Source organism: Bacteroides sp. A1C1, assembly GCF_004328515.1.
In the GTDB taxonomy this organism is placed as follows: Bacteria; Bacteroidota; Bacteroidia; order Bacteroidales; family Bacteroidaceae; genus Bacteroides; species Bacteroides uniformis.
The window spans coordinates 4,037,000-4,094,670 of the sequence record NZ_CP036491.1 but is presented as its reverse complement, the minus strand read 5'-3'; the positions used below and the strand labels follow the sequence as shown (position 1 = coordinate 4,094,670).

Below are 57,671 nucleotides of genomic sequence, written 5' to 3'. Positions count from 1 at the left end.
TAGATGTCGTTGATTTGCAGTATACCCGGAAATTCTTGACCCAGGGAAAAGTACATATTCTGACCTACTATGACATCACCTTCATCACAGAAGGAGAAGGAGAATTCACTATCGGTAACCGGACACACTTGGCAGCTCCCGGTGATGTATTCTTCTCCAAACCAGGTGAGGTGCGCAGTTGGGACACAGACCGTATCGGCAACGGTCATGCTCTAATTTTTGAGGATACCTTTTTGACCTCTTTCTTCAAAGACCCACTATTCGTGCAGCACCTCCCGTTCTTCCGAATGGGAAAAACGGCAGACAAACTCCAACTGCCGAACGGGCTCTATGCACGGATACTCCAACTTCTGCACGACATAAAGGTCGAAATCGACTCTTTCCACCCACACGATACGGGCATATTACGCGCCTTACTTTACGAAGTCCTCATGCTACTCAACCGTGCCTACCGCACCTCTATCCCTCCGGAGACGGGTAAGGAGCCACATAAAGATATCAGCAGCTTCCACCTCAGCCGATTCTTCGAATTGGTTGGGGAGCACTTCCGGGAGCAGCATTCTGTACAATTCTATGCCGATAAACTATGCATCACTCCCAACTATCTGAACGAAATCCTCTCTTCGGCCATAAACATCAATGCCAAGCAGTACATACTCAACAAGATTACAGACGAAGCCCAGCGTCTGCTCACCTACACCGACCTCCCCATTTCAGAAATAGCCTCTGAACTTCATTTCTCAACCGTCTCCTACTTTGTACGTAGTTTCCGACAATGTATAGGGTATACTCCCCTCGCCTACCGGAAAATGGAGAAACCGTGAAAAGTGACATATCCTCCTTCTTTTTTATTGTACAAAAGTTCCACTTACCGGCTATCTTTGCCCTTGAAACAATAACCCATAAAAAAACAAACAATGAGAAATGCAGAAAAAACAGTAGGAAACATGATTGACAAGGAAAAAACCATCTTTGTCGGTTCGATGGATGCCGAAGGCTTTCCCAACATCAAGGCCATGTTGCAAACCCGCAAAAGGGAAGGGATCAAACACATTTACCTATCAACGAACACCTCGTCGATGCGCGTTTCGCAATTTCTCAAAAATAACCGGGCATGCCTTTACGTCTGCAACACACGCTTCTTCAAGGGCGTAATGCTGCGCGGCACGATGGAGATACTGACGGACAGCACCAGTAAGGAAATGATATGGCAGGAAGGCGACACTATGTACTACCCCGAAGGAGTGACTGATCCCGATTATTGTGTCCTGAAGTTCACCGCCTTCGCCGGTAGGTATTACAGCGGATTTAAATCAGAAGACTTCACGATAGAATAAACGGGCCATCCGTTCCAGTCCATCAGCAAGCAGAGCCCGGGGGCAAGCGATATTCAGCCGGATAAAGCCCTCTCCACCGGGACCGTACATCGTACCGGAATTGACCATCAAGTGCTGTTGTTCTTGCAAACGCAAGGCGACAGCATCTGAGTTGATACCAGAGGCACTGCAGTCTATCCAAACCAAATAAGTTCCTTCGAGTGGCAGCACGGGATATTGTGGTAACCGTTCCTTGAAAAAGCGGCAGAGGTATTCGTAATTCCCCCGCAGATATTTCCGCAAGGCATCGAGCCATTCCCCACCTTCGTTATAAGCTGCCATTGTGGCGATTACGCCGAACGGATTGACGTCGCATACCTCGTTGATATTGATGGCTCTGTCAATACGGCGGCGCACCTCTTCATCGGCTGCGATGATATTGGCGATTTGCAACCCGGCAAGGTTGAACGCCTTGCTCGGCGAAACGCAAGTAACGGAATTTTGCAAAAAGCGTTCAGACAAGGAGGCAAAGGGTGTGTAGTCATATCCTTCGTAAGTCAGTTCACAATGAATCTCATCCGCCACGACAAACACCTCATTCCGTAAACAAATATCACCTATATGCTGCAGTTCTTCCGGAGTCCAGACCCGTCCGACCGGATTGTGAGGATTGCACAGCAGCAGGATTTTTGCTTTCGGATCGGAAGCTTTCCTTTCAAGATCGGCAAAGTCGATTACGTAGCGGCCATCCTGATAAATGAGATTATTGGCAAACAACTCGCATCCGTCATTACGGATAGATGAATAGAAACAATTATAGGCAGGAGTCTGAACGATGACTTTATCACCCGGCATGGCCAAGGCTTTGATAATGGCTGACAGAGCCGGCACGACACCACTCGTATAGATAATCCACCGGGAATCAACCTGCCAGCGATGCCGGTCATCGAACCACCGGACAACCGCATCATAATAGGCTTCGGGTACTTTTGTATAACCGAAAATACCGTGCGCCACCCGCTTTTGTAAGGCATCGATAATAGCGGGTGCTGTACGAAAATCCATATCCGCCACCCACATGGGCAGTACATTCTCCTCTTCGGGAATATCCCATTTATAAGAATTCGTCCCGCGACGCGAGATGATTGTATCGAAATCGTATTTCATAATTTATAAATCCAGTTACCATCCCAAAGCCTCAACTCACAATCGGCAGGCGCCTTTATATTTTCGTCGAGAATGATTTCCCCATAGCTTTCGGCAGTGATACAGCCTGTCCGTGGATTCTTCACCCCGCCTATTGTTCCTTTGATGGTTGCCTGCACCGAACTATATTCAAAAGCCCGGTCGCAGTCGGGACCAAAGGTGCAATTCTCCAGTACGAGGTCGTGGGCATAGCAGAGCGGTTGCTCACCGGTTATATGGCAATTCACCAACCGGAGATTGTGCGAATGCCAGCCGAGATATTCGCCGCTGAGTTCAGAATCGTAGATTGTCACATTCTCCACCTCCCAGAAGGCATCCTTCGTAGTGATTTTGGCATTGCGCAACTCCACATTCTTCACATACTGGAAAACGTACTTGCTGTCGCTTTCCAATCCGTCTATGCGGATGTCGCTGCTGAACATGAACGGATAAGTTCCTCCATGCAGTTTCAGATTTTTGATATTCAGTTTTTTACAACGCCAGAACACCTCATCGGCATCGTTTATCTCTACATTCTCTATTTCGATGTCGTGCATCTCGCGAAACATTTTGGGTGCATCGATACGCGTATCAGTCATTTTCAGATGGTCGGAATACCACAGTGCCGAACGCCCGCCGACATCGAAAAAACAACGGTCGATAACAAATCCGTGAACATGCCAGAAGGGATAATTTCCTTCGAACCGACAATCAACAGCTTCGATGTTGCTGCATTCCTTGATGGCTGATTCTCCAGCACGGATAACTACATTCTCCAAACGTAAGTCATGCGATTCAAACAAAGGTCTTTCTCCGCCAAATGCTGTATTTGATATTATTTTCATCTTGTTTTCAATTTTATTATTCTATTCTCTTTATCAATTTTGCGGGGACACCACCTACTATTGTATTTGCTTCCACATCTTTCGTCACGACCGCTCCAGCTCCCACCACAGCATTGTCACCAATTGTCACTCCTTGAAGAATTGTTGCATTAGAACCTACCCAGACATTCTTGCCCAGTACAATTGGTGCCGGATAGGTAGTTTGGCGTTCAGCCGGAGGCAAACCATGATTGAGCGTTGCAAAGACTACATTATGCCCAATTTGGCATCCGTCGCCAATTATCACACCACCATGGTCTTGAAAATGACAGCAGGCATTAATAAATACGCCTTCGCCCACTGTTATATTCTTCCCGAAATCGGCATAAAACGGCGGAAATACTCGGAACGATGACGGAACTTGATAACCGAACAATTCGGATAGCAACTCACGTACTTCGTCCGGCGTATAGTATGCGGTGTTCAGCCGGAAAGTGATACGCCTGGCTTCACTGCTCATTTCGTCCATAAAACGGTGTATCTCCTCCGTATTAAGCGCTTGACGCGTCTTTACATATTCTTTGAATTCGTTCGTAGTCATAGTTTCTCCTATTTAAGTTTATCGTATTCTTCATCCGTCACCGGTTCTAGCCATTCATTAGAAGTATCCTCACCGGGAACTTCGAAAGCAAGATGGGCAAACCAACCATCAGAAGCAGCACCGTGCCAATGCTTCACATTTGCAGGGATATGGATAACCGTACCGGGTAGAATCTCTACTGCCGGCTTGCCCTCTTCTTGATACCACCCACGACCGGCAACACCGATAAGCATCTGTCCACCGCCTTTAGTAGCACGGTGTATGTGCCAGTTATTGCGGCAACGAGGCTCGAAAGTGACGTTAGAGACGGAAACCTGCTCACGTGAAACGGGAGCAAGATAGCTGTTACCTATGAAGTACTGTGCGTATGCTGTGTTCGGTTCTCCAATGGGGAAAATCATTTCACGCTGGAACGCGGCTTTGGTATCTTCACCGGCAGTGTCCTCTGCCCATACGCCTTTGGCCAGATTAAACGCTGCCCACGCTTTGGGCCAACCGGCATAGAAACCGATATGTGTGATGATTTCAGCAATCTCCGTACGGGTGATGCCGTTCTTTTTTGCCGACTGAAGGTGGAACACGAGCGAATTATCCGTGATACCCTGACTGATAAGAGAAGTTATAGTTACCAAACTACGGTCACGCAGACCGAGTTTGTCGGTGCGGCTCCAGACCTCGCCAAAGAGGACATCGTCGTTTAGTTCCGCAAATTTAGGAGCAAACTCACCCAACTGGATGCGTCCTGCTGTCTGTACTATCTTTTCTTGTGCCATAACATTAAGTGTTAAAATGCTGAATACTGAAATTAAAAAAATCTTGTTCATAGTCGTTCTATTTATTGCATGAAGTTATTGAGCTTGTTAGCCGGATTAAGTGGCGTCTGGTCAGACAAGACCAATGATTTGACCATGTGCAACGTTCCTTGCTTGTATTTCTGAAAGTGTTCTGATGCAATATCCGCACGGCTCGCATAGGTTTCGAGAATAGTCACCTTGCAGGGATTCTCCTTCTCGCCGACCGCATACATAGTCAGCACGCCCGATTCGATGCGCAGAGAGATTTCGCCTACTTCGGTTGCGTATTTCATATATTCGTCGAGATACTGCGGATAAACTTCGATTTTCGACAACCGCACGATACCGTCAGCACTCATCGGCTCTTTAGCGCACATACCCGGCTGCTTATCCAGATTCAGGCATTTGCCGATAATCTCTCCCGTGGCAAGGTAGGAATAGGTCGGAAATTCAAACAATACGGGTTTCAGCTTCGTATAGTCAAGTTTCCCGTTATTATCAAGCACTTCAGGAGCAGCGTATGTATTGACTATCGCACAAATGAAATTGTCGAAACCTTCAGTTTCATAGATGTCTACCACCTCACACTCCATGGTGAGGGGTGATGCGTCTATAACAGGGGTACCGTTTTCGCCAATATGGTAGGCAAACACCTCCGACTTATCGACCGTCGCACCGCTTACACTTCCCACATAGTCAGCTTTCGGCAATATTTCACGACTCACTAGATTGACGGAAAGTCGTTTTGAGGCCTTTATCCCTTGATTAGTGTAATGGCTTTTACTCATGCTGATGAGTATCCGGTCATGTCCAATAACACCCGTATGGCCTACCACTAGCCAGTTTACTTTCCCTTCAACCTCCGCCCCGACAACCGTCATCGGCTTGGGATAGAGCGCCAACAGATTTCCGAGATTTTTCTTGTTCGTTTCCATTATATTGGGTTGAACGGTGTTCTCCTTCACTGGGATACTGCACGACATTATGACAAGCAGTGACAAAACTCCTAAAATTATTTTTGCCATACGCTATATTACTCTATTTTTCTTGTTAAACTTCTGATGACAAAAGTACCGCGATAGCACAAGCGAAGGTGTATATGATTTACGGATATTTGTACCCGAATTCCCGATTATACCGCAAGAAAGTTCAAGTTCATCAGATGAGTATAGTAAGACTGGCAGAAATCCCACGAATAATCCCATGCATGATTTTTTAATCGTTATTCTTGCCGATACAGAAAAAAAGCTCTGAAATCATTGAATTTCAGAGCTTTGCTTTAATTTGATATTTTCTTTCGCGGTGCGTACGGGACTCGAACCCGTGACCCCATGCGTGACAGGCATGTATTCTAACCAACTGAACTAACGCACCATTATTTCATTCTTTCGTTGCTATCTCTCTCGATTGCGGTTGCAAAGGTAGACAAAATTCTTATATCTGCAATAGCTTGAAAGAAAAAAAATCATCTTTTTTTTAACATAGCTTGATTATAAGAGATTTATGTTACCTTTGCAAAACTAAATTAATATTGAAATCATGAGAAATACTCCTATTGAACGTAAGTTGATAGATGAAACTATCGCAGATTTTCATATCACAGACTTTGCCAAAGCAACCATCCGTGAAGTCAAAGCCATTGCAGCCAATGCCGAAGCGGCATCGGGTGTGGAATTCATAAAAATGGAAATGGGTGTACCCGGACTCCCCCCCTCAGCCGTCGGCGTAAAGGCAGAGGTGGAGGCATTGCAGAATGGTATTGCCAGCCTCTACCCGGACATCAACGGACTCCCCGCCTTGAAGCAGGAAGCATCCCGTTTCATCAAAGCCTTTATCAATGTAGATGTAGCCCCCGAAGGTTGCGTACCAGTTACCGGTTCCATGCAAGGAACTTTTGCTTCATTCCTCACATGCAGCCAGTGCGATGAGAAAAAGGATACCATTCTCTTCATCGATCCCGGTTTCCCGGTACAGAAGCAGCAGTTGGTCGTGATGGGACAGAAATATGAAACCTTTGACGTATATGACTACCGTGGCAACAAGTTGAAAGCGAAGTTGGAAAGTTACCTCAGCAAAGGAAATATCTCTGCCATCGTCTATTCCAATCCCAACAATCCCAGCTGGATTTGCCTAAAAGAAGAAGAATTGCGCATCATCGGCGAACTGGCAACCAAATATGACGTCATTGTGCTGGAAGACCTCGCCTACTTTGCCATGGACTTCCGCCAAGACTTGAGCAAACCGTTCCAAGCGCCTTACCAACCTTCTGTGGCACACTATACGGACCTTTACGTGCTGCTCATTTCCGGTTCCAAAGCTTTCAGCTATGCCGGTCAACGTATCGGTGTCAGCTGCATTTCGGACAAACTGTATCATCGGGCCTATCCCGGGTTGACACAACGCTACGGCGGCGGCACCTTCGGCACAGTATTCATCCACCGCGTACTCTATGCGCTCTCTTCCGGCACCAGCCACTCTGCGCAGTATGCTCTTGCCGCCATGCTTAAAGCAGCCAATGAAGGTCAATACAACTTCCTTGATGAAGTGAAAGTATACGGTGAACGTGCCCGCCGCCTGAAAGAAATCTTCTTGCGCCACGGTTTCCACTTGGTATACGACAATGATTTGGGTGATCCCGTTGCCGACGGTTTCTACTTCACCATCGGTTACCCGGGCATGAGTAGCGGAGAACTTGCGCGGGAACTAATGTACTACGGTGTAAGCGCCATTTCGCTGGTGACCACCGGAAGCCATCAGGAAGGATTACGTGCCTGCACTTCCTTTATCCAAGACCATCAGTACGACCAGTTGGACGAACGTATGGCAATTTTTGCCGAGAATCACCCCATCCAATAAAAAATATCCCTATATAAATAAGGTGTTTCTACCAGTTGATGCCGGTATCCCACCACAATCGGGTACCGGCATTGTCATCTCCACCCAGTACCTCTACCAAAGCGGCATACTGCTCGGCATTCTCCGTCTTCAGTCCGCCGGGAAAGTTCAGACGGCGAATCATTGTCTCAGTATCTATGCACCCGTCTTTACTGTGATTAAAGCGTACGGGGAATAGCCGGGGATACCCCGTCCGGCGCTGTTCAGCCCAAGCTTCACACCCTTCGGGAAACATGGCAATCCATTTTTGGGTAATAATCTTCTCCAGTTTCGTATCCCTATCCGCTGACTCCAGCCAGCGTGGCGAAACCTGACAACGGGCGGTAATATCATTCTCCATATCGTAGGTATCCACAAAATCGGCAGGCAACAAGTTGCTCTCCAGATAAGCGTCGGACTGCAAGATGCCATACTGACGGAAAGAAGCCATTACCCCTTCTTCATAGCAGATTTTCGCCGACTCATCAGTCCATCCCCGTAGGGCAGCCTCGGCACGCAGGAACCAGACTTCTGCTGCCGGCATCAACACTGCATCAGTCTGCTGGGTAACTTTCAATTTTGAGAGTGTATTATAATAGTTATGTGCAAAGCATGTACCCTGACGAATGCCGCGATACTCGCCTGCAAACTGTTCATTCTGGCAAGTGGCAAAATAGATTTCACGACGGGGATCTTCATATCCGTTCAGTATGGACTCCATCGGCGCTCCCATATAAGCTTCATTCCAAACAAGGTTTATCTCGCCCAACGGATTGGTATATCCACTCGCTGTGGAAACCGCCACCGACTCGTCCGCCTCCCGAATGACTCCGTATTCATTATCCATCGCCTTACGGAATTCCGTTTTTGCATTCTCCGGACTGGCTACCGCGATGCGCATGGCAAGCCGCATCCGCAACGAATTGGCAAACTTTATCCAAGAGTCATAATCACCGTCCAACAACATATCGAAACGCGCAAACTCCGAAGCTCCCGGATGCTCGACAATATAATCGGAAAGTACAGCAACAGCCGTATCGAGTTCACAGAAAAAGGCATTATAGACCTCTTTCTGCGTGTCAGGCATATAACGGGCTTCGGGATCGGCAAAATGACTATACACAATAGGGCCGTAATAGTCCGTGACACGGTGCATCACTTCCACCTTCAGTATCTTGGTAATGCCGAAAAAGGCAGGCATACGGTCACGTGTGGCATTCTCCGACTGATATATCTGCGGGAAAACATACTCATAGGTATGTCCCCACATGGCGCTGTTCCATCCATCCTGCAAGTTGTAGTCCGAATTGTGCGAACCTCCATTCAGAGGCTTGGCATCGTGCATGTAACCGCTGAACATGTCGGCATTCAAATTCTGGGTCAATTGAAAAGGCCAGTTCTTCCCCTTTCCGTAGTCGTAATTGAAATAGATGCCTTGCTGGATGATTCCAAGACGGATGCCATGTTCGTTATAGTCGGCCTGCAAGTCCTCGTCCGTCACGCCGGACTTGTCCGTATTGATTTCCTTAAAGTCCCGCGTACAAGCCAGAAACACGAAAACCATGCCAATCAGTACTATAATCCTCTTCATATCAAGTCTCCCTCCCCCTCTTAAAATTCACATTTCAAAGAAAATCCCCAACTACGCGTGGTAGGCATACCGTAGACTTCAATTCCCTGGTTATCGTTGCCCGTAGAGAGTACCAGGTCAGGGTCGAAAGGCGCCTTTTTGTAGAAGAAGAACAAGTTGCGTCCCGAAAAGGACAGTTGTGCCCGCTTGAGGACTTTGGTCTTTTCCATCCAGGCAGCAGGCAGTTGGTAGCCCACGGACAGCTCACGCAGCCTGATGTTCGTGGCATCATACATATAATATTCCGTCACCCCGGCCCGTCCGCCTACAACATTCTTATAAAATCCTTTCACATTATCTATCCGGTTACCTTCAAGCATTACATAACCTTTGTCCCTGGCCCGGGCCGTGACTTCAGAAACGCCATACATATCCATATCCGCCTGCGTCTGAGACAAAATATCGCCTCCAAAGCGACAATCCACCAGAAAATAGAAAGAAAAATTCTTGTAAGACAGCATATGATTCCAGCCAAGCATCAGTTTTGGATTGGCATTGCCCACTTTCACCGTATTGCCATCACCTTCCACCAAAGGCATCCCGGTATTGTCTCCTTCCGTGCCGTAAACGATATCGCCCGCATCGTCACGTACAAAAGCTTTTCCGTAGATGTCACCGATAGAGCCCCCTTTCACCAATTTCATGGCATAACTGGACGAGAAGCTGGTAGGACCGTAAAGAAACTCCTTCAGCGCTTCGTGCAGTGAAATTATCTTGTTGCGGTTGGTGGAAAAGTTCACCTCTGTTTTCCACTTGAAATGGTTCGTCAGCAAAGGAACGGCATCCAGTGAAACCTCCCACCCCACATTCTGTATATTACCCGCATTGACATAACGGTAGGCATATTTATCGCCCGACAGAGTAGGAAGCTTGAAGAACTGGTTCCGGGTATTCGTCTTATAGAAAGTGGCATTCAAGCCAATGCGATTCTTCAAAAAACGCGCTTCTATACCCGCCTCAAAGGAGTGCGTCATCTCCGGTTCCATATCCTTGAACGGCGCGGCATCACTTGCCAAGAACTCTCCGCCTGCCGTGATATGCGAGGAAGGATTTGTGATGAACATGGGAATATCATTGCCCACCATGCTGTATGCCCCCCTTATCTTTGCCAGTGACACCCATCGGGGTAAAGTCATCAGCTTATTGAATATCAGCGAAAATCCCACGGAGGGATAGAAGAACCCGCTTTTCTCATGAGATGTATAAGCCAGCGTGGAGGACCAGTCATTACGGGCCGACAAATCAAGATAGACAAACTCGTTGTAGCCCAGTTGTGCCGTCGCAAACAAGGACTGCAATTGGCGCCGCGCATCAATCTTCTGGTCCAGCCCGGCAGAACCATTCATGATGATATTGGCCAGATTGAACACATTGGCATATTTCAGCGAAGCTGTTTTAGAGTCATAGCGGGTGGAGTTCACTGTCTTATCATTGATACTGGCACCGAGCACCGCGTTGAGAGAGAATGCATCCCACTGCTTTTTCATCATCAGTATGGCGTCTCCGTAATATTGGGTTTCCTGATAGTCCATCTCAATATAACGCCCATTGGCTCCCGCTAACGCCGGAGCGGTAGAGGCATAGAACTGCTGGCGCACCTTGTCGTTAATATAGTCTACATTGCCACGGGTCTGCAGGCTTAACCAATCGTTTATCTTCAGATTGGCGGATAAGGAGACTATGACATGCATGCGGTTCTCCTTGCTCAATATGCGATTGGTAATCCAGTAGGGATTCTGCTCAAAATCCTCGTAGGAGGTATGCCAATTCTGTATGTTCAAGTTTCTACCCTCATCATAAACCTCGAAGTTCTCCTTATAATAAGCAATATCCTCACCCCGTGGAAAACGGTAGAGCCCCACCAAAGGATTCATGTAGAAACCACCCACGGTAGGCTTGTTCTTCACCACCTGGCGCATCAGGTTCATACTGCCATCTAACTTCAGACGGGAATTCAATAGAACGGAAGTCTCTCTGAAAGTGAGGTTGTGCTTCGAAAGGTTATGTTTCCCAATGATGCCATGCCCCGTAGTATTGGCATAGGAGAAATAGTTCTGCAACTTCTCATTGCCGTGACTCAAGGAGATGGAAGTTATGGAGGTGACACCAGTAGAGAAGAAGTCTCTCAGATTATCGTATTCGGGAAGGTTTGCCCGTTCTCCCCAACTGTCTACACCGTCACTTACTCCATAGCGGTTCTGCATCTTGGGTAGCGCAAAAGCATTGTCGAACATCAGGCTCGTCGAGAAAGAAACACCGCGCTGCCCGTACGACTGCCCCTTCTTTGTAGTAATCAGTATCACCCCATTGGCAGCCTGGCTACCATACAAAGCTGCCGCGGGAGCTCCTTTCAGGATACTGATGCTCTCTATATCTTCAGGATTCAGATTGGAAATGCCGTCCCCTCCGTCACGGTTGCCAGCATTGGCCGTCCCGCCTATGGCAGAGTATGCTTGCTCGGAGGTGGAGTTCAGAATGGGAACACCGTCTATCACGTACAGAGGTTGGTTGTCACTCGCCACCGAACGGACTCCACGGATACTGACTTTGGCTGAAGCTCCCAGACCGGAAGAAACCTGGTTAACACGCACACCAGCTGACTTGCCGGTCAACGAAGTGATTAAGTTGGGCATTTTTACTCGAGTCAATTCCTCGTTTTTTATTAAATCTGTGGCATAAGAAAGAGAATTTTCTTTCTTTTCGATACCCAAAGCGGTAACAATGACATTATCCAGCTCTATCATATTTTCTCTTAGTGTGATATGAAAGGTCGAACGTCCTTCCACCTCAATATCCTGGGAAATGTAGCCGATAAATGAAACACGGAGCACTGCATTATCGGCAACCACCAGCGTGAATTTTCCTTCCGAATCCGCTATCGCACCATTGGCCGTTTCTTTCTCCTGAATAGTGGCACCGGCCAGCGGAAACCCACCTTCATCCAGCACACAGCCACTTACCGTCACTTTGGAAAGCTGTATTTCGGAATGCCCCGGACGTTGCATACGCTCCCAAAATCCCTCCGGGCAATCCGTCCATCCTATAGAAAACAGCCCTAAAATTAACATATATAGTGTAGTATACTTCATTGTATTAAATTGCCAATTACTTGCAAATTTAAGCATTTTCTTCGAATAAAAAAACCATAAAATCTGAGAAAAGAAACTTTTAAAATGAAAAACAGCGAAGAACTTTTGTTTATTGTGGAATATTATGTATATTAGGGGCATGTATAGCAATATAGATCTATTCAAGATAGAAACAAACCATGTGGTTCCTGCCCGGGGAAAGGTCTTGATTTCCGAACCCTTTTTGTGTGACCACATGTTTGGGCGATCCGTCATTCTACTGGTGGACCATACACATGACGGCACAATGGGACTGGTTATGAACAAACCTCTCCCCCTATTCTTGAATGATGTGCTGAAAGACTTCAACTGCCCGGAAAACATACCTATCTATAAAGGAGGACCGCTCAGTACAGATACGTTGTTCTATTTGCACACGCTCAAGGGCATTACCGGAGCATTGCCCATCGGCAAAGGCTTCTACCTGAACGGTGACTTTGAAGCCATTAAAAACTACATCATGCAGGGAAATTCCGTTAAAGGCAGAATCAGATTTTTTTTGGGATACTCCGGCTGGGAGTACGAACAGCTGGACCGGGAAATTGAAGAAAACACTTGGCTGGTAGGCAAAGAAAACATCAGCTCGCTAATGGACGAGGCAGCCAGCGGCACACTCTGGAAGAAGGCATTGTGCAAGCTGGGAGCAAAATATGAAATATGGTCGCGTTTCCCCCAGATTCCAACGTTCAATTAGTGTTGCGGAGAAGTTGCAACAATACGACATCCTTATAGCACCCTCCTACGCGCCACCACTCCCTCAAAAGCCCGCAACGCACAAAACCGCAGGATTCAAAAAGGCGGATACTTGCCTCATTATCCACCGAAATATGGACTATCAACTGCTTCAGATATAGGAAACTGAAAACATAGTCGCACAGCAAACGCAACGCTTCCTTGGCATAACCATTGCCCTGATACTCCTTCCGTATAGCAATGCCCACCTCTCCCCGGGCATGCATGGGAGAAAACTCTGTAATATCAATGGTGCCTATCACCGCATCATCCTCTACACGTACAATCATCATACGCAGCTGGCGGTCGGCAAACATATCGCATTCGGAATTCTCAATATATTGTTTCAAGACAAATCTGGAATAGGGCACGGTGAAGTTCGTCACATCCCAAGTCCGGGAATCATTCTCCATAGCATACATCACTTCCAAGTCTTCCGGCTCCATAGCACGTAGACGCACCCTTTCACTACAGAAATAAGATTTATTCATATCTTCCAGTCGGTTACATTTCTTCTTCTTTATTGATATGCAGTTCTTTACGCAGGCGTCCATCACCCGGCAGGCAGAACAGAGAAGCCGTCAGTCCTATCAGTGCACACAGTACACCCGTACTGCTCAACATTATATAATAGGTGAAAAAACCTGCAAGCACTGGTATGGCAAGCAATGCCAGCCGCACGCCACTCCACAACGCATAAAGGCGGAGGGCTTCGGGAAGCGTCACTACATCTATTTTCCGGATTAATACCCATGAAAAGAGTTTCAGGGATACGGGCACGCAAGAGGCAGCCAGCAGAATGGTTATCGTCTCAGCCATATAGATAGCACGTACATCTCCGGCATACATACCTACCCATTCGCCTCCGGTTTCTCCAAGCAGGACGAGTAGGATGGGGAGCATCCAGAAATAAGCAAAAGTTGTTCGGACACGCAATGCAGTCTTCTTTATTTGTTCTTCCATTTAGTGAATTGATAGTGGATAATGAATAATTGATAGAAGCCCAACACGATCAGGCAGTTCCGGAAAATGGAGTGCGGTTCACGATACTGCGTCCCAGAGTCACTTCATCCGTATACTCCAATTCGTCGCCGATGGAAATGCCACGGGCTATGACGGAGAGCTTCACACCCAGTTTTTCCAGCTTGCGGTAGATATAAAAGTTTGTCGTATCTCCCTCCATCGTCGTGCTCAGGGCAAGAATCACTTCATTGATGCCACCGGCGGCTACCCGCTGCACAAGGCTTTCTATCTGCAAGTCTCCGGGACCAATGCCATCCATCGGCGAGATGACGCCTCCCAACACGTGATACAAACCACGGAACTGTTGTGTGGCTTCCACAGCCATCACATCACGGATATTCTCTACCACACAGACCACGGAAGCGTCCCGTTGCGGACTGGAACAGATGCGGCACGTCTCCGTATCTGATATATTATGGCATACCTTGCAATATTTCACTTCATGCTTCAGCGTCACAATGGCATTGCCGAACGCTTCCACCACTGCCGTATCCTGGCGGAGCAGGTGAAGAACCAGCCTCATAGCCGTCTTACGTCCCACTCCGGGCAACTTGGCAAACTCATTTACCGCCTTCTCCAATAATGTCGAGGGAAACTGTCCATTCATACTTAAAATTTTCCTATTGGCCACAAAGATAGTGCAAACCGAATGCAGAATAAAATGAACTCGTTCATTTTTTATGCTGAGGTGCAGCCTATCTTCGCTTTCTGGGCAAAGATAGTGCAAACTTATGAAATTAGTGCTACCTTTGCCACACGTAAAACCCCAAAAAGGCAACAAAATGGATATTACAAACGCCGAATTCGTCATCAGTAACACAGACGTGCGGAAATGCCCCGCCGGTACATTTCCCGAATATGCTTTCATCGGACGCTCCAACGTAGGAAAATCCAGTCTTATCAATATGCTGACCGGAAGGAAAGGACTCGCCATGACCTCTGCCACACCGGGAAAGACCATGCTTATCAACCATTTCCTAATCAACAAGAGCTGGTACATTGTAGACCTTCCGGGATATGGCTACGCCAAACGGGGACAGAAAGGTCAGGAACAAATCAAACGTATTATAGAAAGTTATATACTGCAACGCGAACAGATGACTTGTCTGTTTGTTCTTATAGATAGCCGGCTGGCTCCCCAAGCCATCGACCTCGAGTTTACGGAATGGCTGGGCGAGAACGGCGTACCCTTTGCCATCGTCTTCACAAAGGCCGACAAACTGAAAGGCGGCAGACTGAACACCCACATCAACGAATACCTGGAACAGTTGAAGGAACAGTGGGAAGAGCTGCCTCCCTACTTCATCACCTCTTCTGAAAACCGCATGGGACGGAAAGAGCTGCTGGACTATATCGAAAGTATCAACAAAAGCCTGAATAGCAAACAATAGACATAAGTAAAATGAAAAGATTAGTTTTTTGGCAACTGTTTGTTGCCGCACTACTGCTGACCGGCAATAGTCACGCACAATCCATCAAGGATTTGTTCAACAAAGAAAATATAGAGAAGGCGGTAAATGCCGTGACCGGCAAGTCAACAGCGGATATGACCGGCACTTGGTCGTATACCGGCTCCGCCATTGAATTCGAATCGGACAACCTGCTGCAGAAAGCCGGCGGTGCCGTTGCCGCCACAGCCGCAGAAAAGAAACTGGACGAACAGCTTGCCAAAGTAGGCATCAAAGCCGGGCAAATGTCATTCACATTCAACGCCGACAGCACATTCAGCGCCAAAGTAGGGCAAAAGAGCATGAAGGGAAGCTACTCCTACAATGCATCCACCCAAAAGGTCAACTTGAAATTCGCCAAGCTGATAGGTATGAATGCCAAGGTCAACGCTACCTCCACAACTATGGACCTGCTGTTCGAATCGGACAAGCTACTGAAACTGATAACCTTCCTCTCCAGCAAAAGCAGCAACTCCACTCTGAAGAGTATCGGCTCGCTGGCCAACAGCTACGACGGAATGATGCTCGGATTCTCATTACAGAAACTGTAACAACAACTTCCATACAACAAAAAAATCCCGCAAGCACCGAACAATGCTTGCGGGATTTTTTTATCTGAAAAGAGCGGAAAACGAGACTCGAACTCGCGACCCTAACCTTGGCAAGGTTATGCTCTACCAACTGAGCTATTTCCGCATTGGATGACTCTCCTTTTTTGAGGAGTAAAGTGCCCAGAACAGGACTCGAACCTGCATGCCTCTCGACACACGCACCTGAAACGTGCGCGTCTACCAATTCCGCCACCTGGGCATAAGTCATCTTCAATACATCTGAAAGAGCGGAAAACGAGACTCGAACTCGCGACCCTAACCTTGGCAAGGTTATGCTCTACCAACTGAGCTATTTCCGCAATGTATAAAAGCGTGAAGAGAAGGAGACTCGAACTCCCACGACATAATTGTCACTACCCCCTCAAAGTAGCGCGTCTACCAATTCCGCCACCTCTCCAACTTACTTTCAACAATTCAAAGAACCGACTGCTTTACCTTGGTGCCCAGAACAGGACTCGAACCTGCATGCCTCTCGACACACGCACCTGAAACGTGCGCGTCTACCAATTCCGCCACCTGGGCATAGGTAATTGCAATCTAAACTGCGTTGAGCGGAAAACGAGACTCGAACTCGCGACCCTAACCTTGGCAAGGTTATGCTCTACCAACTGAGCTATTTCCGCGATTGCGGATGCAAAGGTAGATATTTTCCTTAAACCTGCAAACATTCTGCAGACTTTTTTCACACAGAAAAGTGTACATTTTCGCCAGGCATACAAGCAGACTTTTGATTATCAACTCATTCGCCCACGATAATCTTCATAAGAAAATTGCTTGAAAACTTCAGCTTTTCCTTCTTTTGTCCACATTGCAATGGCCGGATGGTGAATTCCATTGAACATATTCGTCTTTACAGTGGTGTAATGTATCATGTCCTCAAAGACGATTCTCTCCCCTATCTGCAGCTCATGGTCGAAACTCCACAGTCCCATATAGTCGCCGCTCAAGCAGGAGTTTCCTCCAAGGCGATAGACGTAAGGGCCCGCATCGCCCATCTCCGCTCCACGCACTGCAGGCTGATAGGGCATCTCCAGACAATCCGGCATGTGGCACGTAAAGCTAACGTTGAGAATGGCGGTACGAATGCCGCGGTTTTCCACAATGTCCACTATCTCCGAGCTCAGCACACCGGTCTGCCAAGTAAAAGCGGAACCGGGCTCAAGAATGATTTGAAGATGTGGATAGCGCCCCTTCAAGCCCTGCAACAGACGGACAAGATGCTCTACATCATAATCCTTACGCGTCATCAGATGCCCGCCTCCTAAATTCAACCACTTAATCTGTGAGAACCAGCGGGAGAATTTTCCTTCCAAGTGCTCCAATGTGTGTTCCAGCTCGTAGGAAGAAGACTCGCAGTGACAATGACAGTGAAAACCTTCAATACCCGCCGGAAGTTCTTCGGGAAGCTGGTCGGCCATTACACCGAAGCGGGTACCGGGTGCGCAGGGATTATAAAGCTCCGTTTCCACCTCAGAGTATTCAGGATTGATACGGATACCGCAGGAAATGCCGCTTCCCTCCGCCACCACTACCGGATAAAAGCGGTGGAACTGCGAAAGCGAATTGAAAGTAATATGGCTGCTGCACCGCATTATCTCCGGAAAATCGGCCTCGGTATAGGCAGGCGAGTACGTATGTGCCTTACTTCCGAACTCCTCCAATGCCAGACGGGCTTCGTAGACAGAACTTGCCGTAGAGTGGTCTATATACTCCCTGAAAATGGGAAAGGAACGCCACATGGCAAATGATTTGAAAGCGAGGATTATCTCCACACCTGCGCGGTCGGCCACACTTTTTATCAGTGCGAGGTTCTTTCTCAGCAATCCTTCTTCCATAATATAGCAGGGAGAAGGGAAAAGGGAAAAGTCTTTATTTGTCATTCTTCTATCTATATTTACTATTCTAAATTGTCCGTATGTATCGTTCTAACTGTCTTTTTTAAGATACCACAGTCCTACACTCATGCCATCATCCTCTTACAAGTATCCCGCCTCTGTGTGAGACAAAAGATGCGTACTATCCTATGACAGCACTTTGAAACGCGCGAAGCGCAGCAAAAGTTGTTTGTCTCCCGCATTCTTGAAGCGGATGGTGGCTTTCGCATTGTCTCCTTCGCCCTCCACTTTCAAAACTTCACCCAGGCCGAAACGTTCGTGCTCTATCAGTTGTCCCTGCTGTACACGGTTGGCAGACGCGCCGGCAGAAGGCGATGTACTTGCCGTATTTGCAGAAGGCGCCACCCGTTTCAGGTTACGTGGAACGGTCGGCGCAATAATCTGCTGCTTCGGCCGTACAGACACACGCTCTTTTCCTCCATACGGAGCATCTTCCCTATCAGGCGCAAAGCCTCTGGCGTTCTCCCTGCGGAAAACGGCAGCTTCCTCCTCTACCCTGCGGAACATTCCCGCATCCTGAGGCAGGCGCAGGAACCGTACGTCTATATCCTTCAGAAAACGGCTGGGACTGCCAAACTCCATCTTGCCGTACCGGAAACGCGTCTTTGCATACGATAGGAAACAGTGTTCTTCGGCACGTGTGATGGCTACATAGAACAGCCGCCGTTCTTCCTCCAATGCCCGGGGAGAGTCACCCACCATGCTGCTGGGAAAAAGATTCTCCTCCATCCCCACTACAAACACATTCTTGAACTCCAATCCCTTGGCCGAATGTACAGTCATCAGGGTTATCTTCTCATCGTCCCCATCCTTATCCGAATCCTGGTCGGTAAGAAGGGAAACTTCCGAAAGGAAGTCACCCAACAACACGTTAGAGTTTCCTTCCTCCTGCCGTTGGGCGCAAAAATCACTCATACCGTTCACCAGCTCCTCTATATTCTCCTTACGGCTCAGATTCTCGGGAGAGTTGTCTTGACACACATCATTGATGATGCCCGATTGGCGAATAATGTCAGCACCAATCTCGTAGGCATTCTTCTCCGCAGCATCTGTGATAAAGGCAGATATAAGTTCGCGGAATGCCTGCAACTTTCCCACCGTACCTTTATTGAAGTTCAAGCCATACGCCAACGGCTCACAAAGCACGGTCCACAAACTGACATTGTGCCCGGTGGCGGCAGCAATGATTTTTCCCACTGTCGTATCTCCGATACCCCGTGCAGGATAATTGATAATACGTTTGAAAGCCTCTTCATCATTGGGATTCACTATCAGACGGAAGTAAGCGATAACATCTTTGATTTCCTTGCGTTGATAGAACGACAAACCTCCGTAAATACGGTAAGGCATACTGCGTTTGCGCATGGCTTCCTCAAAAATACGGCTCTGCGCATTGGTACGGTAGAGTATCGCAAAATCAGAGTAGGCATAGCGCTTTTCACGCCGCAGTTCAGCTATCTTATTCACCACAATATCCCCTTCTTCCACGTCACTGTATGCCTGGTACACACCGATGGCCTCTCCCTTCTCCTTTTCCGAGAACACTTCCTTGCGTATCTGCCACTGGTTCTTTTCTATCAGGCTGTTGGCCGCGCGGACAATGGTCTGGGTGGAACGGTAATTCTGCTCCAGCTTGAAGACCTTCGTATCGGGATATACTTTCGTAAAATAGAGAATATTGTCAATATCGGCACCACGGAAGGAGTAGATACTCTGTGCATCATCCCCCACCACACAGACATGCTGATGGTTCTTGGCAAGTTGCAGCACGATGCTGTGCTGTGCAAAATTGGTATCCTGATACTCATCCACCAGAATGTAACGGAACTGGTCTTGATAACGCGCCAACACCTCGGGGTGGTCCCGGAACAGCAGGAATGTGTAGAACAGCAAATCGTCGAAGTCCATCGCATCCGCCTGCCGGCAACGCTCCCAATATCTCTGGTAGATGTCGCGAAGCGCCGGAACCTTGGCAGCACGGTCTCCTTCGTAAGCCTCCTTGTTGTTGGCATAGCCTGCCGGAGAAACCAGATGATTCTTGGCATTCGAGATACGCGCCTGCACCATCCCCGGCTTGTACACTTTCTCATCCAGCCCCATTTCCTTGATAATGGAACGTATCAGGCTTTTACTGTCCGCCGTATCGTAAATGGTAAACTGCGAAGTGAAGCCGATATGCCCGGCCTCGACATGCAGAATGCGCAGGAATATGGAGTGAAAGGTTCCCATCCACAGATGGCACGCCCTCTCCGGCCCCATCTGACGGGCTATACGCTCCTTCATTTCGCGCGCCGCCTTGTTGGTAAAGGTCAATGCCAGAATGTTCCAAGGCTGGTAGCCATTCTCCAGCAGATAAGCAATCTTGTAGGTCAGCACGCGCGTCTTTCCCGAACCGGCACCGGCTATCACCAGTGACGGACCGTCATTGTATAACACCGCGTTCCGTTGTCCTTCGTTCAGTTCCTCTATATAATCGGGCATATCCGTATAATCTTAAAATGATGATATTTTTCCTTCCTTTGTTTTTACGGAGGCAAAGATAAAAAAAGCTTCGGAGACGTACGAACATTTCTATAGGTTATAGTGTTTATATAGTAAAGTTCCAAAATTAAATAATTGAAACTTATGAATACAATATTAACGATTTTAATGATAACAGTTATGACTTACGAAATGCCAAAACTTCCCTACACTAACAATGCACTGGAACCTGTAATCAGTCAGCAAACCATAGATTACCACTACGGTAAACATCTGCAAACCTACGTGAACAACCTCAACAACCTCGTTCCGGGAACGGAATTTGAAGGCAAAGACCTGGTAACCATTGTTGCCACAGCACCGGACGGTGCCATCTTCAACAATGCAGGACAAGTGTTGAACCACACATTATACTTCTTACAGCTTGCCCCGAAGCCTGCCCACAGCGAGCCTACCGGCAAGCTGGCAGAAGCCATCAAACGCGACTTCGGCAGCTTTGAGAATTTTAAGAAGGAATTCAACGCGGCAGCTGTCGGCTTGTTCGGCTCCGGATGGGCTTGGTTGTCTGCCGACAAGAACGGCAAACTCCACATCACCAAAGAAGCCAACGGTAGCAATCCGGTACGCGCCGGTCTTGTTCCGCTACTCGGATTCGACGTGTGGGAACATGCCTACTATCTTGATTACCAGAACCGCCGTGCCGATCACGTAAACGAATTGTGGAGCATCGTTGATTGGGATGCGGTAAGTAAAAGATTCAAATAGACCAACGAGGTCCCACAAAGCCATGTGAAGGACGCCTTCTTGAGTTATAAAGACGCAAGAAGGCGTTTTCTTGTTTAAAGCAGCCATCTAACATATTTTAAAGAAATTCCTTGGCTTCTACCATAAGTATTCATTAACTTTGCTAAACTTAAAAGTTAAACGAAAGAAATGAAACTCATCGTAGTAACAGCACCCACATTTTTTGTGGAAGAAGACAAGATTATCACGGCACTATTCGAAGAGGGGCTGGATATTCTACATCTGAGGAAGCCGGAAACTCCCGCCATGTATTCAGAACGACTTTTAACGCTGATACCCCAAAAATACCATAAGCGCATCATTACTCATGAACACTTCTACCTACAGGAAGAATTCAGCCTGATGGGGATTCATCTAAACACCCGCAACCCCAAAGAACCGCACGATTATTCAGGACACATCAGCTGTACCTGCCACTCGCTGGACGAAGTGCGGAACAAGAAACATTTTTATGACTATCTATTCTTGAGTCCGATATATAATTGCATCACAAAGACCGGAGTTACATCAGGCTTTACAGCCGAAGAACTACGACAAGCAGAAAAAAGTAAAATTATAGACAGCAAAGTCATGGCTTTGGGAGGCATTACCTCCGATAACATCCTGGAGATAAAGGATTACGGATTCGGTGGTGCCGTTATAATGGGTGACTTATGGAATAAATTCAACGCCTGCACCGACCGCGATTATCTGGAAGTAATCCGCCACTTCAAGAAGCTGAAGGAAATGGCTGATTGAGAGCGCAGGTAAATCAAAATTTACCGTACTCTTTGTATTCAATACCGGCAGGCAACGTAAAATAGAAAGTGGAGCCTTCCCCTTTCTTGGACTCCACACCTATACCTCCCCCATAGTGTTCCACAATGGATTTAGTGATGGAAAGCCCCAACCCCGTACCTTTAATATTGTAGTTCATCTTCACAAACCGTTCAAAGATGGCATGTCTTCCCACTTCATCAATGCCACAGCCTGTATCTGCCACATAAAAATAGAAGTTATGATTACTCAATCTCCTACAACCGATTTTCACACTGCCCATCTCCGTAAACTTCAAGGCGTTCCTCACCAAGTTACCTATAACTTGGGCAAAGCGCACGCGATCTACCACCAAACGGCATTGAGGCAGCCGTTCTACAAACTCCACCTGAATACCTGTGGGATGCGAGCGCATATTCTCTGTCGTGCAGACTTCATCAATCAGCGCGTTCACATCCGCTTCTCCATCATTATATTCCAGGGTCTTTGCCTCAATCTTTGAATAGTCCAGCAAGTCATTGACCAGTTGCAGCAGCGAGTCCTTGTTATCATTAATCTCTTTCAGGAAAGCCATACGGGTTTCTCTGTCCAGATCATCCATTTCGGCAAGCATAGTTGTAAAGCCTACAATAGCATTCAAAGGAGTACGAATTTCGTGAGTCATATTAGCTATGAAAGCATCCTTCAGCTGGTTGGATTCTTCGGCAACCTCATTAATGCGCTGCAACGTCTTCAACCTTTTGCTTTTACTGATGGAAATGATTATCATGATGACCAAAAGCAGAATGACAATCATGCCAAAACTGTATATCAATGCTTCATCCTTCTGATAGAGGCCGCTGGTCCAGACATCATATGCTGCCGTAATTGTTAGCATCATCGTTTATTGCTTGCTTATTGGAAAACTATAAAATTATAGGAAGCAAATATACTAAAGAAAATACAAATAAATTAATAGAAACTACAGTTTTTTTCCAACAAAATGGGCCGCATGCCATTACCAAGTAAAGCATGCAGTCCATAAATTCATTATTCAGTATTATTGGTATCAGCCTTCAATGGCAGCCTGTGCCACTCTAATATAGCTATGAAAATCAATTGCAAACACTTCCTGTGTAAGCGAATGTTTATTTAAAGTTTAAAGTTTGATGGATTTTCCATCATGACTTAAAGGCATCGTTGAAAAGCTGGCTTAACTATCAGATGCTTACACTATGCTGGTAAGCTCTGAGCCTGCAACTCATATCTATTACTTCACTAAAATCTTGTACTCACCACAACCTCTACCAATCTCTCCAGACTAGGCAACTATGGTTATTTCTTTATTGGTTCACCCACCTTCTCCTTATAGAAGGATATGATGAGTGTCTTATCCTCAAGTGATTCCTCCAGACGCTTGATTTCGTCAGTTAGAACCTGAATGGTCTTGTCTTTTTCCTCCAAAACAACTTTCGTTTGGGACAGCTCAGTCGCAACTTCTGAATCGCCAATCATATTATTGGCATCTCCATGAATGGATACTGCTGCCAGATATGCAGATACGTTGTGCATATCAGAAGCATACAGATCAAAGAAATTCTTCTCCAAGGCCACACTTATATCTATAAGTTTGCCTGTGTCGATGGTTTCTTTCTCCAGAATACAGTTGATGTGCTGCTGGGGCACATGAATGCACCGTCCAAGCTCTGATTTACTGATACCTAGCTCTAGACGTCGTTTATCAATCTCCCTGCCAATATGAACATGCTTTATTCCTATACTCATAGCATACGAACAAAATTTTAATTGAAGCTCAAAAAGACATCAAACATTTATTGGCTATTATAAACATAAATCATTTAATTTGGGGCGTACAAACCCATAACCATGGGGCATGGTTAAACATTAAACACCAAAGTTTTATGAATGAAATTTCTACAAAAATCCGTCCTGCGCTCGTTTCTCTTGAAGTAGGCGAAAGCATGGAGTTCCCCATCGAAAAGATGAAAAGTGTTCGAACACAAGCTTCCAAACTAGGAATGATTCTCAACCGACAGTTCAAAACCAGAACGAATCGGGAGACCCACACAATTATGGTTACACGAGTTTCGTAGACTAAACCTGAGTCCTATGAATGTTCTAGAATTCTCGGACCAAATGATTCCATACGAAGAGTTCGCCAATGACTTAGCAGCTAGAATTGCCAACATGATTCAATCCACCCATGACAACCCTGAATACATCAGTCAAAACAAGGCCTGAAGATTATTTGGCAGACGTAATGTTGAACGCTGGCGGAAGGAAGGAAAGGTTGAGCCGTGCAAACGACCAGGCAAGTTAGAATACAGAACTGCAGACCTAAGACTTCTCCAGCGGACCACTCAAAACTACTTCAAAAAAGTTCAAGTAAGAACTAAAAGAGTACGTAAGCAAGATAAAAAAGACTAGATTAAAAACGACAGCGACTATACTTAACCTCGTCATACTCCCAGAGTATAGCCACTTAATTCATTATTGGGAGACAAACCATAATAGTAGGAACTGGTTTTTATCAATTTGAATATGTAATGAGAATACCACACAAATCTGGTGTACCCCATTCTCATAGACCATTGGTATATCCAAAAAGTTTAAAGATATGATAGAATCAAAGCCAATAGTAGATCCTTTGGGAGTTCAGTAAAAAGAGCTTGTGCAGAACTGGGCGTCTGCTACAAGACATTGCGTAAATACCGGATGAACGGCTACAGCCGACAAGGTAAAGCAGGCACACAAGGATTCCTTGTATGCCGTACTGGAAAAAGTCCAGACCTTCTTTACAGACAATCTGCGCGTTTCTGCCAATGATGACAGCCGTCATGCCCGGGAATATGCCTACAACCGATAGCCGGAGGACTTCTGTGCAGAAGCAGGTATCGGTTATGCGCCACGGGAAATCCATGCGTTCATGGACTTTTGCCGACAGCAGGGACTACAGGAAGAGCTGCTGATAGAGTTGGGGATACTCCGGAAAAATGAAGACGAAAAGCTCTATCCGATGTTCCGTAAACGGATTATGATTCCAATCCGGAACAAATGGGGACGCATCATCGCTTATACGGCCCGGTATATCGGCACCACCCCCAAAGCGCCCAAATACATCAACTCCATCACCAGTCTGCTCTACACCAAGGGAGAAACATTGTTCGGCATTGACTGGGCTTTCCGTCTGCGTGACGCGGCCAACTTCATCATCGTGGAAGGAGCGCCGGATGTGCTACGCCTGCATTCCATCGGACTGGAGAATACAGTGGCCACACTCGGCACGGCCTGGAACGAGAACCAGTTTGAGATCCTGAAGCACTACACCAACTCGCTTTGTTTCATTCCCGATACGGACCTGGCCAAGGGCAGTCCCTACGGCCCTGGTTTCAAGGCGGTCATGGCGAAGGAACTGTTTGCCCAAGTAGATTCACTTGTCAAAGAGGGGCAATGCGTCAGCCTGATCGCTGGGCTGCTGCGCTATGTCAAAGACCAGATGGTCTATACCCAGTGCATCGAGCAGTTGGGAAAGATTCACGGCAAGACCCGACTGTGGCGGAGTGCCGTGGAGCAGATACGGAACAATTCCAAGAAAAGTCCTTCCTCAACAACGATGGACCGAAAGCAGGAAAAAAGCTGACCACTGTCTTCGGGAACAATGCCCAGGTGACTTTTGGCTATCTGCTTGCTACCCTATTCCGTGACATCGTGTACCGGAAGCCCCGCCATTTCCCCATCTTGAACCTGTTTGGTGAGAAAGGTACAGGTAAGACCACGCTGGCCACCAGTCTGGAGGCTTTCTTCCTTCACGATGTGGAACCGCCCAACATGGGTGTGGCTTCCGTTCCGGCCATGAACGACCGGGGTTCCCAGGCTGTAAACATTCTTGTCGTGTTTAACGAATATAAGAACGACCTCGACATCCGGAAGATCGCCTTTCTCAAAGGACTTTGGGGTGGCGGTGAACAGACCAAGAAGAACACCCAGAGGGACGGCATGACCACACAAACCATTGTCACGACCGGAATGGTCATCTGCGGTCAGGAGAAGCCTACTCAGGACATGGCGCTCTATACCCGTGTGCTATTTCTGGAATACTCCAAGACCAGCTTCAGCATCCTGGAAAAGAAGCACTACGAAGAGCTGCAGGCCATCTGCAATCTGGGCTTGACCCATTTGACCTTGGAAATTCTCAAATACCGTGACCTCTTTAAGAAGAACTTCGCAACCCAGTACGGCATCACCAAGAACGAGCTGGCCATCCGGATAGAGGATGAACAGATCCATGACCGTATCTTCGGTAACTGGGTGATTCCGCTGGCTGCTTTCCGCACGCTGGAAACCGTGCTGAACCTATCGTTCAACTACACCCAGATGCTGGAGACCTGCATCAGTGGCATGCACAATCAGAATGAACTGGCGAAGGAGAGCTCCGAGGTGGTAGATTTCTGGAACATGCTCCAGAGCTGGCAAACCATCGGCAAATGTGTGGAGAAGGTACACTTCAACATCCGTTACCTCACGAAATTCCGTCCGATGCTGACAAACATGGACATCGAGTTCAAGGAAGCCCACCCCATTCTCTACCTGAACATGGCTGCCATCTCCTCGTTGTTCAGCAGCCGGAAATCCACCCAGAACATCACGGCCAACCGCTCGTCGTGGTCCACCATCCTCTCTTACCTGAAATCTCATCCGGCCTTTCTCGGGTTAAAACAGATATGAAGAGTAAGGAACGTCTAAACGCGAAAATATTTGCGTTTGCTGGGCGAAATACAGGAAGAATGGTTACAACAGTATGAGGTAACCTCCTTACAGTTGGCCCTCTCTACCATAACAGCCACCAACCATGTGTTCTTTAACGACATTGCCAAACAGATATATGCCATCACCATCCCCAATATAGAAACCTTAGACAATCCGCAAAGCTATTTTTCTGCCGAGGAAAATAAAGGCATTTCCATTTTGGGCAGACGCACCTTGAGTGAATATCTGTATTACCTGAAACAGACGGATGAAGAAAATTATGACATCCTAACCGATGGTCTCAAGCAGTTGATATCCGGCATTAGTAAGTTTTCAGCAGAAGCTATTACATTGGCAGACGGACAAAGCAAACTATATGACGTACGCATCAAAGAAGTACACAATGTTTCTGCCACCAGCATTCGTCAACTCTCCAGTGGCAGTAAACGGATTATACTCCCTCCTGTTCACGCTGTGCATGGCAGCCAAGAAGCAACATATTCCATTGATAATGATCAAGGAAGCCTGCCTTTACCTCGGGGTGCACCGATGTACCATCTACGACTACATCAACAATCCCGAGCGACCTTTGCCTTTTATCCGGATCTACACCGATAAAAGGGGCATCCTCTTCCAGGGAAGTGACCTCATTGCCTACAAGGAAGCGGGTCTTCCAAGAAGAGAATGCAAGTTCAAGGACAGCCCTCGTGAATAGAAGGCTGCCTTTGGACTTGCCGGGCAGCGGAACTCAGTTCCACTGGCTCCAGGGCAGACCAGCCAAAACGGATTTGCCGTCTGCCTCGGCAAGCTGGCATCCACGAAGGACTCAATCTCCTTCACCAGGTTACTAACCTTGCCGTCCTTCATTTCTGCCGTGAAGGTAAACGGCACACCGCTCAAGGTCTTCCGATGGAAGTCAAAGAAGAGCCTGCCTTCCTTGTACTGAGCGGAAGCAGTCCAACCGAGTTGGGCTGCGATACTGAATATATTTCCATTCCTCATATCTCAGACTAAACCTACTATTTGAGACCTTCCCGGTCCGTGACGGATAAGGCAGGTCATTTTGTTGTTACTTTCACTTCGTTCTCACACTCATTCACCCATTCTTGCAAGGAACTCCTGCAACCAGCAGTCACGCAACTTCTTCAGCGGCACCGGATGGAAGTTCTCCTGCTGCCTTACTTGTAGTTTGCCGAAGCCTTGTTTGGTCAAGTCCAAATCAATGTCCGACAGCTCATTCAAGAAAATGTAGCCGTATTCGTCCTCCATCAGCCCGATGACGATACCGAGGAGGATGGTGTCGTTTCCTTCCTTTTCACCTTCAAGAATGAGCCACTGCACGCCACCGAGCGCAAAGATGACATGGCAAATAGCGTCCTTTCCCTTGCCGTCCTGGGAATAGAGAGGAAAACCTTTCAAGGCTCCCTCCAACTGTGTTATCATGAGTCTGTACATAATTATATCATTTAAGTTGGTTACGTTTCCGATCCCTCTTGTGAAGCTCTTTAGAGCTTCTTGGTTGGGAAAACCGTTTTACATGCATCCCCTCACTGCGGACACCAGGGAGAATAAAGCAAGTGGGAGGACAGAGGACTTTACGGAATACCCAATTTGACACAAATTGTGGAAGGCTGCTGGAAAGTCCTCCGTCCGAAAGCGTCAGCGGCACTTGACGTTTCTCCCGTCCGCAGTACCTTTGCACGTACAAAACGAGTTGGACCAAGAAGCTCCAATGGTTCCAAGACTTTCCTGAACATGACTCCAAGGGAAAGAATTAGCTCTAACAGGTTATCCTAGATAAATTCCTCATGAAAGCTTGCGCAACCCAATACCCCATCCATCTTGAAGATATGCTTCCCGAAAACCGTTACCGTTGTGAGAACCTATAAAGTGAAGCGAAGTGGAGCCTTGCAGGTTCTCTCTATGGCAACGGACTGGAGTCCTCCATTCGTAGCAAAAGCCAATCAGCCGAGCTTTGCTTGGTGTCGCAGACACGGAGCAAACCGGATGGCGCATCGTCCCCAAAAGGTCGTCACTTCCGGCATCGCATAAAATACGATAAGTCGGAAGTGGCGGCCAACATCTGTGAGCCAACTGCCAAAACCATTCAATGGCTCTACTTCCGCAAGCGCCAGCCTGCGTTCGGTAGAGTTATCGTGTAATTTTCATAGAAAAATCAATCAAATAATCAAACAAATATTGTATATTGTCATTCTAATGTTTTATCTTTGCGTATTACTACAATCAATTTATCATTATGGCAGAATTAAATAGGCTAAAAGTGGTTCTCGTTGAGAAAAAGAAAACAGCCAGATGGTTAGCAGATAAAATGGGTAAAGACCCTGCTACGATAAGCAAATGGTGTACTAACACATCACAGCCATCTATAGAAACTCTGGCAGAGGTGGCCAAATTGTTAGAAGCCGACATTCGAGAATTGCTAATACCTACCAATAAACAATAAGAGCAACATGAAAAATTCGGATATAGTCAATCTACTTAAATTGCGTTTTGCTGTTTACAAAGCAGGATGCGGCAAGGGACTTTGGCCATGCTTGGAAGATAATGCAGCAAAGGAATATATGTATTACCTTTTTCCTAAGTCTTCCAAATTGGCCTTTTATAATTTGATGATTAATATCGTCCAAAAGACCCATGAGAATTTTATACCTAAAGATATGTATAGCCTTTTCAAATGTCCGATACAAATAGAAGAGGAAACTTATGTCTATCTTAAACATCATTTGGACGATGACGTAAACTTAGGCATGGAGCCACTTGACTTCATCAGTTCCATGGCTACAGTGGCATGTGATCCTTGTTTTGAAGCTATAAATATTGGAAAGCTGTCAGATGATATAGACAATTCTCTAAGAGTGATGGCTTATCATTACACAAATTTATTCACCAACAGTTATTGCTGTTATCCATATTTCAATTGATGAGGAATCCTAAATACACAACTCAGTTAACTCATGGCACCGGCATGATTAATGAAACACTGTCTCTGCTCTCTATTTATCAGGAAGGCATGGACAAGGATGCGCTCATTAAGTGTGTGAAAGAAAATGATTGCCTGTCATGCAAAACGGAAAATAGACTGGTTCATATTATCTATGATGTCTTTTTCCAGAGATTTATGAAAGTAAATCCCAATGTGCCTCTTTGGCTTAAACTCATTCGTGAGTGTGGATTGTCATTGAAGCATTTTACTCAACTTCTCATGGTCTATTGTGCTCGCGAAAACGCTGTATTTTTCGATGCCGTCACAAAAATTTTGAATTCATGCAAAAATGAAGACCTGCATATTGTTGATAGGGATGCCTTCACAAAATACGTTGAAAACCTAGTAAAAGAAGGCAGAGCAAAATGGAGCGAGTCTGTACAGAAGCGTAACGCCTCTTATGTCCGTTCATGTTTTATCGATTATGAAATGATTAACCGTAAAGGCGAAATCCTACCTTATGAAGTGAACGACTTTACAATTCTTTATTTTATGCATGAACAGCATTTTGCAAGAATGTCAGATATGGCTATTTGGGAAATGGAAGAATGGCGCCTCTTTAACCTGACTCGTCATCAAGTGTTGGATAGAATAATGAACCTTAGTCTCAAAGGTGCCTATATGGCTCAGACATCTGGTGAATTGCTTACTATTTCATGGAATTACAAATCAATGGAGGAGTTTATTAATGCAACTTTATGAACAAAAATTTGAGGAAGCACTTGCTTATTTAAGTCGTCCTGATATACTTAATCCGACAGGCGACCGCCCCATCTGCTATGTAAATTATGATGTAGAGGATGCTATGGAAGTATATCGTATGATTCCCCTCCATTTGATTCCCAAAGCCAAATTTCATGGCTTTGCAAATGTAAAAGTACTTTCTATTGGCAAAATTCTGCAAGAGTATATTCACAATCATGAATATTATGATGAAGTGTGGGTAGATGAAGAAAATGAATTTGATCTTTATGAGAGTATTCGTCAAGAAATACAAGACAATTCGGTGGTTGCCCGTGCCATTCTTGCTGTTCAACAAGAGATGATGGCCACAGCTCATCCTTTGCTCATCCTCAAGGATCTTGAGCTTCTTCATCCTTATGATAAGATTGGTCGCATCGAACAATTGATATACAACAAGATTGACCTTCCTATCTTAATTCTCTACCCCGGCAGCGCTCAAGGCATTGCCAGAACATTTTTAAATATTTATCCCATGGACGGTAGCTATCGTTCAAAAAACTTCTAAGACATGAATACCATAAAAGAACTATTTGATTCGTCCAAGGACATCAATCGCCGAATTGAAAGTGTTGTCACTTTTGCAGATAATAGCGAGGAGAATCTAAAAAACGAAATCAATGAATATGTAGTAACCGACAAGTTGCACGATAACTATGAAAAGGTTATCGAAGAATTGGAGTCTGCATTCCGTGATTCTTCCAACGAAGTGGGTGTTTGGGTATCTGGATTTTATGGTTCAGGTAAGAGCTCATTTGCCAAATATTTAGGCTACTCCTTCCAGCAGTCATTAAAGGTGGATGGTATTAGCTTTGGTGAAAAACTGATGAACCGAATTCAAGATAATGCACTCAAGACCTTGCATCGTGCGGTTATCCAAAAATATGATCCGCTGGTCATTATGATTGACCTTACCACCGAAGCTACAGCTGGTATTACATCGACCGTGAGCGATATTATGTATTACGAAACGTTGAAGCTCATAGGCATCAAAGCTACCGACCCTAAACTGATGGATTTTATTTCCATTCTTCAAGAAGAGGGTAAATATGACCAGTTCTGCGAATTGGTCAAAGCAGAAGGGAAAGACTGGGAGGTTATTCAGTCAAAGAAGTTGATAGCCAATAAATATGCTGCCAAATTTGCGCCAGTCATACTGCCTGAATATTTCTCCTCTTCAGAAGAGTATAACGCTATCAAAGTTGAATCCGTTGAGAATGAAACCGATCGCTTCAAGCGACTCTGTTCATTGGTCAAACAAAAATATGGCAAAGAACGCATTATCTATGTCCTCGACGAAATTGGACAATACGTAGGGGGCAGTGAAGATTTGATTCGTAGTATGCAGGGAACCATGCAAATCCTGAAATCTCAATTTAAAGGAAATGTTTGGCTCATCGGTACTGCTCAGCAGACATTGACTGAAGACAACCCTCATGCACAAGTCAACTCTGACAAACTCTTTAAGCTTAATGACCGTTTCCCCATCAAGGTTGATATAGAAGCTGATGATATTAAGGAAATCATCACAAAACGACTGTTGGGAAAGTCTCCTCAGGGAAAAGAAGTGTTGACCGACCTATTCAATCGCAATGAAGCATCCATTAAACTAGAAACGCGGTTAACCAATATGGATCGTTCGTTGTATATGAAGCCATTGACCTGCGAATTGTTTGCCAATCTCTATCCCTTCTTACCCGTTCATATTGATATCTTGCTGGCTTTACTTCAAAAGCTGGCAAGCCGAAGTGGTGGCTCCGGTCTTCGTTCAGTCATTCGATTGATTAGAGACTTGTTGGTAGATGGCCATTTGGCAGAATGCCATTTAGGCAAGATGGCTACGCCGGATTTATTCTATGATGCTCTTCATCCGTATATGGAGAAGAATCAAGACTTTCGCGAAATTGTCATTTCCGCTAAAAAAGCCATCGAACTTTATAGCAGCAACCCATTGGCTGTGAAAGTATGCAAGACGATTGCCATTATGCAATTGTTGGACGACTTTTGTTTGTCGTTCGACAATCTCTGTTCCTTACTGTTCCAACAGATTGGCCATCCATTGAGCAAACCGGAACTTCGTGCTTTACTGGATGAAATAAAAGACACTGCCGGCGTTACACTCCAAGAAATTGATGGACGTTTCCGATTCATGACCAATGCCATTCTTAGCGTTCAAGATGAACGTTCCAGAATAAATGCAACTGACTCTGATAAATTCAAAGTCATGAAAGAGTTGGTGCATGATATTCTATCCCCGGCACCATCTGTTAGTATTTATGGCTCGAAGACGATTAGTGCAACGGTGGAATTATGCCGTGGCAGACAGAATCCTGTGTTGATTCCGGGAGGTGACATCAAACTAAACGTTCGCTTCGTGGACGCCAGCGACTTTGAGAAAGTGCATAACGCGCTCCTCACTGAAAGTACGAAAGTGGAAAATAAGCAGACCATGTTTTGGGTATGCACCTTGCCTCAGGACATAGAACTCTTGCTAATTGACGTGGTGAGAGACGAAACCATTTGTAATAACCATCGGCACGATACTAATAAGGAAATCCAAGACTATCTGCGTGCCCAACAAGCAGATGCCGATAAGAATCGACAGGAAATTACACGCATTTTGCGTCAATCACAAAACAACAGCGAAACCATCTGCAAGGGTTCGCCTACATCTGTAAATGGAGAAACTTACAAAACGCAAGCCTTGAAGAATTTTGCCGAACAGGTTTATAACAAATATCCTTTGGCTTCGCGTAGCATGTCAGCTTCTATTGTTAGTGATTTATTGGCTTATGAAGATTCTACCAAGCTGCCTGAATCGCTCAATCCATTTGGCATTGTAGGCGATAACGGCGTTATAGAAACCGGTCATGCCGCGTTTGCTGAAATAAAGGATTATATCGCCTCAAGCAATGATGCTAACGGCGGACAACTATCCGACCACTTCAGCCGTGCTCAGTATGGCTGGAGCAAAGATACTATCCGTTATTTGGTAGCATTGATGTTGAAGGCAGGCATTATCGTAGTAAGAAGTGGTGCTCAGTCATTTAAAATGTTCACCAAGAATGCTGCTGAAGCCATGAAGAATAATACGTCGTTCAGCCACCTTGGGTTGTCTCTTAATACAGATGCTCACTTAAAGCCGGCAGAAATGATGATGGCTATGACTACCCTGAAGGAATTGTACAACCCGCAAGGATTGTCTCCTATTCCGGCCAGCATAGCCAAAATATCATTAAAAATCGCCACGCAACGTCGAACAAAAGTGGAACAATTGAAGGACACTTTTGAAAAACTGAAAATGGCTGGAACATCTACTGTTAGTCAAGCGGTGAATTATTTGGTTAAGATTATCGACTCAGAAGGTGCCGAAGCACCTTATCTCTTTGCCAAAGATAAAGCTTGTGCCGATGCATTAAGGTTTGTCAACCAGGTGTTCAAAGCGGAGGAACAAGGAAAGGTTCTCACTTCTATCAAGAAAATCCAAAAACGACTGAATGATACCCAACGCTTGCCGCAACTTCCCACATTGGAAATATTGAAGAATCAATTGGGAGAAGATGAACAGGCCTTCAATGATATTATGCTCGATCCAATCTGTTTTAATCACACTTCAGAATATGCGGATTTAGCTTCACACATTGACAATGAAATTGAGCAGGCTTGCATGCACTTCTATACGGAGGCTACTCTCTTCATCAATCAGAAGAACAGCGAAATTCGTGGTTCGGAAGATTTCTGTTCATTGAAAGAGGAACAGAAGCAAAGCATTGAAGTCTTGATGAGTAGAATTGCTATTCAGGAGGGTAAAACGCTCGAACTTTTGCAGGAAATGTGCAACCAATTTACCGCTTTCTACGCTCCTTTAGGTCTATTCGATAGTATTGAGCGAAAAGTGAAAGATTTTGTAGCAGCCAACAAACCGGCCGTTACAACGCCTGCTGAGGACGATGATTCCAAACGCCCCAATGAAAGCAGTGACGCAACTGATGCCGAAAGTGTTACAGGAGCTAACGAACCTACAGTCGTTCGTCGTCAGATTAAGCGTCGCCTTACTCAGCGACAGGATGTTGAGTCACTTATTAACGAGTTGACCCGTCTATTGCCTCAAATGGATGAGGGCGTATCAATCGACCTCTCTTTTATTGACTAATCAAAACTTCTAGTTATGATTTCTACATCAGGACGCAAAATATTAATGCAGTTTGTGAGTGACGTCAAGACGTTGCTCACAAACAACATCATATCTTCTCTGCAGCAGCATTATGGTATTTGGGCTGACGGCCGGGTTATTCCTGTCAGCCAACTGACTACAAGTAATGCGGATATCATTTATCGTGCTCGCATGCTTCGTGGCCGTTTGCAATACATCAAAAACAGCCTTCCTGCAGATAGTACAGATATCGACAAAAAAGCAGTGCAACAGCTCACAGCCGAACAAGCGTTCACCATATTGAATCGTTTTTGTGCTGTACGCATGTGTGAAGAACGTGAATTGATTATGCCCTCTATCGGTGATGGCTACGATTCTGACGGCTTCGTCAGTTATGATATGGTAACCGGACAAGGCAGCGTGGGCTCCCGTTACGAACGTTACTGCTGGTATATCCAGTCACTCTACGATGAATTGTCTATCGAACTTCCATCGGTTTTCGACCGCTATTCTCCTTATGGATTGATATGGCCGGATGAAACGACATTGACCAAACTCTTCGACTTAATCAACAATGAAAATCTTACGGCTTTCTATGATGACCAGACGGGCGAAACGGTAGACTTCTGGAGGGAAGACGAAACTTTGGGCTGGATTTTCCAGTACTATAACTCATTAGAGGAACGTCGCAAGATGCGTGATGAGAGCAATCGTCCGCGCAATAGTCGAGAAATGGCGGTGCGTAACCAGTTTTTTACGCCCGATTATGTCGTGCGCTTTCTCACAGATAATTCCCTGGGCCGTATTTGGTATGAAATGACCGATGGTAAGACTTCTATTACGGATTTATGTCAGTATATGATTCATCGGCCTGACGAGGTGCTGACGCCACGCTTTATTAAGGAACCGACCGAATTATCCATGCTTGATCCTGCTTGTGGCTCTATGCATTTTGGACTATATACCTTCGATGTTATGGAAGCCATCTACATGGATGCCTGGGACAATCAGCCCGAATTGTTGTCGCAATATCGCTACACGGAAACCCGGGAATCTTTTGCTCGCTTGGTTCCCAAACTTATTTTGGAAAACAACATTTATGGTGTGGAAATAGATCCTCGTGCCTTGCAGATTGCCGCTCTTTCGCTGTGGCTCCGTGCTCAACAATCGTGGAGTAATTTGGGCATCCCTCGCGAGGAGCGTCCGGTAATTGAGCGTTCACACCTGGTATTGGCTGAGCCGATGCCGGGCAATAAGCGTATGCTCAAATTGTTGACCGAACAATTGGATAAACCCATGCAACGCTTGCTGATAAAGATATGGGACAAGATGAAGTATGCCGGCGAAGCGGGCTTACTCATTAAGATGGAGCAGGAAATACAGGCTGAAATTGAAGATTTACGCAAGAATTGGAGTGAAGTAAATAAGTATGTAGATGCCAGTTTATTTGATTCGGAAGAAAGGATAAAAGAAATTGGCGCTGTAAACAGAAAACTTCATGTTCTTAACAATAAGAAGGAAGCCAAAGAAGCCTTCTTTGCTACAGTTGTGGAGAAGCTACAAGAAGCATTGCACACGGTTTCTTCTCATCTGTCGGAAGAAGAAGGCTACGAAAATACCTTGTTTGCCAATGATGCGGTACGCGGGTTTGCTTTTATTGAATTGTGTCAAAAGCGATACGATGTCATTCTGATGAATCCGCCTTTTGGAGAAGGATCAGAAAGTACAATTGACTATTTAGACACCCATTATTCCTGTTGGTGCAAAAACCTTGTTTGCGCTTTCTTCGATCGTATGCAAGAGTTATTGATCAATGATGGGCTTGTTGGGGCTATCTTTGACCGTACTGTACTCATTAAATCCTCCTACGAGCCATTCCGAAAGAAAAATATTTGTGGTTATATTTCGGCTTGTGCAGATACTGGGTGGAATGTTTTAGATGCTAGTGTAGAAACTTCAACACTGGTATTGTCTAAAACTCCTTCAGAAAGTAGAGAAGGGGTATTCTTTGATGTGCTTGATGATGAGCCTGCATGTAAAGCGGAAATGATCAAACAATCAATTGACACATTAATCTGCGAAAAAAACAATGGCAATACATTCATTTGCAATTCAGCTGAATTTGCGACCCTCCCTAATTCCATAAATGGATATTATTTTGATAATAAGATACTTGAAGCCTTTGAAAGGAAATCTATAGAAAATAGAGGGTTCTATGCAATGCAGGGAATTGGTTTTGTTTCCTCAAGTCATTTTCGGATTTTTTATGAGTTAAGAAATCAAGTAAACTATAAACACATGTACAATGGCAACTCCTATAGTCTATTTTACACAACTTATTGCGACATGACCAATTGGGAAAATGATGGAGTTTATGTAAAAGCTCATAAATCTTATAGAAGTTCCAATTTAGGCAGCCAATTCATCCCTGGTGTATGTTATGGAGAACGAGGAGATATTCTAGACATGCATTTCCTTAAATCAAACATGTTTTTTACAAAGGAAGGATTATCAATTGTAAATTTAAAATGGAATGAAGCATTGGTTTTAAATTCGATGTTTAATTCAATATATGGACAATATTTCTTAAATTTATATTCAGGACAACATAAATGGACAGGTTATACCAATCTCCTCCCCATGCCCGACTATGCTAATCGCCAGTCTGATATCGAGCGCATCATTACTGAAATCATTGACATCAAACGCTGGTGGTTCAGTTTAGATGAAACCAACCTGGAATATCATGGTTTGATTGCACAAGTTATGCATGGTCACCATTTGGGAGAAAGTTTAGATCAACTGCAAGAAAAGCTTACTGCTGATTATACCCGCTACCAAGAGTTAGTGAAAGAAAACGACGACTTATGGATGGATTTGGCAGAGATTGAAGCAGACAGTAACTTCAGAGCCACGCTTAATGCCTATAAGAGTCGCCGTCCTTATGAAGAGCTACTCTCCATCGATGGTGCTAGTAACGGGAATGTCATCAACAAACAAGTGATGGCACAAGAAATCGTCATGGAGTTGGTTGGCATGGCTTTCGGCAGATGGAATATCCGCTATGCAGCCCAGCCCGAAACCATTCCTCCCTTTGGCAATGTATTCGACGCCTTGCCCTTTATGCCAGTAGTATCGTTCCAGTCTGAAGAAGCGCAGCTATATCCGCTTACACTACCGACTGACGGCATTCTGATAGGTGATGATCAGCATCCTGACAGTTTGGTAAAGCGCGTGCAGGAAGTGATGCACAGTCTCTGGAAAAATGATGCAGATGAAATGGAAAGCGAACTCTGCCAGTTAATAGGTGTAGATAGTTTGCAAACTTATTTGGAATCGCCTAATGGTTTCTTCGATTACCATTTTAAGCGCTATACCAAGAGCCGCAGAAAAGCACCTATCTATTGGCCGGTTTCATCACCGGAGGGCGAAATTACCCTTTGGGTGTATTATCCCCAACTGAGTAGTCAAACACTGCCTCACTTACTCTTGTTGTTGAGCAAAGAACATACCGCTGCACAAAGCGATTTAACTGCAGCTCAACTGGCTAACGATAAGAAACGAGAGGCTGCCTTGCTAAACTTGATGGGCGATATACGCACATTGGAGGCAGAACTCCAACAATTGAATGACCTGCCATATAAGCCCAATCATGACGATGGTGTTCCGGTAACAGCAGCACCGTTGCGCAATGTGTTCCACCACAACGCATGGAAAAAGGAATGCCTGAGTAATTGGGAAAATCTACAAAAGGGTGAATATGACTGGAGTCATTTGGCTTATGCCCTTTATCCGGCTCGCATCCGAAACAAAGCGAAAAAGGATTGGTGCATGGCCTTGACCCATGATCTTGAGGAATTGTGCGAAAACAAGCCCAAGGAAAAGAAGCCAAGAAAAAAACGCAGCGAAGGACCAACGATGCAATTGTTTGACTTATAAACACTTCTATCTATATGGATATACAAGGACATATCATAGATGTTTGGATTGGTAAAACCAGCAAGGAACATCCCATTATAACCATTTATGACCCCGAGGGCAAATACTATTCGCTTTTGCCTTTGGTGGCAGAGCGAGGTGTACAGGTAATCGACACCACCCGAGAGTTGATTCATCATAGAGAAGCGGCTTGTGACTATTGGATGAACGAGTTGGCTCAAAACGAAGATGCGCGCCTGCTGATCTATCGCAAATCAGCTGTCCCCAAAGATAAAAAACGGGTGTATGACCCCTTTATCGGAATGACGCAAATTGGTGCCCGCTTTCCCATCGGTCCCAATGACTCCTATATCAATCTGTGCAAAAACTTCCTTCACGGAAAAACAGAGGCTATTGATGAATTGTTTAAGAATGGCACAGCCAGCTTTGCCAACATCAATGCCCTGCAAGAGGGTGTAAATTATCCGGAGCTGGAGACGCTTACCGGTGGTAAAAGCATGGTAGAGATTACCTTGAATCTCTTGGCTTTAAATGAGATAAACAGCACTGCATGGATGAGTGAATGGAAGAGCTTCGGTGAAAACCATTTGCCCGGATTAGACAGTAATGGAATTACGTTGAAGGATGTCAAGCAAAAGCTATGGCAATACTTGCTCTTCAGCGAATTCGTGCACGACCTGCCCGGAATTTTGCCTGCGGAACTCAACACCGTGGCTAAATGCCCGAAAGAGAACATGGAGAGCATAAACAACCTCTGTCAAAGCATCCGCAACCGTACCGATCTTCGTGACGAATATGTAGAACAGGCTCAGGCTATTACCAGTCGTTTACATCTGGATAGTTTGTTTGCTGATGCGATTGATTTAGGTAAAATAGTAACATTTGCCTTTGAAAACAAGGTGGAGTTCAATATCTATTTGGACCATCTGCACAAAGGTGAATACACGGAAGCCACGTTATTGGTAGCAAAAAACAAAAAGAGCGTTTGGTATCAGGCTAATGCCGGTGTGGCATTATTCTGGAATTTAACCGACCAATGTGAACGAATGATGCAGTGCATTCGCCAGCCTTTGGGCGATTTGGATAGCTTGAAGGATTTTGTCCTGTGGTACAGCGAAGAAGGCTATAAGGTTGATTATGCCTTCCGCCGTTTTCAGACCATTCTGACCGGTTCGGATGTTGACACACCACAGATAAATGAATTAGCGCAGTTTGTATATCGTAACTATCGAAACTTTACCGAACAAATACAGAGTCGTTATCAGAAACTCATTGAAGAAGAAGGCTATCCAATTGCAGGCATCAACTGGAATATACAAGCTTGGAACAAGGGAATTGCACCCCTCCTAAATGCCCACAAACGAGTAGCCATCATTTATGCCGACGCTTTCCGTTTTGAGATGGGTAAGGAATTGGCTCAAAGCCTGGAAAACAGTTATACCGTCAGCATACAGCCTTCGGCCGCTTACGTCCCTACGGTAACCAGATTTGGCATGGCTGCCTTACTTCCTGACGCAGAATCAAAGTTGCAGTTGGCTGTTGAAGATGGTAAACTGCAGCCTTATCTTGAAGGGAAAAAGGTAGATTTACCGGCAGATCGAATCAGCTATATTGAAAGTAAAGTGCCTGCGCATGTTAAGCTGATGGATGTACGATCCGAGGATTTCCTCTCAGCTAACGTCACCTCGGATGTGAATTTGCTTATCATTCGCAGCCAATCAATCGATGCTGCGGGAGAGAATCTAAACAGTGTAGGCTATTCTGAAATGGAAAGTGAAATGCGACTGTTTACCAAGTGTATCCGTGCTTGCAAAAATTCAGGTTTCGACAATGTCGTCATTATGGCCGACCATGGTTATATGGTACAGCCCAAATACCAGGCTGGAGACAATATGAGCAAGCCTGTTGGTACCAGCGTAATGAACGAACGCCGTAGTCAAGCAGGTGATCTGAATGGGAACGAAAATTCATGGCTCTATACTCCTGAGCAAATCGGTGTGCATAGCCAAGTCTATCGTTTTGCATTTGCCAAGCAATATGGCATCTATGAAAAGAATAAGATCTATTTCCATGAAGGTTTGTCGCTGCAGGAAAACATCGTTCCCATCCTGACTGTTCAATTGACAGAAGAGCGCAAAAAAGATGCTTTCCGTCTTGAGCTGACTTATAAAGGAAAGAACAGTGGCATTGTACGTGTTAATCGTCCGCTCATCGAATTAAACTTTAGCGGTGTGGATTCACTTTTCCGCCCTGAACTGTGCATTGTCAAGATGGTAGTAACCGATGCATCCGGAAAAGAAGTGGGTCGTGTGGTTGAATCGACATTCTATAATGAGACAACAGACTTGATTGCAATTCCAAGTGAATGCGACAAGTGTAAGCAACCCATAGAAATTAACGAAGGCGTAGAAGGTGATATCATTGTGATGGCCCTTGATCCAGATACCAATGTGACATTAGCTTCTATTCAATTACAAACTGAATTTGATTTTTAAACAATGGACAGACTAGATATAAAGCTCAACGAATACTTCCCTGGAAAGGTCGTACGAAAGGATTTACTGCATGAAATCAAACAGACTGTAAATGTGCCTTCATTCGTACTGGAATTTCTTTTGTCACGTTATTGTGCCTCGGACGACCCAGATGAAATTGAGGAAGGTAAAAAAGCAGTGTTGCAAATCATCGAGAAGAACTACGTAAAGCCCGATGAAAGCAATAAGGCTCAGGCTATTGTGGAACAAAAGAAGCGCCACAAGTTTATTGATAAGATCCATGTGAAATATGTGGAGCGAGAAAAACGTTATTGGGCCGAAATGGAAAATTTCGGTTCCAAACGTATCGCCATCAATCCGCAGTTTTATCAGAAAAACGAAAAACTGCTTGAAAGTGGTATCTGGGCTGAAGTCACATTGGCTTACAATGAAGTGCAAGAGGATGACTATGCCTTCTATGTAGAAGATTTGCGCCCCATCCAAATAGCACGTTTTGATGAACAAAAACTGTTTGAAGGCCGTAAAGGATTCACTACGGATGAGTGGATAAATGTTTTGATACGCAGTATCGGTATCAATCCGGACTGGTTGGCAGAACGTAGCCGCTCTCTAAAGGGAGACAAAGATGGCAAACGACTGAAATTCCATATCTTGTCGAGATTCATCCCATTGGTACAAAACAATTATAACAGCATAGAACTGGGAGGTAGAAGTACCGGTAAGTCGTACTTTTACTCGGAGTTCTCTCCCTATTCCACCTTGCTGTCCGGTGGTCAAGCCAGTACTGCGACATTGCTGTACAATAATCAGCGTAAACAAGTTGGTGCAGTGGGATTTTGGGACAATGTGGCTTTTGACGAAGTAGCCAACATGAAGATTAAAGATGCCGATACCATTCAAATCATGAAGGATTATATGGCAAATGGACGCTTCAGCCGAGGACAGGAAGTGACCGGACAGGCAAGTTTTGCTTTTGTCGGTAACTTTGACTTGAACATACCCACTATAGTCAACAGCTATGATCATGACTTATTGGCCACTTTACCCAAGGCATTCGACTTTGCTGTTATCGATCGGTTCTACAATTATATACCAGGCTGGGAAATACCCAAGATTGACGATTCTGCCTACAATAACAACTATGGCATGATTTCTGACTACCTGTCGGAAGTCATGCACTACCTCTTTGACCACAACAGTGACTATCTGCCCATATTGAATAAATATCTCAAAGTAGGTGACAATGTAGAAGGCCGTGATAGTCGTGCGCTTCAAAAAACTGTACTTGGCTTCTTAAAACTCATTTACCCCATAGGTGAACCTACGCCTAAGGAGTTTGATGAGATTGTAGCGTATGCTCTAGAAGGTCGTCGACGTGTAAAAGAACAATTGAATAAGCGTAAGCCTGATGAAGAATACGCTCGCATCAATATGTCGTATATCAACAAAGATGGAGAAAAAGTTGTGGTATGGTGTCCGGAAAGTAAAGATTCAATGGTTACACAGGATCCTAGAAAGACTGGGGATGTAGAAATTGTTATTGAAAAACAACCAGCAGCCTTTAATCCTCATAAATCTAAGAGCACAGAAAAAGAAGCGGTATGCCAGAAAGAATGTTTGCAAGAATTTACACCTGTACAAGCGACAACTGCACCTAATACAATAATAGACAATGATCCAAAGCCCAAATCGCTTGCTATTCGGTATGGAGATACAGGCTACAGCTACGATAAGCTATTTGCTGATTACTTGGAAGGGGCAAAGGTTATCGAACTGCAAGAGCCCTACCTATCACATGGATATCAAATGCAAAATCTAACTCGCTTTATTGAATCCATTGTAAAAATAGGTGATTGTAAGAAGATTATACTTACCACCAAAATGGGTGAATCCATTGATGAAACACAAAAGATTCAAGATGGGCTGGAACAACTAAAGGCGGCTCTGCAAGATACTGGGATTGATTTTGAATTCACATTCTCAGATTTAATTCATGCAAGGTACATCATCACCGACAACGGATGGAATATCTCCCTTGACCGCGGCTTGCATATCTATCAAAACATTGGTCGCAACTTCTATCTTATGGGCTATTATGACTTGGATTTACGCCCTTGCTTGGAAACAAAAATTGTATATACTAAAGTTGAATAAATATGTGTTCAGATAATGAAACAACGCAAGATTTACTTGGTTATCAGGTTCATGCAGACTTGCTTAAAAAGATAATGGATTTCATCGCCAAAGGAACAGAGGTCATTCAAGTATCAGAGGTCACTAAAGGAACGGTGGACTTTCGTCCAGTTGGTATAGGGTGCATTCACCCGGCATATCGCATGCTTTCGCAGTGATAGATTATGGTGCCCAGGTCACATTCACCGGTTTCAGCCAACTGGTCGATGACTTTGAAGATGTCATCCACCAGGATGCCGTCCGTCATGATGGCTTCGCGGTAGCTCGGTGAGCAGAAGGGGTGGTCGTTACTTTCAGAGTGTTCTTCATCATAGGCATCATCGTTGCTTTCTTCGGATGCTTGTTCATCAGAAGGTTTTTCAGACTCTGCTTCTTTAGCAGGTTCCTCGGTCGTTTCATCATCCGAAGATTGAGAAGAAGTTTCGTCCTGTTCGGTGTCCAATTCAGTTTCATTGGATGTTTCTTCTGAGTTGTCTGATTGCTCCTTTTCATCGTCGGATTCTTCTTTCCCTTCCTGTGAAGCATCGGCATCCGATTGTGCTTCGGATTCCTCTTTCTTTTCCTCTTCCTTCTTCGGTTCCTCCCTGCTCACCTTATGAGGTCGGAAGGACTGTGCTTCGTCCGATATGTCTACATCCTCCTCAGGTGAGTCGATGAGTACCACATCTATCTCTGGGTCATTGTGCAGTTTCTCCACCAGCGAGGTCCTATCCACTTTGTTGTTGGGTTCGTATGACCAGACTTCATAGGGTAGTTGTTCCTCTCATACTTCTTGATGTCTGCCTTGCGGCATTTCATGATCAAGTGTTGGAAGTCGCAGTCGATGACAACCACCCGGACGCCTTTTGCCACTAAGTAGTTGGCAAAGGTGACGCAAAGGATGGTCTTTCCGACTCCTCCTTTCTGGTTGGCAAAGGTGACTATGACCGGGGTCTGTATCATGTTGTTTTCCGTTTATTAAATTCGCAAGCAAAAGTAAATGCTGGAACAGGGAAAACCTAAATGTACAACATCAATGTGCTTTCGGTTGCTGAAACCGGGGGGTGAATGGACTTCGGAACAAGGGAATCTGAGAAAAATTAGCCCAAAAAGTTACAACTAAAAGTCCCCATTTGACTTTCTGTTGTAACTTAAATCATTAAACATCAATACTAAATCTTCAACGAGCGTCCGTCGTCCACCTCGTCGTAGTTCGTTTTCTTGCCAACTTCCCATTCGCGGTTAGCACTGTGACTGCCGACTCCTTCTTTCCGGAGTTTACCCAATCCTTGATGGGACTTCCGCTGTAAACTTTTGATTGGATTGAGTGTATTCTTCTTGGGCTTCTTCTTCACCCGTTCCACATCAAAACCTTCTTGATACATAGCGCTGCGGGGGGACTTCACTTCGGGATTCTGGAATATATCACGCAATTTGTCCACAGCATCAGCATACTTGGGAGGACGTTCTGTAGAAATGTCCACCAGGTCCGGACGGTCCACCTTGAATGCCTTGCACAGCATTTCCACTTCGGCTTCGTTCTGCAGGCGGAATTTCTCAATGAAACTGATGCGATTATTACGGTCTATGGCCTTGGCCATGAAAGGCGGCAAGGGTCTGCTCTGGCCATCGTAGTAGATGACACCTTTCTTTATATAGGCATGCTGTTTCTTGAATTTCTGGAAGATTTCTCCCTGCGTGGCCTTAGGATTGAGGGTCAGCAACTGGTCTATGAATGCTTCTATCCGGTCAAAGCGTTGTTCGGGGGTAGCAAAGTCGAGCAGTTCTTCTACGGCAAGGACCCGGGCACCATGAATGACGGTCTTGTTGGCATGGTCTATCAGCATATAGCCGTAGGGCTTGTCTTTCTTGCCGAAGAAGACCACATCCACTCCGAAGTTCTTCTTTATTTCCTTCTGCAGTTCTTCCTTGTTGGCGCATACATCCCGGTATTTCTCCAGGTAGGCTCTCAACTGGCGATTGCGTGCCTTATCCTGATAGCCTTTCTTGAACAGGGCTTCAATCTCTGCCAGAGGAATTTTCTTTTGGATTCTGCCTCCTTGCTTGACGAAGACGTTCCCGTCTTTCTGAAAGACTTCATAGCCCATGGTTCCTATCACGGCCTTGAACTGGGTGAAGGAAGAAAAGCTGTACTGTTTGACGGCCTCGATGTCCTTGTCTGTTTTCTGCTGCCGGTCCATACCGAGTATCTTGTCAATGAGCGTCTGCGTTCATGGTTATGCTGTATCTTGCGACCGTCGGGCGCCACTCTCGAAGTAACAATGTGTAGGTGTGCATTGTCTGTATCGTTGTGGGAATAAATGAGCCAGGGTTGTCCGGGTTCGGCATAGCCCATTTCTTGAAGATACTGGTGCGCGAAATCAAGCAACTGGGCTTCTGACATCTCGTAGCCCTTGCAGGAGATGACTGCATGGAACTGGGCTTTCTGGATTCTGGGATTCATGGAGGAATATTCCATGAGAAACTGAGCCAGCTCTTCAGGGGTTGGCTTGCGCACTTCACCGAGTGCTCCGAAGTTTTTTATCTCCAGTAACCGGGCTACACCTTTCGCCACCTTCCGTTCATTATAATCTACGGCATAGAAGTTCGAACTTCCGGGTAAAATGGTTGCAATCATCTGAATATTCGGATTAGTTGGGTTCAACGGTTAAAGCATATACCGCACAAACATTACTTCAGTGTTTTGTTTTTTATACACTTGAGTGTAATCAATTCCAAATCCCGTTTGATGCGGTTCATCGTTTCCTGTGTTTCCCGAATGGTTGGAAGCACAATCTCTTGGATATAGCTGGGTGCGAGTAACCAGGCTACCGCCAGCTCATTGGCTCGTTTGACCACCTGATTTAGGTTTCCGCCTGCCCAGGACAGTTCGTTCTGATTCTTTCGGTAAAATTCTCCGAGTTCTCGGATCAACTCGATGCGTTCCTTCACATCCACATTGAAAAATTCCTGCACTGCAGACAGGATATAGTGGCTCACAGAGTGGAATGAGCCTGATTTTTCCTTCAACAGTTGGGCTTCCTCGGGATAAGCCGTAACTGGAATACTTTGGTTTTCTGTTTCATACTTCCTTTGATTACTTGTTAGCTGGGTTCTCTGGACACCTATTTCGCATAGCGAAACAGCGATTTATCGCTCCGTTGCGGCAGTAATCGGCAAGTGACTCTTGTGAGGACAAAACTCCGTTTTGTAATGACAAGAGTACAACTTGCTTGACAAATCCTACAACGCAGTTCGATGTCTTCCCGGTAGCTTTAGAGACCTCAAAGAAGCACAAAAAACGGCGAAACGCAAAAATTCACAACATCATTCTTGGGAAAAATATTCGGTAATATTAGCCTGATTATCAAGTGTTCCAAATTTCTTTATCCGTAGTTTTCTGCATCTTTGGAACGGCATACGTCTGTATAGAAATCACTTGTTGCCAAGCTGGGCTATTGCCTTGAACTAATGGTTCATCCGTCCCATATTCCAAGGTTGCAAAGGCTATACATACTTCAATGTTCTATAGACAATGACTTCAAGGGCAAAAGGGCATTACTGCGTATGGACTCAGAACAGAAGTGAAAAAGAAGTGTGGAAGCGTATGGAAATGCGGCCGTATAAAAGTATCAACAGCAAATATCATGGTACTTATGACCTAAAACATAGAGAGTGTCTCACTTTTTGAGGGAGTATCGTGGTAACTTTGCATTAAAGTCCATCGGTTGGCTCTGTATGAGATACAAAATGAGTATATTTACGGACATTACTGGTGGCAACAGCTTTGAGTAAGTAGAATCACTAAAACAGGAAGAATATGATTGGAAGTATCATTGGGGACATCGTAGGCAGTATCTACGAGTTCAGTAACATACGAACCAAGGACTTTGAGTTCTTCGGTCGCTACGTGGAATACACAGACGACAGCATCCTGACGTTGGCTACAGCGGATGCGATTCTGGCCGGACGCCTTTCACTGGTGGCGGATTACTATGTCCGGTATGCGGAAGCTTATCCCTCTCCGATGGGAGGATATGGAAACTGTTTCCAGAATTGGGTCATCCAGAAGACAAGAACCGGATATGCTCCGGCATACAACAGCTGCGGCAACGGATCGGCCATGCGTGTAGGTCCGGTGGGTTGGGCATTCGATACGAAAAATGACACCATGAATGCCGCCAAGGTTTCAGCGGAAGGAACGCATAACCATCCGGAGGGCATCAAGGGTGCACAGGCTACAGCCATGTGTATCTTCCTGGCCCGTAAGGGAGCATCGAAAGATGAGATTCAGCAATGTATGGAGCAGGAATTCGGCTATCGTTTCCCGCTCACCATTGCCGAACTGCAAAAACGTTATTCCTGGAATGGAGTTGATGGGGAAGGCAATGGCGGCATCTGTCAGGACAGCGTTCCGCAAGCCATTCAATGTGCGCTGCAGGCTACGGATTTTGAAGATGCTGTCCGTAATGCCATCAGTATCGGTGGCGATTCCGATACCATCGGCTGCATCACCGGTTCCATTGCTGAAGCTCTTTATGGGGTGCCTGCGAACATGTGTGAAAAAGCGATGACCTATCTGCCCGAGAACTTCCAGAAACTGGTTACTGAGTTTGAAGCGAAATACGGAAGTGGACTGCGTAAAACAGAAGGAAGATGACTTTCCTGGAAAAATACATTTGGGTGGTCAATACGCTTTCCCACGCTGGAGAGAAGGGACTTTCTTTGAAGGAGCTCAACGAGAAATGGCTCCTCAATGAAGATCCAGTAATGGCAAACCAATCCCCAGACAGACCTTTGACCGGTGGAAAGGCAACATCCTTATGTCGTTAGGAGTGCTGATTGAATGCAACTGGAAGGATAGCTTTCGCTATTACATTGCCAATCCGGAGAGTTTGAAGAACGGAACGCTGAATCGGTGGTTGCTTGGCACTTATGCCACCGCCCAATGCACAAGTGGACAAAAGACTTATGGAAAATGTACGAAACCGATTAAAAACTTGATACAATGGAAAAGACCAAACAAGAATTACTGAAAGAATGGAGTGAACTGTGGATACCGAAATTTAATGAACTCTCACAGAAGTATAACACTCCGTATTATACCCAATCACCTCTCAACGTAATTGAAACTGACATTGAACTGATGGTAGTAGGAATAAATCCCAAAGGAAACGGGAAATGTACCTCTACCCATACAGTTGATGGTTACTTGGAGGGAAACAAAGAATGGTGGAGCAAGCGGTTCAACAAGGAATTGAAAGATTCCCGTTTTCTTGCCAACGGACGATTGTTCCTTGGGTATGGTTCCAAATGCCCGGACAGCCAGATTGATGATGACAAGAAGGTGGTATGGACAAATCTTTCTCCGTTTGAGTCATCTAAAGGTGTAAGTAACTTGAAGAAAGAGCTGTTGGCTGAAGGTATTAAAAGCACTATAGAGCTAATAAACATACTCAAACCAAAAAGGATTGTTTTCATGGAAACAAATGCTTTTGATACGCTCAGAAAGAATATGGATGAGTCTGAGTCAGATGCTATCCAATCTGTTCAAGTCTTTGATAACTTGAAATGGGAAGTTGGCACATTTTTTGGCATTCCAGCAGTAAGCATTTTACATCCATCGGCTACTGATTGGTTGGTGAGCAAATATTTCATATCCGTATTTCTCTTTCTTCATAATCTTATCATTCATGAGTTTCCAAACAAACCTTTGAAAGAGATTAGAAATGCAATGCGTAATGAATTAAAACTTTGGAAACAGCGCATCCAGGCAGAAGATGAACTTTAATAGCATAAGTAACTCGCCTTGGTCAAGTGGAACCCCACAAGACCAAGGCGAGTTTTTTAGCCCATTCGCTCACAAATGTAATAATAGACATTCATCTCCAATCGTAATGAATATAGCGCATTCTCACGAAACAAAATCTCCCAAAACCATGAGTTGAAAGCACTGAAAATTAACATTTAAAGAGTTCTAACGTTCTGTGCTATGGGCAGTGTTGGTTCTGTTCAGTCGGTCTGTGTATTGTCGAACGAGCATTGAGCAATACTCATTAACGACAGGGTCGGTCGGTTCATTCTCTTTAGAGATATGATTCGCATCAACAATCTTGTTGGTCTTGATGTAACCCGGTTTTCTGTTGTGTACGATGCGAGTGTACACTGCATAAAGGCCGTCTGTTCTCAGCTTCCTTACGATTGCTTTTAATGTAGTTGTCATAAGCTTTTAATTTTACGCTGCCATAGGCTTTTTTGATGGTGTAAGCAGGTGTAAGCAACATCAGTTTTAGTGTAAGCAGTGAGTAAGCGAGTACGTACATTTGGCGCGGTTTCCATTGTCAAGTGTACGAACCGTATAAGAACAACATGAGGTTGTGTCAAAATGCTGACACAGCCTTTTTTTATGCGCAAAGCCCAGACTTTCTCAAGCCCGGGCTTTGTTATTACCCAAAGTTTTCGTATCTTTAGGCATAAAGTTTTTCGTTATGGCAAAGTTACATTTTCGTCCTTACATTCCCAACCAAACCGTTCTTTTTCCACAAAGAATTGATGAAAACATAGCTGCGAACGACCCGGTCCGCATCGTGAATGCTGTTATTGACAACCTCAATCTTGAGAGTTTCAAGAAGCTTTATAAGGAAACGGGCCGTTGTCCTTATCATCCTAAAATGATGCTTAAGGTGATAATCTACGCCTACATGAATAATATCTATTCTTGCCGTAAAATAGAGAAGCACCTCCTTCGTGACATTCATTATATTTGGCTTGCCGGTAATGAGCATCCGGATTTTATCACGATCAACCGTTTTCGTAACCGTGTAAAGGAGGAAATAAATAATGTATTTACCCAGTTGATTTTTGTCCTTGCCGATAAAGGTTTCATCAGCCTTGATGTGGAGTATATTGACGGCACCAAGATTGAATCCAAAGCCAACAAATATACTTTTGTCTGGCGCAAGACAGTCGAACGGAACCGTACGAGACTAATGGATAAAATCCGTATTCTCTTGGAGCAGGTGGATGAAACCATTGCACAGGAGAACTCTATAAAAGACACATCCGTGGAGTTTACTTCCTGCAGGCTCTCTGACATAGTGGATGAACTTAAAGAAGCCCTGGAACGCCAGCCTGCAACAAAGGATAAGGAAGAAAAGAAAGCCCTGCGCAAAAAGAAGAAGCAGGTCAGGGAACTTGAAGGGTATCGTGACAAGCTGATAGAATATGACAATCACCTTGATACCCTTGGAGAACGTAACTCCTATTCCAAGACCGATCCTGGTGCCACATTCATGCGCATGAAAGAAGATGCCATGAAGAACGGGCAGACCAAACCCGGATATAATCTGCAAATAGGTACTGAAAACCAATTTATCACAGACTTCCGTCTGTTTCCCAACCCTACCGATACACTGACCCTCATACCTTTTTTCCACTCTTTCCAGTACCGCTATAACCGTTTACCGAATATCTGCGTGGCAGACTCCGGTTACGGTTCGGAAGAAAATTACCGGTTCATGCAGGAGAATGGGATAGAAACCTTCATCAAGTACAATTACTTCCATAAAGAACAGCGTCCCCGTTATACTCCCAACCCGTTCCATGCCGAAAGTCTCCATTACAATGCCCAAGAGGATTATTACGTTTGTCCTATGGGACAGCACATGAACCGTATAGGAACCAAACGTGACAAGACAGCGAGCGGATACATCACCGAAAGTGCCCGGTATAAAGCAAAAAGATGCGAAGGTTGCCCTTTGCGTGGCAGTTGTTTTAAAGCTCGGGGGAACCGTATTATAGAAGTCAACCACCGATTAAATCAATACAAACGGCAGGCACGGGAAAGGTTGCTCTCAGAAGAAGGTATCAAGCATAGAGGCAGGAGGTGTATAGAACCAGAAGCTGTGTTTGGACAAATGAAATACAACATGGCATACAGAAGATTCCGGCATGTGGGAGAAGACAAGGTTACAATGGACTTTGCTTTCTTTGCTATAGCCTTTAATATCAAAAAAATGTGTGCTAAACAGATAAAAGAAGGAAAGGGGCTCATTACAGTTGCCAAATATTTGTTTATGGGACTATTTATAACCCGATATAATTGGAATATAGCAACTTGCTGCCAAATGCATGAGGAAAAAGTAGCATAGCCAAAAGAAAATATAGCAGAACTTAAAATATAAAAGAGGTTGTGCCAACGTTTTGACACAACCTCATTATTTTAATTAAGCCAATTTGGAATTATTCCTCAACAGCCGCCTGTGCCGCAGCCAGACGTGCAATGGGCACACGGAACGGAGAACAGCTGACATAATTCAAGCCGACTCTATGGCAGAACTTCACAGAAGAAGGTTCACCTCCATGCTCGCCGCAAATACCGCACTTCAAGTCCGGACGGATAGCACGTCCCTTTTCAGTAGCCATACGCACCAACTGTCCTACACCATTCTGGTCGAGTACCTGGAACGGGTCTACTTTCAGAATCTTCTTCTCCAGATAAATCGGGAGGAAGGAAGCGATATCGTCGCGTGAATAACCAAATGTCATCTGAGTCAAGTCGTTCGTACCAAATGAGAAGAACTCGGCAGAGGAAGCAATGCGGTCGGCAGTCAAGGCGGCACGCGGAATCTCAATCATTGTACCTACTTTGAAGTCGATGCTGTCACCCACTTCTTCAAACAACTGGGCAGCCTCAGCACGAATCACTTCTTCCTGCTGCTTGAACTCATACAAGATGCCGGTCAGAGGCACCATGATTTCAGGATGGGTTTCAACGCCTTCTTTCTTCAATTCCAAAGCAGCGCCCAGGATAGCACGCGTCTGCATCTGCGTAATTTCAGGATATGTATTTCCCAAACGGCAACCACGATGTCCCAACATCGGATTATGCTCACAAAGCGCCTCAACACGTTGCTGGATATACTGGAGGCTTACACCCATCGTATCTGCCATTTCCTGCTGTCCCTTCAAGTCATGGGGAACAAACTCATGCAAAGGAGGGTCGAGCAGACGTACAGTCACCGGACAACCAGCCATTGCCTTGAAGATACCCTTGAAGTCAGCTTGCTGGTAAGGTAGAATCTTAGCCAAAGCCTTGCGACGTCCTTCGGCGTTTTCTGCCAGAATCATCTCGCGCATGGCTTTAATCTTCTCGCCTTCGAAGAACATGTGCTCCGTACGGCAAAGGCCGATACCCACCGCACCAAAATTGCGTGCCACTTCTGCATCGTGAGGAGTATCCGCATTGGTACGAACCTGCAGCTTCGTATATTTGTCTGCCAAATCCATCAATTCCGCAAAGTCACCGGACAGCTCAGCCGCTTTTGTTTCCACCTTGTCTTTATATACTTCACCAGTGCTTCCGTTCAAGGAGATATAGTCACCTTCTTTCAACAGTACACCATCCACTTCCACTGTACGCGCCTTGTAGTCTATGTTCAAGGCACCGGCACCGGATACACAGCACTTACCCATACCACGAGCAACCACTGCCGCATGAGAAGTCATACCGCCGCGGGCAGTCAGGATACCTTCGGCAACTGTCATACCTGCCAAATCTTCCGGAGAAGTCTCAATACGTACCATCACCACACGCTTGCCGGCAGCATGCCATTCGGCAGCATCATCGGCAAAGAATACGATTTGTCCCGTAGCGGCACCCGGAGAAGCGGGAAGACCACGGGTCAATACCTTGGCTTGCTTCAGAGCTGTCTTGTCAAATACCGGGTGGAGCAGTTCGTCCAACTTATTGGGCTCACAACGCATCAATGCAGTCTTTTCGTCAATCATACCTTGATGGAGCAAATCCATGGCAATCTTCACCATAGCGGCTCCGGTACGCTTACCGTTACGGGTCTGGAGGAACCAGAGTTTACCCTCTTGTACAGTGAACTCCATATCCTGCATATCACGGTAGTGATTTTCGAGCTTCGTCTGCAAAGCATCCAACTCCTTATAGATTTCCGGCATAGCCTCCTCCATGGAAGGATATTTGCTGACACGTTCTTCTTCGCTTACACCGGCCAATTCAGCCCAACGTTGAGAACCGATTTTTGTAATCTGTTGCGGAGTACGGATACCGGCAACCACGTCTTCGCCTTGTGCATTAATCAAATACTCACCGTTGAAAAGGTCTTCACCGGTAGCAGCATCTCGGCTAAAGCAAACACCCGTGGCAGAGCTCTCGCCCATATTACCGAATACCATAGCCTGAACGCTTACGGCAGTACCCCATTCGTCAGGAATTCCTTCCATCTTACGATACAAGATGGCGCGTTCGTTCATCCAAGAGTTGAATACGGCACAAACGGCACCCCACAACTGCTCGTAAGCACAAGTCGGGAAGTCTTTCCCTGTTTGTTCTTTTACGGCAGCCTTGAACTTCTTCACGAGTTCCTTAAGGTCTTCCACCTCAAGCTCGTTGTCCAGCTTCACGCCTTTAGCATGTTTCACATCTTCTATAATAGCCTCGAACGGGTCTACATCTTCCTTGTTCACCGGCTTCATACCCAGCACCACGTCGCCATACATCTGCACGAAACGACGGTAAGAGTCCCATGCAAAGCGTGCATTGCCCGTCTTGCGCGTCAAGCCTTCCACCACTTCGTCATTCAAGCCAAGATTCAGGATAGTGTCCATCATGCCCGGCATGGAAGCGCGTGCACCCGAACGAACGGAAACCAGCAACGGATTCTCCACATCACCGAATTTGGAACGCATCAGTGTTTCCACATGAGCGATGGCTTGTTCAACTTCGTTCTTCAACAGAGCAACGACTTTATCCTGCCCCATTTCATAATATTCCGTACAAACTTCTGTCGTTATTGTAAAGCCCGGAGGAACCGGAACTCCTATAAGGTTCATTTCTGCAAGGTTGGCACCTTTCCCACCCAAAAGGTTTCTCATATCGGCCTTTCCTTCTGCCTGACCGTTACCAAAGGTATAAACTCTTTTTTTGTCCATAATATAAATTTAAAGTTTTTGATAGTGATTTTCTCTTTTCTGTTCGCAAATCTAAGTATATTTCGCAGACTAGAAAACTTTTTCAGAAAAAACTTTATGCTAAAATGCAATTTCGACATTGCAATCTTTAATATTTCATTTCATAGAGAGAAATCCCGAAAAAATGTCTATTTTTGCCGAAGAATTTATTAGATTGGTGTAAAAGTGGCAAGAAAGAGAAAAGAACTTCCCCTACTGGAGAAGGTGACAATTACGGATGTGGCTGCCGAAGGAAAAGCCATCGCAAAAGTCAATGATTTGGTGATTTTCGTACCATATGTCGTCCCCGGCGATGTAGTTGACCTGCAAATTAAGAGAAAAAAGCATCATTATGCTGAAGCCGAAGCTGTGAAATTCCATGAATATTCGGCAGTACGGGCAGTTCCATTCTGCCAACATTATGGTGTATGCGGCGGTTGTAAATGGCAGGTTCTCCCCTATTCCGAGCAAATCAAGTATAAGCAAAAACAAGTAACGGACAACCTCACCCGCATCGGCAAAATAGAATTACCGGAAATTTCTCCGATATTAGGTTCAGAAAAAACTCAGTTCTACCGGAATAAACTGGAGTACACTTTTTCCAACAAACGTTGGCTGACGACAGAAGAGGTTCAGCAGAATGTAGTGTACGAACAGATGAATGCCGTAGGCTTCCATATTCCCAATGCTTTCGATAAAGTGCTTGCCATAGAGAAGTGCTGGCTGCAGGACGATATATCCAACCGCATCCGCAATGCAGTACGCGACTATGCCTACCAGCACAACTATTCCTTTATCAACCTGCGCACGCACGAAGGAATGCTACGCAATATGATTGTGCGTACCTCTACCACCGGCGAACTGATGGTAATCCTCATCTGCAAGATAGAGAAAGAGGAGGAAATGGCTCTGTTCAAGCAAATGCTGCAATACATAGCAGATACATTCCCCGAAATCACTTCCCTGCTATACATTATTAATAATAAGTGCAACGATACCATCACCGACCTCGAGGTACACACCTTCAAGGGAAAAGACCACATCTTCGAGGAAATGGAGGGACTGCGCTTCAAGGTAGGTCCCAAATCTTTCTATCAGACCAACTCCGAACAAGCCTACAACCTCTACAAAGTAGCGCGCAACTTTGCCGGACTGACCGGTAACGAGCTTGTTTATGACCTTTATACTGGCACGGGTACCATTGCCAATTTCGTATCCAAGCACGCACGCCAGGTAATCGGCATAGAATATGTGCCCGAAGCCATTGAAGACGCCAAGGTCAATGCCGAGATTAACGGAATTAAAAATACATTGTTCTTTGCCGGAGATATGAAAGACATGCTGACACAAGACTTCATCAACCAATACGGCCGTCCCGATGTCATCATCACCGACCCTCCCCGTGCCGGAATGCACCAGGATGTAGTGGATGTCATTCTGTTTGCCGAGCCCAAACGCATCGTATATGTCAGTTGTAATCCGGCTACGCAGGCGCGCGACCTGCAACTGCTCGATGCGAAATATAAAGTAAAGGCCGTTCAACCGGTAGATATGTTCCCGCACACCCACCATGTGGAAAACGTAGTATTATTGGAATTAAAAGATTGAAAGTCCAAGTCGTTTTCAATCCTAAATTGTAAATTGTCTAATCGTAAATAAAAACCAGTCGTGGCAAAAGAAAAAATTACAGCAAGGGCCCGTGCACAATATACGGACTACATGGTGAAGGAACCGATGGAGCTCATGGAGTTTCTGGCAGCTAAAATGCCGGATGCCAGCCGCACCAAGCTGAAATCATTGCTGAGCAAACGCATTATATATGTGGACAGCGTTATCACTACACAATACAATTTTCCCCTGAAACCGGGTATGAAAGTACAAATCAGCCGTGAGAAGGGACGTAAAGAGTTCAACCATAAACTGATGAAGATTGTATACGAAGATGCCTATATCATCGTGATAGAGAAGATGCAGGGTTTGCTGTCCGTCAACACTGACCGGCAAAAGGAACGTACCGCCTATACCATCTTGAATGAATACGTGCAACGCTCGGGCAAGCAGCACCGTGTACACATCGTGCACCGCCTGGACCGTGACACCTCCGGCTTGATGATGTTTGCCAAAGACGAGAAGACCCAACGTACACTACGCGATAACTGGCATGACATTGTAACAGACCGGCGATACGTAGCCGTAGTGGTCGGCGAGATGGAAAAAGATGCAGGAACCGTGGTTTCTTGGTTGACGGACCGCAAGTTGTATGTATATTCAAGTCCGACAGATGACGGGGGACAAGAATCCATTACGCATTACCGTACCATCAAACGAGCCAATGGATACTCTCTCGTTGAACTGAACCTGGAAACGGGACGAAAAAACCAGATACGTGTACACATGCAGGATTTGGGGCATCCCATTATCGGCGACGGACGCTATGGACTGGAAGACGTAAATCCTATCGGACGCTTGGCTCTGCATGCTTTCAAACTCTGTTTCTATCATCCCGTCACGGGAGAACTGATGCGGTTTGAAACACCTTATCCGGGAGAGTTCAAGAAGCTGGTCTTGAAGAATAAGTAGAAGATTTCTTATAAAAAATGTTCCCTATACAATGAGTATAGGGAACATACAAATAATCCTATTTTTTTATTCCATATATAATGTGAAATTAAAACCCGGAGAATCATCCGAAAAGAAGAATGTACCCCATAGCTGATTACCACTGACTCTGACATCATCCATATAAGAAATGCCACCATATCTGCCATAATCTAATACAAGGTTTCTACTATAACTATCTTCCCACCACCATTGAAAACGGAATGAATCACAATATTCCCCATTGCGATAACGTTGAACTTCTTCTCCGAAACCATCTGCCCCGAAAGAAAATGTACTAATCACCGACATACCAAAGTCATCCAACATGCCTACATCGCCTGTCCATGAACGACCGATAATAGTAGAATCCACTACATCTTGATCGTCTTCACAAGAAGACAAGCCTATACATAGGACAGACAGCAAGAACAACTGCACCAAAAACTTCATAACCTTCATTTATTTATATAATTTGCATCTGTCAACATCACAACTTTTCCTTCTATCTTACCGGAAAGATAATGGTCACGCACCCATACATTCTCAAAGTATTTCACTTTACCATCTGCAAAAGTCAACTTCAAAGTCTCTTTGCTATCATCTGTCCAACGCCAATTAAACTCCCGATCATAAGTCACTTTACCGTCCGTAGTGTAAGTTGTGGATACTTCCTGCCCCTTGTTATCTTTCTTATAAAATCTTAGTTGATACGCACCAGTCACAACACCATCACTTTCG

General features: G+C 45.4%; 48 protein-coding genes, 7 tRNA genes and 6 pseudogenes (2 of these 61 running past the window's edge). 29 read left to right on the top strand and 32 right to left on the bottom strand.

All coding sequences use genetic code 11. From position 1 onward, the window contains the following. Both EYA81_RS17000 and EYA81_RS16995 read left to right on the top strand, forming a co-directional pair. Positions 1-824, top strand: partial view of an AraC family transcriptional regulator gene (locus EYA81_RS17000; protein WP_117599485.1) — the 3' portion only. Its footprint begins 61 nt before the window's first position; only the last 824 of its 885 coding nucleotides appear in the window; its start codon lies off the left edge, out of view; the stop codon is at positions 822-824. A gap of 93 nt (positions 825-917) precedes the next feature. Beyond that, positions 918-1,337 (top strand): pyridoxamine 5'-phosphate oxidase family protein, encoded by a 420-nt coding sequence (locus tag EYA81_RS16995; RefSeq protein ID WP_117599484.1) that lies wholly within the window; start codon positions 918-920, stop codon positions 1,335-1,337. Here EYA81_RS16995 and EYA81_RS16990 read toward each other — a convergent pair. From EYA81_RS16990 to EYA81_RS16965, 6 genes are all read right to left on the bottom strand, one after another. Further along, positions 1,314-2,483 carry a MalY/PatB family protein gene (locus tag EYA81_RS16990; protein WP_117962370.1) on the bottom strand — a complete coding sequence of 390 codons (1,170 nt, stop codon included), beginning with the start codon at positions 2,481-2,483 and terminating at the stop codon, positions 1,314-1,316. The genes EYA81_RS16995 and EYA81_RS16990 overlap by 24 nt on opposite strands. Further along, positions 2,480-3,346, bottom strand: a complete 867-nt coding sequence (locus EYA81_RS16985) for a DUF3737 family protein (protein ID WP_117964406.1) — start codon at positions 3,344-3,346, stop codon at positions 2,480-2,482. The genes EYA81_RS16990 and EYA81_RS16985 overlap by 4 nt, the downstream gene beginning before the upstream one ends. A gap of 16 nt (positions 3,347-3,362) precedes the next feature. After that, positions 3,363-3,926 carry a sugar O-acetyltransferase gene (locus EYA81_RS16980; RefSeq protein ID WP_117964407.1) on the bottom strand — a complete coding sequence of 188 codons (564 nt, stop codon included), beginning with the start codon at positions 3,924-3,926 and terminating at the stop codon, positions 3,363-3,365. Between the two features lie 8 nt (positions 3,927-3,934). Continuing rightward, positions 3,935-4,750: a carboxymuconolactone decarboxylase family protein gene (locus EYA81_RS16975; RefSeq protein ID WP_131226133.1), complete on the bottom strand. Its 816-nt coding sequence runs from the start codon at positions 4,748-4,750 to the stop codon at positions 3,935-3,937. An 11-nt stretch (positions 4,751-4,761) separates the two neighbouring features. Beyond that, a complete protein-coding gene (locus tag EYA81_RS16970) occupies positions 4,762-5,745 on the bottom strand; it encodes a flavin reductase (RefSeq protein WP_131226131.1) in 984 nt (327 codons plus the stop codon). Between the two features lie 275 nt (positions 5,746-6,020). Further along, positions 6,021-6,094 (bottom strand) — tRNA-Asp (locus EYA81_RS16965). A gap of 165 nt (positions 6,095-6,259) precedes the next feature. Between EYA81_RS16965 and EYA81_RS16960 the strand changes: the two genes are divergently transcribed. Next, a complete protein-coding gene (locus EYA81_RS16960) occupies positions 6,260-7,576 on the top strand; it encodes a pyridoxal phosphate-dependent aminotransferase (RefSeq protein WP_117599478.1) in 1,317 nt (438 codons plus the stop codon). Positions 7,577-7,604: 28 nt separating this feature from the next. Here the strand turns inward: EYA81_RS16960 and EYA81_RS16955 are convergent, their stop codons facing one another. Both EYA81_RS16955 and EYA81_RS16950 read right to left on the bottom strand, forming a co-directional pair. Beyond that, a complete protein-coding gene (locus EYA81_RS16955; RefSeq protein ID WP_117964409.1) occupies positions 7,605-9,185 on the bottom strand; it encodes a SusD/RagB family nutrient-binding outer membrane lipoprotein in 1,581 nt (526 codons plus the stop codon). Positions 9,186-9,205: 20 nt separating this feature from the next. Beyond that, entirely contained in the window at positions 9,206-12,313 is a 3,108-nt protein-coding gene (locus EYA81_RS16950; protein ID WP_117599476.1) for a SusC/RagA family TonB-linked outer membrane protein, read from the bottom strand. 139 nt (positions 12,314-12,452) lie between these two features. On the opposite strand from EYA81_RS16950, the gene EYA81_RS16945 reads away from it, so the two are divergent. Next, positions 12,453-13,046, top strand: a complete 594-nt coding sequence (locus EYA81_RS16945; protein WP_165491398.1) for a YqgE/AlgH family protein — start codon at positions 12,453-12,455, stop codon at positions 13,044-13,046. Here EYA81_RS16945 and EYA81_RS16940 read toward each other — a convergent pair. Genes EYA81_RS16940 through recR form a run of 3 tightly spaced genes read right to left on the bottom strand, consistent with a single transcriptional unit; the run spans position 13,039 to position 14,714 of the window. Beyond that, entirely contained in the window at positions 13,039-13,575 is a 537-nt protein-coding gene (locus EYA81_RS16940; RefSeq protein WP_117599474.1) for a GNAT family N-acetyltransferase, read from the bottom strand. The genes EYA81_RS16945 and EYA81_RS16940 overlap by 8 nt on opposite strands. Before the next feature lie 13 nt (positions 13,576-13,588). After that, positions 13,589-14,047 (bottom strand): hypothetical protein, encoded by a 459-nt coding sequence (locus EYA81_RS16935; protein WP_117599473.1) that lies wholly within the window; start codon positions 14,045-14,047, stop codon positions 13,589-13,591. A gap of 49 nt (positions 14,048-14,096) precedes the next feature. Next, a complete protein-coding gene (gene recR / locus EYA81_RS16930) occupies positions 14,097-14,714 on the bottom strand; it encodes a recombination mediator RecR (RefSeq protein ID WP_035448317.1) in 618 nt (205 codons plus the stop codon). A 175-nt stretch (positions 14,715-14,889) separates the two neighbouring features. On the opposite strand from recR, the gene yihA reads away from it, so the two are divergent. Next, positions 14,890-15,498, top strand: a complete 609-nt coding sequence (gene yihA / locus EYA81_RS16925) for a ribosome biogenesis GTP-binding protein YihA/YsxC (RefSeq protein WP_009036961.1) — start codon at positions 14,890-14,892, stop codon at positions 15,496-15,498. 11 nt (positions 15,499-15,509) lie between these two features. Beyond that, the gene (locus EYA81_RS16920; RefSeq protein ID WP_044468698.1) at positions 15,510-16,106 is read left to right on the top strand and encodes a DUF4923 family protein; all 597 of its coding nucleotides are present in this window, start codon (positions 15,510-15,512) and stop codon (positions 16,104-16,106) included. Between the two features lie 72 nt (positions 16,107-16,178). Here EYA81_RS16920 and EYA81_RS16915 read toward each other — a convergent pair. The 8 genes from EYA81_RS16915 to EYA81_RS16875 all read right to left on the bottom strand — a co-directional run bounded on the left by EYA81_RS16915 (position 16,179) and on the right by EYA81_RS16875 (position 20,542). Then, positions 16,179-16,251 (bottom strand) — tRNA-Gly (locus EYA81_RS16915). Positions 16,252-16,283: 32 nt separating this feature from the next. Continuing rightward, positions 16,284-16,365: transfer RNA gene (locus tag EYA81_RS16910), tRNA-Leu, on the bottom strand. A 27-nt stretch (positions 16,366-16,392) separates the two neighbouring features. Continuing rightward, positions 16,393-16,465: transfer RNA gene (locus tag EYA81_RS16905), tRNA-Gly, on the bottom strand. A 14-nt stretch (positions 16,466-16,479) separates the two neighbouring features. After that, a tRNA-Leu gene (locus EYA81_RS16900) sits at positions 16,480-16,563 on the bottom strand. A 40-nt stretch (positions 16,564-16,603) separates the two neighbouring features. Further along, positions 16,604-16,688 (bottom strand) — tRNA-Leu (locus EYA81_RS16895). A 28-nt stretch (positions 16,689-16,716) separates the two neighbouring features. Continuing rightward, positions 16,717-16,789, bottom strand: a tRNA-Gly gene (locus EYA81_RS16890). A gap of 111 nt (positions 16,790-16,900) precedes the next feature. Then, positions 16,901-18,046, bottom strand: coding sequence for a carboxynorspermidine decarboxylase (nspC, locus tag EYA81_RS16880; RefSeq protein ID WP_035448315.1), 1,146 nt, complete (start codon positions 18,044-18,046; stop codon positions 16,901-16,903). A gap of 141 nt (positions 18,047-18,187) precedes the next feature. Beyond that, complete coding sequence (locus tag EYA81_RS16875; RefSeq protein WP_131226130.1) at positions 18,188-20,542, bottom strand: ATP-dependent helicase; 2,355 nt, start codon at positions 20,540-20,542, stop codon at positions 18,188-18,190. A gap of 144 nt (positions 20,543-20,686) precedes the next feature. Between EYA81_RS16875 and EYA81_RS16870 the strand changes: the two genes are divergently transcribed. Further along, on the top strand, positions 20,687-21,307 hold the full coding sequence (locus EYA81_RS16870; protein WP_117599469.1) for a superoxide dismutase: 621 nt from the start codon (positions 20,687-20,689) through the stop codon (positions 21,305-21,307). A 168-nt stretch (positions 21,308-21,475) separates the two neighbouring features. After that, positions 21,476-22,084 carry a thiamine phosphate synthase gene (locus EYA81_RS16865; RefSeq protein ID WP_117599468.1) on the top strand — a complete coding sequence of 203 codons (609 nt, stop codon included), beginning with the start codon at positions 21,476-21,478 and terminating at the stop codon, positions 22,082-22,084. Between the two features lie 13 nt (positions 22,085-22,097). Here EYA81_RS16865 and EYA81_RS16860 read toward each other — a convergent pair whose 3' ends face one another. Together EYA81_RS16860 and EYA81_RS16855 are read right to left on the bottom strand one after the other, a co-directional pair. Then, positions 22,098-22,982: a sensor histidine kinase KdpD gene (locus tag EYA81_RS16860; RefSeq protein WP_117599467.1), complete on the bottom strand. Its 885-nt coding sequence runs from the start codon at positions 22,980-22,982 to the stop codon at positions 22,098-22,100. Between the two features lie 434 nt (positions 22,983-23,416). Next, positions 23,417-23,866 carry a transcriptional regulator gene (locus EYA81_RS16855; protein ID WP_131226128.1) on the bottom strand — a complete coding sequence of 150 codons (450 nt, stop codon included), beginning with the start codon at positions 23,864-23,866 and terminating at the stop codon, positions 23,417-23,419. Between the two features lie 137 nt (positions 23,867-24,003). On the opposite strand from EYA81_RS16855, the gene EYA81_RS19730 reads away from it, so the two are divergent. Both EYA81_RS19730 and EYA81_RS19725 read left to right on the top strand, forming a co-directional pair. Continuing rightward, the gene (locus EYA81_RS19730) at positions 24,004-24,195 is read left to right on the top strand and encodes a hypothetical protein (protein ID WP_131226126.1); all 192 of its coding nucleotides are present in this window, start codon (positions 24,004-24,006) and stop codon (positions 24,193-24,195) included. Positions 24,196-24,211: 16 nt separating this feature from the next. After that, positions 24,212-24,529 (top strand): annotated as a pseudogene (locus EYA81_RS19725) (hypothetical protein). 199 nt (positions 24,530-24,728) lie between these two features. Here the strand turns inward: EYA81_RS19725 and EYA81_RS19955 are convergent. Beyond that, positions 24,729-25,022 carry a hypothetical protein gene (locus EYA81_RS19955; RefSeq protein WP_370293226.1) on the bottom strand — a complete coding sequence of 98 codons (294 nt, stop codon included), beginning with the start codon at positions 25,020-25,022 and terminating at the stop codon, positions 24,729-24,731. A gap of 6 nt (positions 25,023-25,028) precedes the next feature. Between EYA81_RS19955 and EYA81_RS19950 the strand changes: the two are divergent. The 4 genes and pseudogenes from EYA81_RS19950 to EYA81_RS16830 all read left to right on the top strand — a co-directional run. Then, positions 25,029-25,217: pseudogene (locus tag EYA81_RS19950) on the top strand (hypothetical protein); the annotation flags it as partial. Positions 25,218-25,280: 63 nt separating this feature from the next. After that, positions 25,281-26,821, top strand: a pseudogene (locus EYA81_RS16835) (toprim domain-containing protein); the annotation flags it as partial. Between the two features lie 42 nt (positions 26,822-26,863). Next, positions 26,864-27,466, top strand: coding sequence for a hypothetical protein (locus EYA81_RS19720; protein ID WP_227186954.1), 603 nt, complete (start codon positions 26,864-26,866; stop codon positions 27,464-27,466). Further along, positions 27,390-27,563, top strand: a complete 174-nt coding sequence (locus EYA81_RS16830; RefSeq protein WP_227186952.1) for a DNA-binding protein — start codon at positions 27,390-27,392, stop codon at positions 27,561-27,563. Before EYA81_RS19720 ends, EYA81_RS16830 begins: the two co-directional genes overlap by 77 nt. Here the strand turns inward: EYA81_RS16830 and EYA81_RS16825 are convergent. Together EYA81_RS16825 and EYA81_RS16820 are read right to left on the bottom strand one after the other, a co-directional pair. After that, the gene (locus tag EYA81_RS16825; RefSeq protein ID WP_227186926.1) at positions 27,503-27,850 is read right to left on the bottom strand and encodes a hypothetical protein; all 348 of its coding nucleotides are present in this window, start codon (positions 27,848-27,850) and stop codon (positions 27,503-27,505) included. The two genes, EYA81_RS16830 and EYA81_RS16825, sit on opposite strands and share 61 nt — an antisense overlap. A 90-nt stretch (positions 27,851-27,940) precedes the next feature. Next, entirely contained in the window at positions 27,941-28,303 is a 363-nt protein-coding gene (locus tag EYA81_RS16820; protein ID WP_131226125.1) for a hypothetical protein, read from the bottom strand. A 420-nt stretch (positions 28,304-28,723) separates the two neighbouring features. On the opposite strand from EYA81_RS16820, the gene EYA81_RS19280 reads away from it, so the two are divergent. From EYA81_RS19280 to brxL, 9 genes are all read left to right on the top strand, one after another. Beyond that, positions 28,724-28,900, top strand: coding sequence for a hypothetical protein (locus tag EYA81_RS19280; protein ID WP_165491397.1), 177 nt, complete (start codon positions 28,724-28,726; stop codon positions 28,898-28,900). Between the two features lie 205 nt (positions 28,901-29,105). Next, entirely contained in the window at positions 29,106-29,312 is a 207-nt protein-coding gene (locus EYA81_RS16810; protein WP_117964421.1) for a helix-turn-helix transcriptional regulator, read from the top strand. 7 nt (positions 29,313-29,319) lie between these two features. Next, a complete protein-coding gene (locus tag EYA81_RS16805) occupies positions 29,320-29,790 on the top strand; it encodes a BrxE family protein (RefSeq protein WP_131226123.1) in 471 nt (156 codons plus the stop codon). Further along, a complete protein-coding gene (locus EYA81_RS16800; protein ID WP_131226122.1) occupies positions 29,790-30,554 on the top strand; it encodes a BrxA family protein in 765 nt (254 codons plus the stop codon). The genes EYA81_RS16805 and EYA81_RS16800 overlap by 1 nt, the downstream gene beginning before the upstream one ends. Next, positions 30,541-31,101: a DUF1788 domain-containing protein gene (locus EYA81_RS16795; protein WP_131226120.1), complete on the top strand. Its 561-nt coding sequence runs from the start codon at positions 30,541-30,543 to the stop codon at positions 31,099-31,101. The genes EYA81_RS16800 and EYA81_RS16795 overlap by 14 nt, the downstream gene beginning before the upstream one ends. 3 nt (positions 31,102-31,104) lie before the next feature. Continuing rightward, positions 31,105-34,746, top strand: coding sequence for a BREX system P-loop protein BrxC (gene brxC, locus EYA81_RS16790; protein WP_131226118.1), 3,642 nt, complete (start codon positions 31,105-31,107; stop codon positions 34,744-34,746). A 15-nt stretch (positions 34,747-34,761) separates the two neighbouring features. After that, the gene (gene pglX / locus EYA81_RS16785; RefSeq protein ID WP_131226116.1) at positions 34,762-38,685 is read left to right on the top strand and encodes a BREX-1 system adenine-specific DNA-methyltransferase PglX; all 3,924 of its coding nucleotides are present in this window, start codon (positions 34,762-34,764) and stop codon (positions 38,683-38,685) included. Positions 38,686-38,699: 14 nt separating this feature from the next. Beyond that, positions 38,700-41,180, top strand: coding sequence for a PglZ domain-containing protein (locus EYA81_RS16780; RefSeq protein ID WP_117964428.1), 2,481 nt, complete (start codon positions 38,700-38,702; stop codon positions 41,178-41,180). Between the two features lie 3 nt (positions 41,181-41,183). Then, positions 41,184-43,334, top strand: coding sequence for a BREX system Lon protease-like protein BrxL (brxL, locus tag EYA81_RS16775; protein ID WP_131226115.1), 2,151 nt, complete (start codon positions 41,184-41,186; stop codon positions 43,332-43,334). 166 nt (positions 43,335-43,500) lie between these two features. On the opposite strand, the gene EYA81_RS16770 is transcribed toward brxL, so the two are convergent. The 4 genes and pseudogenes from EYA81_RS16770 to EYA81_RS16760 all read right to left on the bottom strand — a co-directional run bounded on the left by EYA81_RS16770 (position 43,501) and on the right by EYA81_RS16760 (position 46,438). Beyond that, entirely contained in the window at positions 43,501-43,965 is a 465-nt protein-coding gene (locus tag EYA81_RS16770) for a hypothetical protein (RefSeq protein WP_370293458.1), read from the bottom strand. Positions 43,966-44,016: 51 nt separating this feature from the next. Continuing rightward, positions 44,017-44,315 (bottom strand): annotated as a pseudogene (locus EYA81_RS19275) (AAA family ATPase); the annotation flags it as partial. 209 nt (positions 44,316-44,524) lie between these two features. Then, positions 44,525-45,990 (bottom strand): annotated as a pseudogene (locus EYA81_RS16765) (relaxase/mobilization nuclease domain-containing protein). Between the two features lie 53 nt (positions 45,991-46,043). Beyond that, positions 46,044-46,438: pseudogene (locus EYA81_RS16760) on the bottom strand (hypothetical protein). Between the two features lie 734 nt (positions 46,439-47,172). Here EYA81_RS16760 and EYA81_RS16755 point away from each other — a divergent pair. The 3 genes from EYA81_RS16755 to EYA81_RS16745 all read left to right on the top strand — a co-directional run bounded on the left by EYA81_RS16755 (position 47,173) and on the right by EYA81_RS16745 (position 49,143). Beyond that, the gene (locus tag EYA81_RS16755; protein WP_117600526.1) at positions 47,173-48,012 is read left to right on the top strand and encodes an ADP-ribosylglycohydrolase family protein; all 840 of its coding nucleotides are present in this window, start codon (positions 47,173-47,175) and stop codon (positions 48,010-48,012) included. 163 nt (positions 48,013-48,175) lie between these two features. After that, positions 48,176-48,388: a hypothetical protein gene (locus EYA81_RS16750; protein ID WP_117600527.1), complete on the top strand. Its 213-nt coding sequence runs from the start codon at positions 48,176-48,178 to the stop codon at positions 48,386-48,388. Continuing rightward, positions 48,361-49,143: a hypothetical protein gene (locus EYA81_RS16745; RefSeq protein WP_131226111.1), complete on the top strand. Its 783-nt coding sequence runs from the start codon at positions 48,361-48,363 to the stop codon at positions 49,141-49,143. Before EYA81_RS16750 ends, EYA81_RS16745 begins: the two co-directional genes overlap by 28 nt. A gap of 186 nt (positions 49,144-49,329) precedes the next feature. On the opposite strand, the gene EYA81_RS16740 is transcribed toward EYA81_RS16745, so the two are convergent. Continuing rightward, positions 49,330-49,575, bottom strand: coding sequence for a hypothetical protein (locus tag EYA81_RS16740; protein ID WP_227186921.1), 246 nt, complete (start codon positions 49,573-49,575; stop codon positions 49,330-49,332). 265 nt (positions 49,576-49,840) lie between these two features. Here EYA81_RS16740 and EYA81_RS16735 point away from each other — a divergent pair, with 265 nt between their 5' ends. Then, positions 49,841-51,502 (top strand): IS1182 family transposase, encoded by a 1,662-nt coding sequence (locus tag EYA81_RS16735; protein WP_131225595.1) that lies wholly within the window; start codon positions 49,841-49,843, stop codon positions 51,500-51,502. Positions 51,503-51,593: 91 nt separating this feature from the next. Here EYA81_RS16735 and ppdK read toward each other — a convergent pair whose 3' ends face one another. Further along, the gene (ppdK, locus tag EYA81_RS16730) at positions 51,594-54,314 is read right to left on the bottom strand and encodes a pyruvate, phosphate dikinase (protein ID WP_117964434.1); all 2,721 of its coding nucleotides are present in this window, start codon (positions 54,312-54,314) and stop codon (positions 51,594-51,596) included. A gap of 204 nt (positions 54,315-54,518) precedes the next feature. Here ppdK and rlmD point away from each other — a divergent pair, with 204 nt between their 5' ends. Together rlmD and EYA81_RS16720 are read left to right on the top strand one after the other, a co-directional pair. Further along, on the top strand, positions 54,519-55,940 hold the full coding sequence (gene rlmD / locus EYA81_RS16725; RefSeq protein WP_008663284.1) for a 23S rRNA (uracil(1939)-C(5))-methyltransferase RlmD: 1,422 nt from the start codon (positions 54,519-54,521) through the stop codon (positions 55,938-55,940). A 60-nt stretch (positions 55,941-56,000) separates the two neighbouring features. Then, entirely contained in the window at positions 56,001-56,912 is a 912-nt protein-coding gene (locus EYA81_RS16720; RefSeq protein ID WP_117600531.1) for an RluA family pseudouridine synthase, read from the top strand. Positions 56,913-56,978: 66 nt separating this feature from the next. Here the strand turns inward: EYA81_RS16720 and EYA81_RS16715 are convergent, their stop codons facing one another. Together EYA81_RS16715 and EYA81_RS16710 are read right to left on the bottom strand one after the other, a co-directional pair. After that, positions 56,979-57,383 (bottom strand): hypothetical protein, encoded by a 405-nt coding sequence (locus tag EYA81_RS16715; RefSeq protein WP_131226110.1) that lies wholly within the window; start codon positions 57,381-57,383, stop codon positions 56,979-56,981. A gap of 5 nt (positions 57,384-57,388) precedes the next feature. Continuing rightward, positions 57,389-57,671: the 3' portion of a hypothetical protein gene (locus tag EYA81_RS16710; protein ID WP_117703950.1), read on the bottom strand. 137 nt of this gene lie beyond the right edge of the window; only the last 283 of its 420 coding nucleotides appear in the window; its start codon lies beyond the right edge, outside the window; it ends in the stop codon at positions 57,389-57,391.

Coding starts and splice junctions, on each gene's coding strand:
- EYA81_RS16995 (WP_117599484.1), top strand. CDS start 918: ATGAGAAATGCAGAAAAAACAGTAGGAAACATGATTGACAAGGAAAAA.
- EYA81_RS16990 (WP_117962370.1), bottom strand. CDS start 2,483: ATGAAATACGATTTCGATACAATCATCTCGCGTCGCGGGACGAATTCT.
- EYA81_RS16985 (WP_117964406.1), bottom strand. CDS start 3,346: ATGAAAATAATATCAAATACAGCATTTGGCGGAGAAAGACCTTTGTTT.
- EYA81_RS16980 (WP_117964407.1), bottom strand. CDS start 3,926: ATGACTACGAACGAATTCAAAGAATATGTAAAGACGCGTCAAGCGCTT.
- EYA81_RS16975 (WP_131226133.1), bottom strand. CDS start 4,750: ATGAACAAGATTTTTTTAATTTCAGTATTCAGCATTTTAACACTTAAT.
- EYA81_RS16970 (WP_131226131.1), bottom strand. CDS start 5,745: ATGGCAAAAATAATTTTAGGAGTTTTGTCACTGCTTGTCATAATGTCG.
- EYA81_RS16960 (WP_117599478.1), top strand. CDS start 6,260: ATGAGAAATACTCCTATTGAACGTAAGTTGATAGATGAAACTATCGCA.
- EYA81_RS16955 (WP_117964409.1), bottom strand. CDS start 9,185: ATGAAGAGGATTATAGTACTGATTGGCATGGTTTTCGTGTTTCTGGCT.
- EYA81_RS16950 (WP_117599476.1), bottom strand. CDS start 12,313: ATGAAGTATACTACACTATATATGTTAATTTTAGGGCTGTTTTCTATA.
- EYA81_RS16945 (WP_165491398.1), top strand. CDS start 12,453: ATGTATAGCAATATAGATCTATTCAAGATAGAAACAAACCATGTGGTT.
- EYA81_RS16940 (WP_117599474.1), bottom strand. CDS start 13,575: ATGAATAAATCTTATTTCTGTAGTGAAAGGGTGCGTCTACGTGCTATG.
- EYA81_RS16935 (WP_117599473.1), bottom strand. CDS start 14,047: ATGGAAGAACAAATAAAGAAGACTGCATTGCGTGTCCGAACAACTTTT.
- recR (WP_035448317.1), bottom strand. CDS start 14,714: ATGAATGGACAGTTTCCCTCGACATTATTGGAGAAGGCGGTAAATGAG.
- yihA (WP_009036961.1), top strand. CDS start 14,890: ATGGATATTACAAACGCCGAATTCGTCATCAGTAACACAGACGTGCGG.
- EYA81_RS16920 (WP_044468698.1), top strand. CDS start 15,510: ATGAAAAGATTAGTTTTTTGGCAACTGTTTGTTGCCGCACTACTGCTG.
- nspC (WP_035448315.1), bottom strand. CDS start 18,046: ATGACAAATAAAGACTTTTCCCTTTTCCCTTCTCCCTGCTATATTATG.
- EYA81_RS16875 (WP_131226130.1), bottom strand. CDS start 20,542: ATGCCCGATTATATAGAGGAACTGAACGAAGGACAACGGAACGCGGTG.
- EYA81_RS16870 (WP_117599469.1), top strand. CDS start 20,687: ATGAATACAATATTAACGATTTTAATGATAACAGTTATGACTTACGAA.
- EYA81_RS16865 (WP_117599468.1), top strand. CDS start 21,476: ATGAAACTCATCGTAGTAACAGCACCCACATTTTTTGTGGAAGAAGAC.
- EYA81_RS16860 (WP_117599467.1), bottom strand. CDS start 22,982: ATGATGCTAACAATTACGGCAGCATATGATGTCTGGACCAGCGGCCTC.
- EYA81_RS16855 (WP_131226128.1), bottom strand. CDS start 23,866: ATGAGTATAGGAATAAAGCATGTTCATATTGGCAGGGAGATTGATAAA.
- EYA81_RS19730 (WP_131226126.1), top strand. CDS start 24,004: ATGAATGAAATTTCTACAAAAATCCGTCCTGCGCTCGTTTCTCTTGAA.
- EYA81_RS19955 (WP_370293226.1), bottom strand. CDS start 25,022: ATGGATTTCCCGTGGCGCATAACCGATACCTGCTTCTGCACAGAAGTC.
- EYA81_RS16825 (WP_227186926.1), bottom strand. CDS start 27,850: ATGAGGAATGGAAATATATTCAGTATCGCAGCCCAACTCGGTTGGACT.
- EYA81_RS16820 (WP_131226125.1), bottom strand. CDS start 28,303: ATGTACAGACTCATGATAACACAGTTGGAGGGAGCCTTGAAAGGTTTT.
- EYA81_RS16810 (WP_117964421.1), top strand. CDS start 29,106: ATGGCAGAATTAAATAGGCTAAAAGTGGTTCTCGTTGAGAAAAAGAAA.
- EYA81_RS16805 (WP_131226123.1), top strand. CDS start 29,320: ATGAAAAATTCGGATATAGTCAATCTACTTAAATTGCGTTTTGCTGTT.
- EYA81_RS16800 (WP_131226122.1), top strand. CDS start 29,790: ATGAGGAATCCTAAATACACAACTCAGTTAACTCATGGCACCGGCATG.
- EYA81_RS16795 (WP_131226120.1), top strand. CDS start 30,541: ATGCAACTTTATGAACAAAAATTTGAGGAAGCACTTGCTTATTTAAGT.
- brxC (WP_131226118.1), top strand. CDS start 31,105: ATGAATACCATAAAAGAACTATTTGATTCGTCCAAGGACATCAATCGC.
- pglX (WP_131226116.1), top strand. CDS start 34,762: ATGATTTCTACATCAGGACGCAAAATATTAATGCAGTTTGTGAGTGAC.
- EYA81_RS16780 (WP_117964428.1), top strand. CDS start 38,700: ATGGATATACAAGGACATATCATAGATGTTTGGATTGGTAAAACCAGC.
- brxL (WP_131226115.1), top strand. CDS start 41,184: ATGGACAGACTAGATATAAAGCTCAACGAATACTTCCCTGGAAAGGTC.
- EYA81_RS16755 (WP_117600526.1), top strand. CDS start 47,173: ATGATTGGAAGTATCATTGGGGACATCGTAGGCAGTATCTACGAGTTC.
- EYA81_RS16750 (WP_117600527.1), top strand. CDS start 48,176: ATGTCGTTAGGAGTGCTGATTGAATGCAACTGGAAGGATAGCTTTCGC.
- EYA81_RS16745 (WP_131226111.1), top strand. CDS start 48,361: ATGGAAAAGACCAAACAAGAATTACTGAAAGAATGGAGTGAACTGTGG.
- EYA81_RS16740 (WP_227186921.1), bottom strand. CDS start 49,575: ATGACAACTACATTAAAAGCAATCGTAAGGAAGCTGAGAACAGACGGC.
- EYA81_RS16735 (WP_131225595.1), top strand. CDS start 49,841: ATGGCAAAGTTACATTTTCGTCCTTACATTCCCAACCAAACCGTTCTT.
- ppdK (WP_117964434.1), bottom strand. CDS start 54,314: ATGGACAAAAAAAGAGTTTATACCTTTGGTAACGGTCAGGCAGAAGGA.
- EYA81_RS16715 (WP_131226110.1), bottom strand. CDS start 57,383: ATGAAGTTTTTGGTGCAGTTGTTCTTGCTGTCTGTCCTATGTATAGGC.